The organism is Chimaeribacter coloradensis, assembly GCF_002858715.1.
In the GTDB taxonomy this organism is placed as follows: Bacteria; Pseudomonadota; Gammaproteobacteria; order Enterobacterales; family Enterobacteriaceae; genus Chimaeribacter; species Chimaeribacter coloradensis.
This window is the reverse complement of record NZ_PJZH01000022.1, coordinates 1-56140: the sequence shown is the minus strand read 5'-3', so window position 1 is coordinate 56140 and position 56140 is coordinate 1. Positions and strand designations below refer to the sequence as shown.

51 protein-coding genes and 1 tRNA gene are annotated in these 56140 nt (G+C 60.5%); 26 read left to right on the top strand and 26 right to left on the bottom strand.

All coding sequences use genetic code 11. The annotated features are described in order from the left end of the window. Positions 1-313: 313 nt before the first annotated feature. The 8 genes from CYR32_RS16655 to CYR32_RS16620 form a co-directional block, all read right to left on the bottom strand. Positions 314-1012 carry a phosphatase PAP2 family protein gene (locus CYR32_RS16655; protein ID WP_101826284.1) on the bottom strand — a complete coding sequence of 233 codons (699 nt, stop codon included), beginning with the start codon at positions 1010-1012 and terminating at the stop codon, positions 314-316. Positions 1013-1073: 61 nt separating this feature from the next. Then, positions 1074-2057 carry a CobW family GTP-binding protein gene (locus CYR32_RS16650; protein ID WP_101826271.1) on the bottom strand — a complete coding sequence of 328 codons (984 nt, stop codon included), beginning with the start codon at positions 2055-2057 and terminating at the stop codon, positions 1074-1076. 284 nt (positions 2058-2341) lie between these two features. Then, positions 2342-3586 (bottom strand): biotin carboxylase, encoded by a 1245-nt coding sequence (locus CYR32_RS16645; protein ID WP_101826270.1) that lies wholly within the window; start codon positions 3584-3586, stop codon positions 2342-2344. Continuing rightward, on the bottom strand, positions 3583-4746 hold the full coding sequence (locus tag CYR32_RS16640) for an ATP-grasp domain-containing protein (protein WP_101826269.1): 1164 nt from the start codon (positions 4744-4746) through the stop codon (positions 3583-3585). Before CYR32_RS16640 ends, CYR32_RS16645 begins: the two co-directional genes overlap by 4 nt. Further along, entirely contained in the window at positions 4743-5948 is a 1206-nt protein-coding gene (locus CYR32_RS16635) for an ATP-grasp domain-containing protein (protein WP_241523842.1), read from the bottom strand. Before CYR32_RS16635 ends, CYR32_RS16640 begins: the two co-directional genes overlap by 4 nt. Before the next feature lie 70 nt (positions 5949-6018). Beyond that, positions 6019-6753 (bottom strand): iron-containing redox enzyme family protein, encoded by a 735-nt coding sequence (locus CYR32_RS16630; protein WP_101826267.1) that lies wholly within the window; start codon positions 6751-6753, stop codon positions 6019-6021. Positions 6754-6757: 4 nt separating this feature from the next. Further along, positions 6758-7036 (bottom strand): 2Fe-2S iron-sulfur cluster-binding protein, encoded by a 279-nt coding sequence (locus CYR32_RS16625; protein WP_101826266.1) that lies wholly within the window; start codon positions 7034-7036, stop codon positions 6758-6760. Next, complete coding sequence (locus CYR32_RS16620) at positions 7008-8057, bottom strand: hypothetical protein (RefSeq protein ID WP_241523841.1); 1050 nt, start codon at positions 8055-8057, stop codon at positions 7008-7010. Before CYR32_RS16620 ends, CYR32_RS16625 begins: the two co-directional genes overlap by 29 nt. Positions 8058-8265: 208 nt before the next feature. Between CYR32_RS16620 and CYR32_RS16615 the strand changes: the two genes are divergently transcribed. Further along, positions 8266-9669: an aminotransferase-like domain-containing protein gene (locus CYR32_RS16615; RefSeq protein WP_241523840.1), complete on the top strand. Its 1404-nt coding sequence runs from the start codon at positions 8266-8268 to the stop codon at positions 9667-9669. Positions 9670-9698: 29 nt separating this feature from the next. Here the strand turns inward: CYR32_RS16615 and CYR32_RS16610 are convergent, their stop codons facing one another. Next, entirely contained in the window at positions 9699-11171 is a 1473-nt protein-coding gene (locus tag CYR32_RS16610; RefSeq protein WP_101826265.1) for a mannitol dehydrogenase family protein, read from the bottom strand. Between the two features lie 372 nt (positions 11172-11543). On the opposite strand from CYR32_RS16610, the gene uxuA reads away from it, so the two are divergent. Continuing rightward, positions 11544-12740, top strand: a complete 1197-nt coding sequence (gene uxuA / locus CYR32_RS16605; RefSeq protein WP_101826264.1) for a mannonate dehydratase — start codon at positions 11544-11546, stop codon at positions 12738-12740. 67 nt (positions 12741-12807) lie between these two features. Here the strand turns inward: uxuA and yeiP are convergent, their stop codons facing one another. Continuing rightward, positions 12808-13383: an elongation factor P-like protein YeiP gene (gene yeiP, locus CYR32_RS16600; protein WP_101826263.1), complete on the bottom strand. Its 576-nt coding sequence runs from the start codon at positions 13381-13383 to the stop codon at positions 12808-12810. A gap of 127 nt (positions 13384-13510) precedes the next feature. After that, positions 13511-14746: a tryptophan permease gene (gene mtr, locus CYR32_RS16595; protein ID WP_101826262.1), complete on the bottom strand. Its 1236-nt coding sequence runs from the start codon at positions 14744-14746 to the stop codon at positions 13511-13513. A 265-nt stretch (positions 14747-15011) separates the two neighbouring features. On the opposite strand from mtr, the gene CYR32_RS16590 reads away from it, so the two are divergent. Next, entirely contained in the window at positions 15012-15266 is a 255-nt protein-coding gene (locus CYR32_RS16590) for a YkgJ family cysteine cluster protein (RefSeq protein ID WP_101826281.1), read from the top strand. A gap of 2 nt (positions 15267-15268) precedes the next feature. Here CYR32_RS16590 and CYR32_RS16585 read toward each other — a convergent pair whose 3' ends face one another. After that, complete coding sequence (locus CYR32_RS16585) at positions 15269-16522, bottom strand: sugar efflux transporter (RefSeq protein WP_101826261.1); 1254 nt, start codon at positions 16520-16522, stop codon at positions 15269-15271. Positions 16523-16698: 176 nt separating this feature from the next. After that, positions 16699-17124 carry a nucleotide triphosphate diphosphatase NUDT15 gene (locus CYR32_RS16580; RefSeq protein WP_101826260.1) on the bottom strand — a complete coding sequence of 142 codons (426 nt, stop codon included), beginning with the start codon at positions 17122-17124 and terminating at the stop codon, positions 16699-16701. Between the two features lie 247 nt (positions 17125-17371). Here CYR32_RS16580 and fruB point away from each other — a divergent pair, with 247 nt between their 5' ends. Genes fruB through fruA form a run of 3 tightly spaced genes read left to right on the top strand, consistent with a single transcriptional unit; the run spans position 17372 to position 21173 of the window. After that, positions 17372-18502: a fused PTS fructose transporter subunit IIA/HPr protein gene (fruB, locus tag CYR32_RS16575; RefSeq protein ID WP_101826259.1), complete on the top strand. Its 1131-nt coding sequence runs from the start codon at positions 17372-17374 to the stop codon at positions 18500-18502. After that, the gene (gene fruK / locus CYR32_RS16570) at positions 18499-19437 is read left to right on the top strand and encodes a 1-phosphofructokinase (RefSeq protein WP_101826258.1); all 939 of its coding nucleotides are present in this window, start codon (positions 18499-18501) and stop codon (positions 19435-19437) included. Before fruB ends, fruK begins: the two co-directional genes overlap by 4 nt. A gap of 14 nt (positions 19438-19451) precedes the next feature. Continuing rightward, positions 19452-21173, top strand: a complete 1722-nt coding sequence (fruA, locus tag CYR32_RS16565; protein WP_101826257.1) for a PTS fructose transporter subunit IIBC — start codon at positions 19452-19454, stop codon at positions 21171-21173. Between the two features lie 66 nt (positions 21174-21239). On the opposite strand, the gene nfo is transcribed toward fruA, so the two are convergent. Together nfo and CYR32_RS16555 are read right to left on the bottom strand one after the other, a co-directional pair. Beyond that, positions 21240-22103, bottom strand: a complete 864-nt coding sequence (gene nfo, locus CYR32_RS16560; protein WP_101826256.1) for a deoxyribonuclease IV — start codon at positions 22101-22103, stop codon at positions 21240-21242. A gap of 79 nt (positions 22104-22182) precedes the next feature. Next, entirely contained in the window at positions 22183-23250 is a 1068-nt protein-coding gene (locus CYR32_RS16555) for a YeiH family protein (RefSeq protein ID WP_101826280.1), read from the bottom strand. 312 nt (positions 23251-23562) lie between these two features. Between CYR32_RS16555 and yieE the strand changes: the two genes are divergently transcribed. From yieE to CYR32_RS16530, 4 genes are all read left to right on the top strand, one after another. Then, on the top strand, positions 23563-24450 hold the full coding sequence (gene yieE, locus CYR32_RS16550) for a DNA-binding transcriptional regulator YeiE (protein ID WP_101826255.1): 888 nt from the start codon (positions 23563-23565) through the stop codon (positions 24448-24450). A gap of 187 nt (positions 24451-24637) precedes the next feature. Then, complete coding sequence (locus CYR32_RS16545) at positions 24638-26110, top strand: amino acid permease (protein WP_101826254.1); 1473 nt, start codon at positions 24638-24640, stop codon at positions 26108-26110. Between the two features lie 304 nt (positions 26111-26414). After that, the gene (locus CYR32_RS16535) at positions 26415-27497 is read left to right on the top strand and encodes a FecCD family ABC transporter permease (RefSeq protein WP_101826252.1); all 1083 of its coding nucleotides are present in this window, start codon (positions 26415-26417) and stop codon (positions 27495-27497) included. Next, positions 27494-28285, top strand: a complete 792-nt coding sequence (locus CYR32_RS16530; RefSeq protein ID WP_101826251.1) for an ABC transporter ATP-binding protein — start codon at positions 27494-27496, stop codon at positions 28283-28285. Before CYR32_RS16535 ends, CYR32_RS16530 begins: the two co-directional genes overlap by 4 nt. A gap of 51 nt (positions 28286-28336) precedes the next feature. Here the strand turns inward: CYR32_RS16530 and CYR32_RS16525 are convergent, their stop codons facing one another. The 3 genes from CYR32_RS16525 to puuD all read right to left on the bottom strand — a co-directional run bounded on the left by CYR32_RS16525 (position 28337) and on the right by puuD (position 31097). Next, positions 28337-29614 (bottom strand): NAD(P)/FAD-dependent oxidoreductase, encoded by a 1278-nt coding sequence (locus tag CYR32_RS16525; RefSeq protein ID WP_101826250.1) that lies wholly within the window; start codon positions 29612-29614, stop codon positions 28337-28339. Between the two features lie 146 nt (positions 29615-29760). Further along, positions 29761-30318: an HTH-type transcriptional regulator PuuR gene (puuR, locus tag CYR32_RS16520; RefSeq protein ID WP_101826249.1), complete on the bottom strand. Its 558-nt coding sequence runs from the start codon at positions 30316-30318 to the stop codon at positions 29761-29763. Next, a complete protein-coding gene (gene puuD, locus CYR32_RS16515; RefSeq protein ID WP_101826248.1) occupies positions 30315-31097 on the bottom strand; it encodes a gamma-glutamyl-gamma-aminobutyrate hydrolase in 783 nt (260 codons plus the stop codon). The genes puuR and puuD overlap by 4 nt, the downstream gene beginning before the upstream one ends. 283 nt (positions 31098-31380) lie before the next feature. On the opposite strand from puuD, the gene CYR32_RS16510 reads away from it, so the two are divergent. Together CYR32_RS16510 and CYR32_RS16505 are read left to right on the top strand one after the other, a co-directional pair. Then, positions 31381-32799, top strand: a complete 1419-nt coding sequence (locus tag CYR32_RS16510) for a glutamine synthetase family protein (protein ID WP_101826247.1) — start codon at positions 31381-31383, stop codon at positions 32797-32799. A gap of 521 nt (positions 32800-33320) precedes the next feature. Next, positions 33321-34691 carry an APC family permease gene (locus tag CYR32_RS16505; protein ID WP_420912848.1) on the top strand — a complete coding sequence of 457 codons (1371 nt, stop codon included), beginning with the start codon at positions 33321-33323 and terminating at the stop codon, positions 34689-34691. A gap of 168 nt (positions 34692-34859) precedes the next feature. Here CYR32_RS16505 and sbcB read toward each other — a convergent pair whose 3' ends face one another. After that, positions 34860-36290, bottom strand: coding sequence for an exodeoxyribonuclease I (sbcB, locus tag CYR32_RS16500; protein WP_101826245.1), 1431 nt, complete (start codon positions 36288-36290; stop codon positions 34860-34862). Between the two features lie 212 nt (positions 36291-36502). Here sbcB and CYR32_RS16495 point away from each other — a divergent pair, with 212 nt between their 5' ends. Together CYR32_RS16495 and CYR32_RS16490 are read left to right on the top strand one after the other, a co-directional pair. Further along, complete coding sequence (locus tag CYR32_RS16495; protein ID WP_101826244.1) at positions 36503-37582, top strand: mechanosensitive ion channel family protein; 1080 nt, start codon at positions 36503-36505, stop codon at positions 37580-37582. Between the two features lie 38 nt (positions 37583-37620). After that, the gene (locus tag CYR32_RS16490) at positions 37621-37887 is read left to right on the top strand and encodes a hypothetical protein (RefSeq protein WP_101826243.1); all 267 of its coding nucleotides are present in this window, start codon (positions 37621-37623) and stop codon (positions 37885-37887) included. A 49-nt stretch (positions 37888-37936) separates the two neighbouring features. Here CYR32_RS16490 and CYR32_RS21475 read toward each other — a convergent pair whose 3' ends face one another. From CYR32_RS21475 to CYR32_RS16480, 3 genes are all read right to left on the bottom strand, one after another. Further along, positions 37937-39217 carry a glucosyl transferase gene (locus tag CYR32_RS21475; protein WP_146000715.1) on the bottom strand — a complete coding sequence of 427 codons (1281 nt, stop codon included), beginning with the start codon at positions 39215-39217 and terminating at the stop codon, positions 37937-37939. Positions 39218-39291: 74 nt separating this feature from the next. Continuing rightward, positions 39292-40218 (bottom strand): glycosyltransferase family 2 protein, encoded by a 927-nt coding sequence (locus CYR32_RS16485; protein WP_101826242.1) that lies wholly within the window; start codon positions 40216-40218, stop codon positions 39292-39294. Beyond that, positions 40215-40583: a GtrA family protein gene (locus CYR32_RS16480; RefSeq protein WP_101826241.1), complete on the bottom strand. Its 369-nt coding sequence runs from the start codon at positions 40581-40583 to the stop codon at positions 40215-40217. The genes CYR32_RS16485 and CYR32_RS16480 overlap by 4 nt, the downstream gene beginning before the upstream one ends. A gap of 178 nt (positions 40584-40761) precedes the next feature. Between CYR32_RS16480 and CYR32_RS16475 the strand changes: the two genes are divergently transcribed. From CYR32_RS16475 to CYR32_RS16440, 8 genes are all read left to right on the top strand, one after another. Next, entirely contained in the window at positions 40762-41820 is a 1059-nt protein-coding gene (locus tag CYR32_RS16475) for an FUSC family protein (protein WP_101826279.1), read from the top strand. A gap of 142 nt (positions 41821-41962) precedes the next feature. Continuing rightward, entirely contained in the window at positions 41963-42295 is a 333-nt protein-coding gene (gene tmaR, locus CYR32_RS16470) for a PTS system regulator TmaR (protein WP_101815101.1), read from the top strand. Positions 42296-42498: 203 nt separating this feature from the next. Then, complete coding sequence (locus tag CYR32_RS16465) at positions 42499-43515, top strand: alpha/beta fold hydrolase (RefSeq protein WP_101826240.1); 1017 nt, start codon at positions 42499-42501, stop codon at positions 43513-43515. A 77-nt stretch (positions 43516-43592) separates the two neighbouring features. Beyond that, positions 43593-44699 (top strand): bifunctional DNA-binding transcriptional regulator/O6-methylguanine-DNA methyltransferase Ada, encoded by a 1107-nt coding sequence (gene ada / locus CYR32_RS16460; protein ID WP_101826239.1) that lies wholly within the window; start codon positions 43593-43595, stop codon positions 44697-44699. After that, a complete protein-coding gene (gene alkB, locus CYR32_RS16455) occupies positions 44683-45330 on the top strand; it encodes a DNA oxidative demethylase AlkB (RefSeq protein WP_206602463.1) in 648 nt (215 codons plus the stop codon). The genes ada and alkB overlap by 17 nt, the downstream gene beginning before the upstream one ends. A gap of 62 nt (positions 45331-45392) precedes the next feature. After that, positions 45393-45854 carry a GNAT family N-acetyltransferase gene (locus CYR32_RS16450; RefSeq protein WP_101826237.1) on the top strand — a complete coding sequence of 154 codons (462 nt, stop codon included), beginning with the start codon at positions 45393-45395 and terminating at the stop codon, positions 45852-45854. A gap of 449 nt (positions 45855-46303) precedes the next feature. After that, positions 46304-46885, top strand: a complete 582-nt coding sequence (locus CYR32_RS16445; protein WP_241523843.1) for a carbonic anhydrase — start codon at positions 46304-46306, stop codon at positions 46883-46885. Next, entirely contained in the window at positions 46878-48368 is a 1491-nt protein-coding gene (locus CYR32_RS16440; RefSeq protein ID WP_101826235.1) for a SulP family inorganic anion transporter, read from the top strand. The genes CYR32_RS16445 and CYR32_RS16440 overlap by 8 nt, the downstream gene beginning before the upstream one ends. Before the next feature lie 51 nt (positions 48369-48419). Here CYR32_RS16440 and CYR32_RS16435 read toward each other — a convergent pair whose 3' ends face one another. Both CYR32_RS16435 and CYR32_RS16430 read right to left on the bottom strand, forming a co-directional pair. Beyond that, the gene (locus tag CYR32_RS16435) at positions 48420-49895 is read right to left on the bottom strand and encodes a hypothetical protein (protein WP_146000714.1); all 1476 of its coding nucleotides are present in this window, start codon (positions 49893-49895) and stop codon (positions 48420-48422) included. Continuing rightward, positions 49856-50215, bottom strand: coding sequence for a tlde1 domain-containing protein (locus tag CYR32_RS16430; protein ID WP_101826233.1), 360 nt, complete (start codon positions 50213-50215; stop codon positions 49856-49858). The genes CYR32_RS16435 and CYR32_RS16430 overlap by 40 nt, the downstream gene beginning before the upstream one ends. Positions 50216-50696: 481 nt before the next feature. On the opposite strand from CYR32_RS16430, the gene CYR32_RS16425 reads away from it, so the two are divergent. From CYR32_RS16425 to CYR32_RS16415, 3 genes are all read left to right on the top strand, one after another. Then, positions 50697-52268: an MFS transporter gene (locus CYR32_RS16425; RefSeq protein WP_101826278.1), complete on the top strand. Its 1572-nt coding sequence runs from the start codon at positions 50697-50699 to the stop codon at positions 52266-52268. Positions 52269-52368: 100 nt separating this feature from the next. Further along, the gene (gene kduD, locus CYR32_RS16420; protein ID WP_101826277.1) at positions 52369-53160 is read left to right on the top strand and encodes a 2-dehydro-3-deoxy-D-gluconate 5-dehydrogenase KduD; all 792 of its coding nucleotides are present in this window, start codon (positions 52369-52371) and stop codon (positions 53158-53160) included. A 78-nt stretch (positions 53161-53238) separates the two neighbouring features. Continuing rightward, positions 53239-53883 (top strand): RpiB/LacA/LacB family sugar-phosphate isomerase, encoded by a 645-nt coding sequence (locus CYR32_RS16415; protein WP_101826232.1) that lies wholly within the window; start codon positions 53239-53241, stop codon positions 53881-53883. Positions 53884-53942: 59 nt separating this feature from the next. On the opposite strand, the gene CYR32_RS16410 is transcribed toward CYR32_RS16415, so the two are convergent. Beyond that, a complete protein-coding gene (locus CYR32_RS16410; RefSeq protein ID WP_101826231.1) occupies positions 53943-55214 on the bottom strand; it encodes a zinc-dependent alcohol dehydrogenase in 1272 nt (423 codons plus the stop codon). Positions 55215-55588: 374 nt separating this feature from the next. Between CYR32_RS16410 and CYR32_RS16405 the strand changes: the two genes are divergently transcribed. Continuing rightward, a complete protein-coding gene (locus CYR32_RS16405) occupies positions 55589-55849 on the top strand; it encodes a hypothetical protein (protein ID WP_241523839.1) in 261 nt (86 codons plus the stop codon). Positions 55850-56031: 182 nt separating this feature from the next. On the opposite strand, the gene CYR32_RS16400 is transcribed toward CYR32_RS16405, so the two are convergent. Continuing rightward, positions 56032-56107: transfer RNA gene (locus tag CYR32_RS16400), tRNA-Asn, on the bottom strand. Positions 56108-56140 lie beyond the last annotated feature (33 nt).

Sequence of the window (56140 nt, the reverse complement as noted above, 5' to 3'; positions counted from 1 at the left end):
GGAAATTTCAGGTGAAAAAACAGAATAACCTCATAAGCGAATCCGAGATTACCGTAACCCCCTACGGATTGCGAGTGCTTTTAAAGTATTTCCGATAAGAATTTATGATGTAACGTCATGGAAGCAATCAATTAAAATCACCTGTTTTATTTTTAATCACCTTTTGTCAGAAACCGGGGCCTAATCCTTTTTTCTGTCATTTTATTGTCAGGTTATGTCGGTGTGAAACGGCACAACAATAAAAATGGGGGCCACCAGGGCCCCCGCATGTATAACCTTTTATTCTGAACCCGCCCCGCGGTGCTGGCCGCGGCTATTTCCTTTTTTGCGGCAGCCGTTGGTTAAGCCAGCTGATGAAATGGTCACAGGCCGGGGTCAGCAGCCACCAGCTTAGCCCCACCAGCACCACGGAAAGTGACCCAACAGCAATGTCACTGAACCAGTGCGCGCCAATCATCATGCGCGGCAGGGAGAAGATCACCACAATCGCCAGCGCCAGCGCAAACGCGGTTTTCGTGAAATAGCGCCCCATAAAGCAGGCAAAAATAATCAGCATCATGCCGTGGTCGCCGGGGAAACTGTCGCGGGAGGCATCTTTGGTCGGGATGCCGGTCAGCTCACTGACGCGGTTAACGTGCGGGAAATAGAGCGACGGGCTGACATGGCTGACCGGCAGCAGGTGGCCGAGCTGGTTCAGCACCACGGCGGTCAGCAGCATCACCACGCCGGTGACCAGCAAACGGCGGCGGCCGTCTGCGCCCTGTTTCCGGTAGAAGCTGAAGTAGAGCAGCCCCATCGCCAGCAGGGAGCAGCCGTCGAACAAACGGTTATTGGTCACCGCCACCCCTTTCAGGAAGGCCGGGCTGGTAGCCAGAAGCTGGTTAAAGTAAAAGAAGATCGACGAATCGACCGAAAACCAAAACCCATGTTGCGCAGGCAGGTAATAAGAGAGAAATAACACCACGCCCAGCACATTCAGCAACAAAATAGCCGGTAAATTTTTACGCCACATAGCAGTGATGACCTGTTTGTCGACCTGATGTAAAAAGGAATAGAACAATTTGGCCGATACGTTAAGCGTTACCGTCTAAACGGATCTTCAACAATGCGCGTTGAAGGGCGTTCCAGTCCGTTTCACCCGGGTTTATTACCTCAATCCGGCTGTCAGCCGGGGCCACCTGCTGGGTCTCGATCTGCAAATCCTGCCCCTGGCGGTTAATGCGCAGCGTCCCTTCGGCGATGCGCAGCACCCCTTTAACGCGCTCCACCGGGGCCAGCCGCACCCATTCCAGCAGTGGAATGGTATCAAACACTGTCTCGTCATCGAAAATCCAGCCGCAGCTGCTGTAGCCCTGGCCCTGGTTCAGGGCGCGCCGCCAGCGCTGGTTGCCCGGCAGGCTTAAGGCGGCCAACCCACGCGGGGCAGCGGCCGCAGCATGGTGGTGCGCGCCGTCCGGCAGGTCGCGCTGGTTTTCGCGCGGGCGCAGCAGCCATTCCAGCGGCAGCGCCCCCTGCTGCACCGCCACCACCGGCCGCCCGTCTGCGGCTCCGGCCGCCCAGTCGGTGAGCCGCTGCCGGTCTTCAGGCTGGTAGGTATCCTGTTTATTGGCGACGATCACATCGGCGGCGGCCAGCTGGTCACGGAAATTCTCATTCTCCGTGTAGCGCGGTTCCGCCAGCTGGCGCGCATCCAGCAGGCAGAGCGTGGCCTGCACGGTCAGCCACGCCTCGTAGGTCTCGGAGGTCAGCAGGGAGAGGATCTGCTTCGGGTGCCCCAGCCCGGTCGGCTCGATCAGCAGCCGGTCAGGCTTCTGCTTGAGCAGCATATTCAGGCCGATCTGCATCGGCAGCCCGTTCACGCAGCACATGCAGCCGCCGGGGATCTCTTTCAGCACCGCGCCCTGGTCAGCCAACAGCGCGCCGTCAATCCCAATCTCGCCAAACTCATTGACCAGAATGGCCCAGTTCTCATGCGCAGGTTTCTGGCTCAACAAATGGCGCAGGGTGGTGGTTTTCCCGCTGCCCAGAAAACCGGTAATCACATTGACGCAGGTCATAACGCCTCCTTTGGCGGGTGGCCGGCCTGTGGCGGGAGAGGCCGTACGCGAAACGGCAGCGTAACCCAGGGGCCACAAGGCTCCCACAGACGCTTACCATTGGGGTTAATATTTTAAAAACTGTTTAACAATTAAGGAAAAATCGCCGGTTTCCTGACGTTAGTTTCTCTTCTTTGCTGAAATTTTTAAACATAAATTTAGACGGGAAACCGGAGCGTGGGCAGGGGCAGGCGGGGGCAGCGGGGAAAAGGCAACCCGGCGGGTGCCGGGTTGCCGGTCAGGCATCAGTCAATCCCCACCGCGGCTTCAATGGCGTCTGCCAGCGCATCCAGCCCGTGCGCCAACAGGGCATAGTCCGGGTGGCTCAGCATGATAAAGCCGATAAAATCGGCGTTGCATTGAAGGGTGTCACTCAGCGTGTCGCCCGGTGCCACGGAAAAGTGCGCATGATGCAGGGAGAGGCCCTGCTCACCGGCCAGTGCATGCACGTCCGGCAGGTGGGTGAGCTGCCCGGCGCGCCGGGCGCGCAGCATACGGATGCCGGAAAACGCCCGCTGCTTCAGCGGTGCCGGGTCGGCCTTGCCCTCCGTCGCCCAGCGCAGCCAGAGCAGCCAGGGGTTAAAATCCTCATAGCTGAGCCGCGCCAGATCCCAGATGTGCATCCCGGCCGGGCGCATATTGGTTTCCACGGCGGCGGTTTCCCCCGGCAACAGAAAAATTTCATTGTGCCAGGCCCCATTTTCCACCGATACCAGGTGACGCATATGATCGCCGGCGGCCTGAAGCATCGCCTGGTCAGCTGCAGGGAGAGAGGCCGGCACAATTTGCTGATACTCCGCGCGGTAAGCCCCGTCGGTGGTCCGTTTTTCCGTGATCCACTGCCTGCCGGCGACGTAGTCCCAGCTGAACTCTGACGCCCCCTCAATCAGGGATTCCACAATGATCCCCCCGGCATGGTAAGGCGACAGCTCAGCCCAGACGGCAGCGCACTCGTCACGATGGGTGATGACGCGGCACCCCCGGCTGTTACCCTCCTGGGCGGGCTTGATAAAGGCTTTGCCGCCGAGCCGGTCAACCTCCTGCACCAGCGATCCGGCATCATTGACCCGCAGGCTGCTGACCACCCGGTAACCGGCAGGGTGTGACGCGGCGCGGCTGTCCAGCATGCGGAAGATGCGTTTATCCAGCCCGGCCAGCGCCTGATGCACCGTGGCCCCCGGCAGGTTGAAACAGGTCGCTAATCTGGCCCCCATCGGTACGCCGCGATCGGAAAAAGGCAGGATGCCGATCGGGGACAGCCCCGCCTGCGCCAGCCGTTGCAGAATGGTGGACAACCCCGCCTGGCCCTCCGGCGGATGGAAAGAGACTTCAATCACCTCATCGGCCATCTGTTCATCGCCGGGGTTTTTCCTCTCTGTCACCAGCACGACACGGGCATCAAAATGTTTGATCGCCTCAAGGCGGATCTTCTCAACATCATAAATTCTGACATTGTTATAACCGGTCACGATAAAGCAGGGTGTTGTCATTTTATTTCCACCAGGTTGCACTCGTTGAAAATAGCGTCGATCACCCGCGGAAGATCGTGCTGTTCGCCCATGACCACGCCGCTCAGGGGAGAGTATTCGGCGGAGTAGGAGAGCGGGCCTTTGGTTCTCACCGTCTGGTGGTGCTGATAATGCAGCAGGTAACCGGCCCACTTTTCTGCGGAGAAAGGCACATGACCCCCGGCATCAAGATGGTGCGCCGGGTAGACGAACCAGCCATAAAACAGCGGGTTGATCGCCTCCACCGTGGCCGGCGGGGTGCCGAAAATCTGGTAGCGCAGGTCGGCATGGTAGAGGTTCAGCCCGGTGCGCAGATGGAAGGTTTCCGCCACGCCCGCGCCCCCGACGCGCGCTGCCGTCTCGAGGAACCAGAACCGGCCGCGGGCGTCGCGTATCGCCTCAAAATGAAAACTGCCGTCGCGGTAACCCAGGGCGGCCAGCGTCCGGGTGACCAGCGCCCGGTGTTCAGGTTCCGTGGGGGTCTGCACCGAGCCCAGTGGCGAGCCGCCCGAAAAGCGCAGGCAGTCACGCAGGTAGTAACTGCTGACAAACGCGATCGGGTTCCCTTTGGCGAGCCAGCCGTCGAAGTGGTAGACGGTGCCGTCGATAAAGGTCTCCACCATCATTTTTTCGGTGTCATCCAGTTGCAGGATCGCCTCGCGGATGGCGGCATCGTCGCCGGTGATAATGCCGTTGCTGGAGGCCTCTTCACGCGGTTTAAGCAGGAATTTTCCCGGCTGGGGCGGCAGCTGCAAAAACGCCAGCGGATGCCAGAATGCCGGTTGCCGGATGCCTCGTTGTTTGCAGCGGTAACGCATCACCCACTTGTTACGCAGGGGCAGGATGTGGCCGGGGGTATCGCCGGGGATCGCGAAATGGTCACGCAACCTGGCGGCCCCCATCAAATCATACTCTGACCGGGCAATCAGCCGGTCTGCGCCGGCCAGGTGCTGTGTATGGTGTTCAATCAAAAAGGCGGCGTCAAAATGCGGCTGACCGAGCACCACCACGGTCGCCCCGGCAGGCAGCGGGGCCTGGGGGGCAGAGAGGCAGAAATAGATCACCTCATGCGCATGGTGGTCAAGAATCTGGTCGTAGCGCATCTTCTCAAACGGAATACGGTGCAGGATGACAATCTTCATGCCAGATACTCCGTGGTGATATAGCCCTGGGTGCGGCTGAAGAATGCCGGCTGGTCAGCCGGTGGCATGTCTGTGATGTCCCACAAGGCCATGCCCAGGAAAATTTCCCGCTCTACCTGCGGCAGTGTGTCATGGGGCTTAAACAACAGGGTATCTTTCACCGCCGCCGGCCCTGTGGGGGTGCGCTCAAGGCGGGATAAGGTCTTGCCCGGCCGGCCGAAAAAGACGCGGAAAAAGGTGCTGCGCTGCGCAGGGCTTTTCTCCGCCAGCGGCGCGCCGGTGATCAGCGCCAGCCAGCGTTGCAGCAGGCAGACCCCGCTGTGAAGGCGGGTGCTCTCCACAATGTACGCCCCGCCGATGCGGGGGTTGATTTCGATCACTTCCCAGTGATCCTGCGCATCACATTTCAGTTCCACATGGTAAACGCCGGTCTCCACGCCCAGGGTTGCCATCACCTGTTCCAGCAGCCGGGTACCGGCGGCCAGTTGCACGGTGGAGAGGGCGCGGGGCGGGCAGACGCAGGCCCCCTCCAGCACGGAGAACGCGGCCTGGCTGACCTCCAGCTTTTCATGCACCGCCAGCACCTCCAGCCGCCCCTGATGGAGGCTGACCTCAAAGCTGCATTCGGTGCCGCTAATCAACCCTTCAATGATGAAATCATTGTCGGGCGGGAAGACCCCGGCATACTGTTTATCGCTTGCCGCGTGCTGCCGGAGCGGCGCGAGTTGCGCGTAAGAGGTTAATTGCGAGGCGGGGAAGGTGCCCATGGACGCCAGCCCGATCCGCGGTTTGATAAAGTACTTTTCCGGCTCGGTGATGCTCTGGTAAATATCCTCATCCAGTACCTGCGCTGACACGCGCGACAGGCCGGCCCGGCAGAGCCGGTTGCGCATGGCGAGTTTGTCACGCAGCAGGGCCACCGTCTCCTCACGGATATCCTGTGCACCAAACCGTTGGTTGGCATAGGCCATCAGCCCGCGATAGCCGTCCCAGACGCTGATGCAGCCGATAAACTCATGGGTCTGCGCGGTGTCAGCCACCACCGCATCAATATCCTGCTGGGTTAAATGCAGCCCCTTCGTGATTTTTATATCCTCCGGGTCGGCATGCCAGGCAGGGGCCGCCAACCGGGCAGAGGCGGAGGAGAGAATAAAATAACCATAACCACCCTGCATCAGGCGATGTTTAAGGGGGTCAACCATGGAAAGCAGCTGATGGGATAAAATAAGAATCGCCTTTTTCACCTTTATTTCTCCTCCTGGTCTTTCCGGGTCAGGCTGTCAGGGTGTTCTGGTGTAATTCAACAAAAAACATTTTCAGCAATTCCTGAATTTCAGAGAAATAACGCTTCACGTCCGCAATATCCTGATCGTTGTCAATCAGCTTGCTCAGAATATCCCACATATCCTGGGTGTGGTCCTCAACCAGATCGGTATTCAGGTGGGCCGCCTGGCCGATGATTTTGTCATCACCCAGGGAACGTGACAGGGCTTTAATCTGTTTTGGCGTAATTTTCTGTGTGGTGTATTCCACCAGGTAGCTATAACAGACGACCCCCAGCGGCTTTTCATGTTCCGCCACGTAATAGAGGAAGCCGGTTAATAAGCGGGTATAAAAACTCGGCTCGGTGGCGTAAATCGTCTCTTTGGTGATCCCCAGGCTTTCGGCATCCTGCATAAACAGCGTGTCGTGCAGTATCTCTTCATCCTGATAGGCGGCATAGAGCTGCGCCGCTTCGGCGTTGAACCGGGAGATCTTATGCAGGGCGTTGCATTGCGCGCTGCGCATCAGGCGGATGCGCCAGCAGTGCTCAATCAGCGTCTGCTGATAATAGGCTTGGTTAATCTCGCTGCCTTCCAGGTGCCGGGCTGACGGCACCGTATTATTCCACTCAATAATTTTGGTATCGAGGAAATCATCCAGCTCGCGTTTCACTGCCTGGCTGCGGTCACGATCCAGGAAAGGTGCAGTACGAATAATTGAGGTGTCTTTAATACGGTTGCTCATTATATTACTCCATATAGTTTTCTAATAATGTCACATCGCCGGTGATCAGGCATTGGCATGCCAGCCGGATGGACGGGTCTTCAATATTAAGGGCTTTGAATAATCTTTTTTCTTTAGGGGTTTGGCGAGTGATATTCTCCGTGCCGGAAATAATTTTCACCCGGCATATTCCGCAATTCCCGGTTTTACACCCAAACTTCATATTTTCACGGCACTCTGTCAGCGGAATAACATCCCGGAACAGGTATTCGGTATTACTTTTCATAAAGGTTATTGAGGGCATTAAAACGTTCCTTATGGCGGCGTTGATAAAGCCACAGCCAGCTAAACAGGGCAAAAATCGCAATAACCGAGAGGATCTCAGCGTTGTAGGGCGCAGGCAGATAACGCATCACCCATACCGTTAACCCGGCACCGGCACTGACGGAGACCTCTTTAATCAGCAAGGCGTTATCCCGGGCGGCGCAGTAATCGAGGTAACTCAGCCCGCATTCGGCGATGGAGAGCAGCGTCAGCCACAGCAGTGCGCCCGCAAAGGTATGCACCTGAAACAGGCCGGGCATCGCCAGCAGCACCAGCCCGGCAAGGATGATCAGCAGCGAGACCCACAACGCCCGGTTGCCGCTGCGCGCGATCAGTTTCATGATCGGCAGCTGTAACAGGGCCACCACCGCGCTGTTCAGGATAATCATCCCGCCGTACCAGGCGGGCAGCGTGCTGTGATGGGCCAGGATCGCCTGCGGCAGGATGGAAAACACGGCGAACAACTTGATCCCGTTCATCAGCCCGGCCAGCACCCACAGGCCGTTCTTGCCCTGCGGCACCGCCAGGGCGGTGGCCGGGGCCAGCGCCGGTGACGGGGTAAAACGCCAGGCCGCGGGCAGGCAGAGCAGCAGGAACAGGCCCATCAGCAGGTAGAAAGGCAGCGGCTGCCAATGGGGGTAGAGCAGCACCACCCCGGCACAGAGGCTGCCGACATTCAGCATAATCTTGTTATTGGCGGCCCCGGCCGGGGTGGCGGCAGCCTCTTTCTTGACGATGTAGCCCAGCACGGCAACGCCATAGCCAAACAGCAGAACCGCCACCGCCTGGAGGCCCGGCCCGGCCGGTACGGCCAGCAGGATAATGCCGGCCAGGGCGGCGAACAGGGTGACACGCAGCGCAAACGGGCCGAACAGCAGCAGCGTCAGGGGAGTCAGGATCAGCAGCAGCCGGTAGCCTGTTGCCAGGACAATGTTGTTGGTGGCATCCAGCCAGACGTTGGCCTGCCCAAGCAGGGCAAACAGCACAATGGCCGACAACATCCGTAACAGTAAGCTGGAAGAGAGGCCTGGAAAGCCGCGGCGCGGTCTGCTGAAATAAGATAAAATTTCACCTAAAAGTTTCACGAATCAATGCCCTGGCTGAGGTCTGGAGCGGTAACATAAGGCATGATGGTGGAAAACGGCAGGTAAGGCGTGGTGATTTCCCGCCCGGCCTGGCTGGTGAAAACACCGGTACAGTAGCATCAGGATGAAAAAGAAAACTATGCTGAGCTTAATGCGTTTTCAGCTGGTTGACGGCGTCCCCAAGGTCAACCAGTTAGTCGACTTTATTGCCCGGACGGTGGAAGAGGGCAGGCTGGAGCCGGGCAGCCGGCTGCCCTCACTGCGTGAGTTTTGTGAACAGCTGTCGGTGAGCAAGTACACGGTGGTGGATGCGCTGGAGCGCCTGCGCGCGCGCGGCCTGGTGACCTCTGCCCCGGGGCGCGGCTACTTTATCAGCCGTGACAGCCTGCCGGGCGGCCCGGTTGCCCCGGCCATCCCCGCCACGGCGGATCTGCATACCCGGTTAAAGCGGGCGTTCGCCACCAACAGCACCTTGCTGCGGCCGGGCTGCGGCTTCTTCCCGGAAGCGTGGCTCGACACCGGGCTGTTCCGCAAGGCGCTGCGCCACACGCTGCGCACCCCGCGCCTGCGTTTTATGGAGTATGGGCACCCGCTGGGTTACCTGCCGCTGCGCCAGACCTTACAGCTGAAGCTGGCGGAGGCGGGGTTGCGGGTCCCGGCGGATAACATCACCCTGACCGGCAGCACCATGAACGCCATCGATCTGCTGTTGCGGGTGCAGTTGTCACCGGGGGATACCGTCCTGCTCGACGATCTCTGCTACTTTAATTTCACCGCCAACCTGCGCCAGCACCGCGCCAATGTGGTTTTTGTGCCGCGCGGCCACCAGGGGGTGACCCCGGCCGCCCTGGAAGCGCTGCTCATCGCCCACCGTCCCCGGGTCTTTATCACCTCGGGGCTGATGCATAACCCCACCGGCCACAGCTACTCGCTGGATGAGATGGTCGCGCTGATCACGCTGCTCAGCCGCTATGGCTGCCACCTGATTGAAGATGACCTCTACCACGACCTGATGGAGAACCCGCCGCCGCCGATGGCCGCGCTGGCCGGGCTGGCGAATGCCAGCTACATCTCCGGTTTCTCCAAGTTGCTGAGCGCCAATATGCGGGTGGGCTATATCGCCGCCAACCCGGCGCTGACGCAGGCCATCACCCAGCTGAAATCCCTGACCGGCAGCGTGACCTGTGAATTTACCGAACAGGCGCTCTGCCAGTTCTTCCGGGACGGCAGCTACTACCGCCACCAGCGGCGGCTGGTCAGCCGGCTGGCTGAGTCCTCTGCGCGGGTCGGCGGCTGGTTGCAGGCGGCGGGGTGCCGCTTTCCGGTGCGTTATACCGGGGGGCTGTTTTTATGGGCGGAATTGCCTGCGCACTGTGATGCCGAGGCGTTGGCAGAGCGGGCACTCACGGAAGGGATTGCACTGGCCCCGGGGACGCTGTTCGGCGGCGGGCGGCAGACGATGCGGTTTAACATCGCGCACAGTGACGATCAGCGGGTCAGCGAACGGGTATCGGCGCTGCTGGGATAACGGCCCGGCGGGTGCCGGGCCGCAGGGGATCAGCGGTTAACCCACTGTTGCACGGTGGCACGCGCACCGACGTCGCGCAGGCTCAGCCAGGCGCGGGTCACGGCCGAGACAAACGCCTGCTGCTGCGGCAGGTCTTCACCGAAGATCGCTTTCAGCCCCAGCAGCGCGGTGACGCGCCCCTCATCCTCCGGCGACGCCGCCACCGTCTGTTGCAGGATCGCCACCATCGGGTCTTTTACCTCAATCGGCTGGCCGGCGTCGTCGGTGCCGCTGACGTAGCGCATCCAGCCCGCGACGCCCAGCGCCAGCAAAGAAAAATCACTGCCGTTGGCCAGGTGCCAGCGCACCGAGTCCAGCATCCGCTGCGGCAGTTTCTGGCTGCCGTCCATCGCGATCTGCCAGGTGCGGTGCTTCAGCGCCGGGTTGCCGTAGCGGGCAATCAGCTGGTCGGCGTAGCCCGGCAGGTCAGTGTCGCGCACCCTCAGGGTCGGGGCCTGTTCATCCAGCATCAGACGGTGGGCGGCGGTGCGGTAGGCCGGGTCTTCCATGCACTCATTGATGTGCTGGTAACCGGCCAGGTAGCCGAGGTAAGCCAGGAACGAGTGGCTGCCGTTCAGCATCCGCAGTTTCATCTGCTCAAACGGCAGCACGTCTTCTACCAGTTGCGCCCCGGCGCGCTCCCAGGCCGGGCGGCCGGCGACGAAATTATCCTCAATCACCCACTGGAGGAACGGCTCACAGGCGATGGCGCAGGCATCCTGCACGCCGCCCAGCGCGTCGGCGATCTCCCCCAGCGTCTCCGGCGTGGCCGCCGGGACGATGCGGTCCACCATGGTGCTCGGGAAGCTGACATGCTCCGCGATCCAGTGCGCCAGCGCCGGGTCGCGCGCCTGCGCCAGCCCGATCAGGGAGTTTTTCACCACGTGGCCGTTGTCCGGGATGTTGTCACAGGAGAGCACGGTGAACGGCGGCAGGTTGCGCGCATGGCGCAGGCGCAGCGCCTCCACCAGAATCGCCGGGACGGAGGTCGGCGCGGTGGGGTTAGCGAGGTCATCAACAATCGCCGGGTGGCTGAGGTCGAGTTTGCCGCTGCCCGGCTCGATGCAGTACCCCTTCTCAGTGATGGTGAGCGTGACGATCGCCACCTGCGGCTCCGCCAGCTTTTCCAGCACCGCCGGGACGCCCTCAATCTTGCCGTGCACCGACTCATGCACCGCACCGATCACGATGGCCTGATTGCCGTCCGCCCCTTTCTCCAGCACCGTATAAAGATGATCCTGCTCACGCAGCCGGCGCATCATATCCGCCCCGCCGTGCAGGCTGATTTCACACAGCCCCCAGTCGCCGCCTTCCTGGTTCAGCAGCCGGTCAGTGACCAGCGCCTGGTGCGCCCGGTGAAACGCGCCGAAACCGATATGCACAATACGGCTCTGCAACCGGCGGCGATCGTAGGCCGGTTGCTGGACGCGTTCCGGAAGAGAGGCGGTGGCAATAGTTTTCATGCATGCTCCTGACAGAGAATTCCGGCCGCGGCCGGGAAGGCGGACAGGCTGCCGGAGGGGCCGGCAACCGGGAAAAAGTGGTCAGACCAATTTTAGCAGGCGGGCTGGCCCCGGCAACGCGCTGTGCCGCCGGGCAACCCTGGCCTCCCGGCAGTCTACTGCCGCAGCGGGTAAATTCAAACCAGCCTGAGGCAGATTAACTGAGATTCGTGAGGTGCATCAACCCATTGCCTTATCGCTTTTGACAGCGTCTGCGGCATGTGTATGGTAGTAAGGTAAGTGATAACTTAGCGATCTGGTATGACAGCTTTGTGTTAACGGCTCCCTCCTGCACAGCGCTGCCCGCTGCCCTCTTAACCAAAAGGATAAAGCATGGAACAAACATGGCGTTGGTACGGGCCGGCCGATCCGGTCTCACTGGACGATCTGCGTCAGGCCGGGGCGACGGGGGTGGTCACCGCGCTGCACCATATCGCCAACGGTGAAGTCTGGCCGGTAGAGGAGATCCGGGCGCGTCAGGCGATCATTGAGGCGAAGGGGCTGGTGTGGTCGGTGGTGGAGAGCATCCCGGTGCATGAGGAGATCAAAACCCGCAGCGGCGATGTAGAGCGCCATATCGCCAATTACCAGCAGTCACTGCGCAACCTGGCGGCCTGCGGCATCCGCACCGTCTGTTATAACTTCATGCCGGTGCTGGACTGGACGCGTACCGATCTCGCCTTTGAACTGCCAACCGGGGCCAAAGCGCTGCGTTTTGACCAGGACGCCTTCGCCGCCTTTGAATTGCACATCCTGAAGCGGCCGGGGGCGGAGCAGGATTATGACGCAGAGGCGCGCGCCCGGGCCGACGCCTATTTCCAGAGCATGAGCGAGGCGGATGTGGCGCAGCTCACGGCAAATATCATCGCCGGTCTGCCGGGGGCGGAAGAGGGCTATACGCTGGATCAGTTCCGCGCCCGGCTGGCGACCTATGAAGGCATCGACAAGGCCGCGCTGCGGGAAAACATGGCGGCCTTTTTGCGCGCCATCGTGCCGGTGGCGGAGGAGGCCGGCATTAATCTGGCGGTGCACCCGGACGATCCGCCGCGCCCGATCCTCGGCCTGCCGCGCATCATCTCCACGCAGGAGGATATGCAGTGGCTGAAAGAGGCGGTGGACAGCCCGAACAACGGCTTTACCTTCTGCACCGGCTCCTATGGCGTGCGTGCGGACAACGATCTGGTCAGCATGATCGACACCTACGCTGACCGCATCCACTTTATCCACCTGCGTGCCACCTGCCGCGAGGCGAACCCGGAGTCGTTTCACGAGGGCGAGCACCTGCACGGTGACGTCGATATGGTGGCGGTGATCCAGGCGTTGCTGCGGGAAGAGCAGCGCCGCCACCGCGCTGGGAAGCCCTCCGCGATCCCGATGCGCCCCGACCACGGGCACCAGATGCTGGATGACCTGCACAAAAAAACCAACCCCGGCTACTCGGCAATCGGGCGGCTGAAAGGGCTGGCGGAATTGCGCGGGGTTGAGCTGGCGCTGAAGTGCACCCAGTTTACCGACCTGCCGCGGCGCTGAGGCAGTGGTGACAGGCAGGCTGCGGCCATAAAAAAAGGCGCTCATTGAGCGCCTTTTTCGTGCGGGCTTATTTGTCCGCGCGGCCCATATAGCGGCGTTCCGCGATATGAATGGTGATCTTCTCACCATTGCTGAGGTATTCCGGTACGGCGATCACCAGGCCGGTGGTCATGGTGGCCGGTTTGTTGCGCGCGCTGGCTGACGCCCCTTTGATGCCCGGTGCCGTCTCCACAATCTCCAGATCCACCGTCTGCGGCAGCTCCAGCGCCAGGATCTGGCCGTCCAGCGTCAGCACCTGCATCCCCGGCATCCCGCCTTCCGGGATGAACAGCAGCTCATCTTCAATCTGCTCTTTCTTGAAGATGTACGGGGTGTAGTCCTCATCATCCATGAAGACGTACTCGTCGCCGTCCACGTAGGAGAAATTCACGCTGCGGCGCGTCAGGGTCACGGTGTCGAGGATGTCGTCGCCTTTGAAGCGCTCTTCCACCTTCAGGCCGGTACGCACATCGGAGAAGCGCATTTTGTACAGGGTGCTGGCGCCACGGGCGCTGGGGCTTTGCACATCAATGTCTTTCACCAGCAGCAGTTTGCCGTTGTAGTTGATTACAAAGCCGCGTTTGATTTCGTTCGCTCTTGCCATAAAAAGTGACCTGTCTGGGAGGATTATCAAGAAGTGGCGACAAGGTACCCGCGCCGTGCGCTTCAGGCAAGCGGGCGGCGCAAAAAGAGTGAGGCGGTACGCGTCAACCCCCCGTACCGCCTGCCTGTCAGCGGTAAACCGGCAGCAGATCGGCCAGGGACAACAGGTGCGCTGCGGCGTTGATCACGCCAAATGCCAGCACAAACCCCAGTACCGCCGGGCCGCCCGGCACGCGGAACCCGCCGCGGTGGCGGCGGCGGCTGGCGCGCGCCAAGAGCGCAGGCACAATCACCGCCCAGACCGTGGCCGCCAGCCCGGCGAAGCCGATGGCGTAGAGGAAGCCGTCCGGGAACAGCAGCGCGGCCAGCGCCGGCGGCGCAAAGGTCAGCAGCGCGCTGCGGGCGCGGCCGCCGCGATCATTGCTGAGGCGGAACACATCGGCCAGGTAGTCAAACAGCCCCAGTGCCACCCCGAGGAAGGAGCTGGCCAGCGCCATGTAGGAGAAGGCGTTCAGCAGGGTAGTCATCAGCGGGCTGGCGCTGACGCTGCCCATCTGCTTGAGCAAACTGCCGATGTTGCCGCCCTCGGCGATCACCGTGCGGAAGGCGTCACGGCTGATATTGCCCTGAATCACATACTGCCACAGCAGGTAAATCGCCAGCGCAATCAGCGTGCCGCCCACCAGGCTGCGCACCACCGGTTTCGGCTGGTGGTGGTAGTAGGTCACCAGCCCCGGCACATTGCCGTGGTAACCAAACGACGCCAGCAGGTAGGGCAGGGCCGCCAGCGCATAGGGCGCGTAGTCACTGCCCGGCTGGGCGCTGTTGAACAGCAGCGCCGGCTGCACCTGGGTAAACAGGTTACCGATGGAGAGGGCAAAGCTTATCACCATCCCGCCGATCAATACCGTGCTCAGGCGATCCACCGCCCGCGTTGAGAGCCAGACCACCAGCGCGACCGCCAGCGCAAACAGCAGCCCGGCGCTCTTCTGCCCCAGCGCGCCACCCAGCGTATGGGCGATAATCGACCCCCCGGCGGAGATATAGGCGTAGTTGAGGATGTAGAGCACAAACGCGATCGACAGGCCGTTAATCAGGCTCCAGCGCCGCCCCAGCAGGTCACGCACCATGGTGTGGAAGCTCGCCCCGGCCGGGTAGTTCAGCGCCACTTCCAGGATCAGCAGACCAGAGAGCAGCATGCAGAGCCAGGTATAGGCCAGCAGCAGCACCGAGCCACTGAACCAGACGCCGGAGGTCACCACCGGAATAGAAAACATCCCGGCCCCTACGGCGGTACCGGCAATGATCATCGCGCCGCCAAAGGCAGACGGGCGGGTGGCGGGCAGGGCAAACTCAGACGACATAACAACTCCGGCAGTGATTCTTTGTACTAGCGCAATAGTACAAGGGCGGCGAAAAGAAGTAAACCGGGGTTTATGCCGGGGCAGGGCGCAGAAGTGGAAGGTTATCCTGACAGGGGGTCAAACCGGGTGATATTTCGCCAGGTCTGGCGTGGGCAGCACCGGGGGGCGCGGTAAGGCCATACCGCAGTCCGGGCAAAACAGCACTGGAGAAGGCGCGCGCAGCCTGTTATTGTCGCGCCTCGTGACCTTGCCCTGTGAGATGATGATGGAATGCCGTACCGATTGCGGGGCCTGCTGTATCGCACCCTCGATTTCTTCCCCGATCCCGGGAATGCCTGACGGCAAACCGGCCAACACCCGCTGTGTGCAGCTTGATGAGCAGATGCGCTGCCGTTTGTTCCACTCCCCGCTGCGGCCTAAAGTGTGCGGCGGGCTGCAACCCAGCCGCGACATGTGCCACAGCCACCGGGACGACGCGCTGATCTTCCTCGCGCGGCTGGAAGCGGCCACCGCGCCCTGAGCTTACGGCAGCGGCAAACCGCCGTTGTCCGCCTTATCCAGTGGTTGCAGCTCCGCCAGCGGGGCGTCCGCCGCAGGCCGCACATCGCGGATGCGCCAGACGCAATACACCGCGCCAATCACCATCGCCACCGCGCTGTAGAACACCGCATGGTAACTCCACATCTCGGCCACCACACCGGCGCACGACCCGGCAATAATCCAGCCGACGCGCGTGGAGTTGGTAAACAACGTGGTGGCTGCCCCCGCCTGTTTCGGCATCAGATCCTGGAAATAGAGCATCCCGATCCCGGCCAGAATGCCGATAAACACCGCGTTCAGCAGTTGCAGGGCCAACAGCGCCACCGTGCCGGTGGTAAACAGCAGGCAGAGGTAGAACAGCACCCCGGCCGCTGCCGCAATGCGCATCAAAAAGCGCTTGCCGAAGCGCCGGGCGTAATAGCCCGCCACCAGCATGATCGGGATCTCAAGCCCGGCTGCCGTGCCCATCATCACCCCGACCAGCTTCTCCGGAAGCGCCAGCTCATGCACCATATAAAGCGGCATAGTAATCAGGTACATGCCGTTGGCCGTCCACATCAGGGTGCAGGCGGCAAACAGCAGCAGCGTATCGCGGCGGTTGCGCTGCGGGGCCTGGAGCGTGTCGGTGGTTTTCAGTTCCGCTTTCGGCATTGACGGCAGGAAGGTGCGCACCAGCAGCCCGCACAGCACAAAGGCCAGCCCCGCCGCCATATACATAAAGGTAAAGCCGAAGCCGAGCGCCAGCGCGAAGGCCAGCGGCGGGCCGACCACCCACGCCAGTGACACCTGCGCCCGCAGGATCGAGGTAAACATCACCGCCTCGCGCCCGGTCTTCTCCGAGTGCTCCCGTGCCAGGGCAAACATCTGCGGGTTGGCGGTAGAGCCGAAACTCGACAGCAGTACACCAACGAACAGCAAAATCAGGTAGTTGCGGTTATAGGCGAACAGCACACAGGCCAGTGCGCCGAGCAGGCAGCAGACAAAAATCAGGTTGCGGCGGTCGCCGCGTTTGTCAGAGCGGCCGGCCAGCATCTGGCTCACCAGAATACCGATCACCGCGCTGCCGGTGTAAAATAGCCCGACCATAAATGGCCGCGCCTGCACCTCTGTGGAAAGAAACAGGCTGAGGGTCGGGGTTTGCAGCGCCCCGGCGATGCCGGTCAAAAACGCCACGAGCAAAAAGGCCGCAGGCGTGAAATCGGGCAGGCGGCGGGCAGTAGCTATGGGAGCAGACATAAATATTCGCAACAAAACAGGAAGAGAGGACGCGGCGCATATTACGCCCGTTTAAAAAAAACAAAAAGACGTTTCAGTTGCTGAAAAGGTAAACAGATTTTTCTCTGACGCCGCGGCAAGATGAAAGCGGATTCTGCGCCCGGCCCATGTACTGCGGCGGCCGGGCACTGCCGGGTTTACCCCTGCGGCGGCAAACAGAACTGCCCGCTCTGCCACAGCGTAATCGCAGTGCGGCTCGCCTCAAAGTGCGGCTGCGGCAGGGCGTCCGGCTTGCACCAGCGCCACTCGGCACACTTCTCCGGCTCCCTGCGTTCCGCCTCGCCGCCCGGGTGGGCCGCCAGCAAACAGACTGACACCGTATGTTTGCCCTCCTGTTGCCAGGTCTCCAGGTTATTGCTGAGGCCGATCACCTGTGGCGCGGCCAGCTGCAGCCCGGTCTCCTCCGCCACTTCGCGGATCGCTGCCTGCTCAAAACTTTCCCCCGGCTCCATGTGGCCGCCGGGGATCGACCAGTAGGGCGCATGGCTGCCGCTGCGCTTCCCAAACAGCACCTCACCCGAGGCGTTAACAATAATGACCCCTACACCCATCACTACCGGCATTGTTCCTCCTGTCAGCTATTTTCAGCAAAATGGCCTTGCACCCTGTATATGCTTCAGCCGCTATCAGCAAAATGTGCGTGAAGTCAAAAAACTGTGACAACAACCACAAGAAAACTTGCATAAAAGTCAGCCCGGTCAGAGACTCATTGAAACGTTTCAGCGTCGGCCAGCTTCTCTGCTGTTTCACCGGCGCCGCCTTTTTCTCATGAGAGCTGAAACGATTCAATTTCAGCAAGCGAGGAGAATTATGTTCCAGTTGTCACAGCAAGACATCCACCTCGGTGCCGCCGCCGCCACCAAGCAGGAGGCCATCCAGCAGGTGGCAGCCGCCCTGACTGCGGCCGGCAATGTCGGTGCCGGTTATGTGGACGGCATGCTGCAGCGCGAGTTGCAGACCTCCACCTACCTCGGCAACGGCATTGCCATTCCCCATGGTACCACTGACACGCGCGATCTGGTGCTCAAGACCGGCGTGCAGGTGTTCCAGTTCCCGCAGGGCATCGCCTGGGGCGACGGCCAGACCGCCTATGTGGTGATCGGCATCGCCGCCCGTTCTGACGAGCACCTGGCGCTGCTGCGCCAGCTGACGCATGTGCTGTCTGATGACAGCGTCGCCGCGGAAATGGCGAAAACGGATTCCAAAGAGACCCTGCGCGCGCTGCTGATGGGCGAAAAACAGTCCGCAGAGCTGCTGTTTGACACCTCGCTGATGGCGCTGGATGTGGCCGCTGACAACCTGATCACGCTCCAGGCGCTGAATGCCGGCCGCCTGCAGCAGGCGGGCGCGGTGGACAGCCGCTTCGTCAGCGATGCCGTCAGCCGCGCACCGCTGAGCCTCGGCCAGGGCATCTGGCTGGCAGACAGCCTTGAGGGCAACCTGCGCAGCGCCGTGGCGGTCAGCCGCCCGGCCAGCGCCTTTGAGCAGGATGGCGAGAAAGTCGCCCTGCTGGTGACCGCCGCCGTGGCCGATGAACAGCCGCTGGCGGTGCTGAACTACCTCAGCGACCTGCTGCTGGCGGAAAAAGCTGAACGCCTGCTGAAGGCGGACGCCCCGACGCTGCTGGCGCTGCTGACCAGCGTGGTGCCGGAAGAGAGCCAGGTGCTGAGCGCCGAATATGTGGTGCGCAACGAGCACGGCCTGCACGCCCGCCCGGGCACCATGCTGGTCAACACCATCAAACAGTTCACCAGTGACATCACCGTGACCAACCTCGACGGCAGCGGGAAACCGGCCAACGGCCGCAGCCTGATGAAAGTGGTGGCGCTGGGCGTGAAAAAAGGGCACCGCCTGCGCTTCACCGCCAGCGGGGAGGACGCCGAACAGGCGCTGCAAGCCATCGGCACCGCGATTGCCGAAGGGCTGGGGGAGGGCGTATGAGCCGCAGAGTCGCCACCATTACGTTAAACCCGGCCTACGATCTGGTCGGCTTCTGCCCGGAGATTGAGCGCGGCGAAGTCAACCTGGTGCAGACCACCGGGCTGCACGCCGCCGGGAAAGGCATTAACGTCGCCAAAGTGCTGAAAGATCTGGGCATTGACGTCACCGTCGGCGGTTTCCTGGGCAAAGAGAACCAGGACGGTTTCCAGCAGCTGTTCAGCGAGCTGGGCATCGCCAACCGTTTCCAGGTGGTCAATGGCCGCACCCGCATCAACGTCAAGCTCACGGAAAACGGCGGGGAGGTCACTGACCTGAACTTCTCCGGCTTTAACGTCACCCCGCAGGACTGGGAACGCTTCGTCACCGACTCCCTGAGCTGGCTCGGCCAGTTCGACATGGTGGCGGTGAGCGGCAGCCTGCCGGCGGGCGTCGACCCGGACGCCTTTACCGACTGGATGACCCGCCTGCGCAGCCAGTGCCCGTGCATCATTTTCGACAGCAGCCGTGAGGCGCTGGTGGCCGGGCTGAAAGCCTCGCCGTGGCTGGTGAAACCCAACCGCCGCGAGCTGGAGATCTGGGCCGGTAAAAAACTGCCGACGCTGGAGGCGGTGGTGGAAGCCGCCCACGGCCTGCGCGATCAGGGCATCGCCCATGTGGTGATCTCCCTGGGCGAAGAGGGCGCGCTGTGGGTCAACGCCTCCGGTGCCTGGCTGGCCCGCCCGCCCGCCTGTGAGGTAGTCAGCACCGTGGGTGCCGGTGACTCGATGGTCGGCGGCCTGATCTACGGCCTGCTGATGCGCGAATCCAGCGAACATACTCTGCGCCTCGCGACAGCGGTGGCCGCCCTGGCGGTAAGCCAGAGCAACGTCGGCGTCACCGATCGCACCCAACTGGCGGCGATGATGGCCCGAGTTGATTTGAAACCTTTTAATTAACAGCAGGAGGCACAATGAAAACGCTGCTGATGACCGACCCGTCGCTGGGAGTGGCACGAGGCTATCTGGCGAAACGTATGCTGGCTGCCGCGGCCCAAAAGGCCGGGGTGACGCTCACTGATAACGTCGCCGAGGCGGAACTGGTGGCCGTGGCCGGTGAACAGGCCCCGGCTGACGCCGCCCTGACCGGCAAAAAACTCTTTGTGGGCGCGCTGCAGCAGGCCGTCCGCGAGCCGCAGGCTTTCCTGCAACGCGCCCGGCAGGAGGCCACCGCTTACCAGGCCCCGCAACCTGCCGCGACGGTGACCAACGCGCCAACTGCGGCCGCGGCAACCGGCCCGAAACGCATTGTGGCGGTGACTGCCTGCCCGACCGGCGTGGCGCACACCTTTATGGCCGCCGAAGCGATTGAGGCAGAAGCCAAAAAACGCGGCTGGTGGGTGAAAGTGGAAACCCGCGGCTCCGTGGGTGCCGGTAACCCGATCACCCCGGAAGAGGTGGCGCAGGCCGATCTGGTGGTGGTGGCGGCAGACATTGAAGTGGATCTGGAGAAGTTTGCCGGTAAGCCGATGTACCGCACCTCAACCGGCCTGGCGCTGAAAAAAACCAAGCAGGAGCTGGACAAAGCCGTGGCGGAAGCAGAGGTCTACCAACCGGCCAAAGCGGGCGCGACAACGGCGAAAAGCAGCAAAAAACAGGAAGGCGGCAGCGGGCCGTACCGTCACCTGCTGACCGGCGTCTCCTACATGCTGCCGATGGTGGTGGCGGGTGGCCTGTGTATCGCGCTCTCCTTTATCTTCGGCATCAAAGCGTTTGAGGAAAAAGGCACGCTGGCCGCGGCACTGATGCAGATCGGCGGCGGCTCCGCCTTCGCCCTGATGGTGCCGGTGCTGGCGGGCTATATCGCCTTCTCCATCGCTGACCGTCCCGGCCTGACGCCGGGCCTGATCGGCGGCATGCTGGCCGTGAGCACCGGGGCCGGGTTTATCGGCGGCATCATTGCCGGTTTCCTCGCCGGGTATGTGGCGCGTGCCATCAGCGGCAACCTGCGTCTGCCGTCCAGTATGGAGGCGCTGAAGCCGATCCTGATTATCCCGCTGGTGGCGAGCCTGATCACCGGTCTGGTGATGATCTACATCGTCGGCACGCCGGTGGCAGGCATCATGAAATGGCTGACCGACTGGCTGCAATCGCTGGGGACCGCCAACGCGGTGCTGCTGGGCGCGATCCTGGGGGCGATGATGTGTACCGACATGGGCGGCCCGGTGAACAAAGCGGCCTACGCCTTCGGCGTGGCGCTGCTCAGCTCCTCCGTGTATGCGCCGATGGCGGCCATCATGGCGGCCGGGATGGTCCCGCCGCTGGCGATGGGCGTGGCGACCCTGCTGGCGCGCCGCAAGTTTGCGCAGAGCGAGCAGGAAGGCGGCAAAGCGGCGCTGGTGCTGGGGCTGTGCTTTATCTCTGAAGGGGCAATTCCGTTTGCCGCCCGTGACCCGATGCGCGTGCTGCCGTGCTGCATCGTCGGCGGCGCGCTGACCGGTGCGCTCTCCATGGCCTTCGGGGCCAAGCTGATGGCACCGCACGGCGGGCTGTTCGTGCTGCTGATCCCAGGTGCCATCCAGCCGGTGCTGCTCTACCTGGTGGCGATCATTGCCGGTACGGCGCTGGCGGGCATCTCTTATGCCATCGTGAAACGCAGCGATGCAGAAGAAGCGGAGAAAATCGAGGCGCAGTAAGGCCCGGTTCCCGACCAGAAAAAAGGCGCTCAGTGAGCGCCTTTTTTTATGCTTTTTATCAGGGTATTACGCCACCGGGCTGTCAACGTCGCGCTGTTGCGACTTCAGCCAGGCGATCTCTTCCGCCCAGATGCTGCTGTCGATGGTCTCGAGGATCAGCGGCATGTTATCGAACCGCGGGTCGTCCATGATGTAGCTGAACGGCGTGTGGCCGATGTTGCCCATGCCCAGGCTGTGGTGGCGGTCAACCCGGCTGGCAAAGGCGCTTTTGGCGTCGTTCAGGTGCATGCCGCGCAGGTACTCAAACCCGACGATCCGGTCAAACTCGGCAAAAGTGCGGTCGCACTCCTCGCGGGTGCGCAGGTCATACCCGGCGGCGAAGGCGTGGCAGGTATCGATGCAGACGCCGACGCGGCTTTTGTCTTCCACGCCGTCGATGATCGCTGCCAGGTGCTCAAAGCGGAAGCCGAGGTTGCTGCCCTGACCGGCGGTGTTCTCAATCACTGCGGTGACGCCGGTGGTCTGGTCCAGGGCGATATTCACCGACTCGGCGATCCGCGCCAGGCAGGCGTCCTCGTCGATCTGCTTTAAATGGCTGCCGGGGTGGAAATTCAGCAGCGTCAGCCCCAGCTGCTCACAGCGGCGCAGCTCGTCGATAAAGGCCATGCGGGATTTCTCCAGCGGCTCCGCGTCCGGGTGGCCGAGGTTAATCAAAAAGCTGTCATGCGGCAGAATCTGTTGGCTGCTGTAGCCGTAACGCGCACAGTCGAGCCGGAATTTATCAATCGCCGCGCTGCTGAGCGGGGCGGCACGCCACTGGCGCTGGTTTTTGGTGAACAGGGCGAAGGCGGTGGCACCCAGGGCGTGGGCGCGCTCCGGCGTCTGGTCAACCCCGCCCGACGCGCTGACGTGGGCTCCGACAAATTTCATCTCTTTCTCCTTTGGTTCTGCCTGTCAGCGCACAGTGTAATGGTTTTGTTACCACAAACGCAGTGTTTGATCGCGCCCGTTACCCCAGCAGCGCGTTGACCAGCAGGTTAATCCCCGCGCCCCCGGCCATCAGCCAGAGGAACAGCAGCCCCCCCAGCAGCAGCGGGCGCACCCCGGCCTGCTTCAGGGCGCTGAAGCGGGTGGTCAGGCCCAGCGCGGCCATCGCCATCGCCAGCAGCAGGTTATCCAGTGCCAGCAGCGCCTGCACCGCGTGCGGCGGCAGCAGGTGCAGGGAGTTCACCATCGTCGCGCCGATAAACGCCAGCGCGAACCACGGCACGGTGACCGGCACCCGCGCGCCGCCCGCTACCGGGGCCTGCCGCGCCAGCCAGCCCGAGAGCAGCAGCAGGAACGGGGCCAGCATCATGACCCGCATCATCTTGGCGATCACCGCGGCATTCTCCGCCTCCGGCCCAATGGCGTGCCCGACTGCCACTACCTGCGCCACCTCATGCACCGTGGAGCCGGTATAGATGCCGAAGGCCTGCGCGCTGACCGGCACGCCCTGCGCCTGTAGCCAGTGGCAGAGCCACGGGTAAACAAAAATCGCCAGCGTGCCGTAGAGCACCACCGTCGCCACGGCAATCGCTGACTTACCGGCATCGGCGCGGGTCACCGGGCCGGTGGCCATCACCGCCGCCGCGCCGCAGATGCTGCTGCCTGCGCCAATCAGCCAGGTGGTGTCGCGATCGAGCTTAAATACCCGGCGGCCGAGCCAGCAGGCCAATAAAAAAGTTGAGCTGAGTGTCAAAAAATCGATAAGCCAGCCAGTGGTTCCCACTGACGCGACCTGCTGGAACGTGAGGCGAAAGCCATACAGGATGATGCCGAGCCGCAGCAGCCGCTGTTTGGCGAATGTCACGCCGGGCGCGGCGGCAGCTTCCAGCCGCGGGTAGAAGGTGTTGCCTGCCACGATCCCGGCCAGAATCGCCAGTGTCAGCGCGCCCAGCCCCAGCGCGGCGACGCCGCTTATCTCACTGAGTTGCAGCGCCAGCCAGGTCAGCAGGCCGGTCAGCAGCAGCCCCGGCAGCAGGGCGGCAAGGCGCACGCCGGGGCGGGGGGTAGTCAATAAAGAGAGCGTATTCATCAGCATGTCTCCAGGTGTGGACATGCAGCTTACGGCGCAGGAGCTTAAAAGAGAAATTGATTATATCGTTATAACCAACCGTAAAAAGTGGTATAAACATTAGCACAACGAATCAGTAATCCGGCAGACGCCCGCGGTGTGCCGCGGCTGCCTCACGAAATGCGGCAAACGTGATACCCTTAATTGTGAGGCACTTGTGCTGCGCACTGCCCTGACGCCGCGCTCCGGTACGGGAAACCCGCTTCCGGTCACCGGCTCCGGCACCGTTTCCGGCCTGCCTCCGGCAACCGGCACCCACACACAGAGATCGCTATGCATATCACACTCCGACAACTTGAAGTCTTTGCTGAAGTGCTGAAGAGCGGTTCGACCACCCAGGCCTCGGTGGTGCTCTCCCTGTCACAATCGGCCGTCAGCGCCGCGCTGGCCGATCTGGAGAACCAGCTCGGCGTGCAGCTGTTTGACCGGGTCGGCAAACGGCTGGTGATCAACGAGCACGGGCGGCTGCTCTACCCGCGGGCGCTGGCGCTGCTGGAGCAGGCCGGGGAGATTGAGCGGCTGTTCAACCATGACAACGGCTCCCTGCGCATCGCGGCCAGCAGCACCATCGGCAACTATATGCTGCCGGGGATGATTGCCGAGTACCGCGCGGACTACCCCAACACGCCGCTGGAGCTGAATGTCGGCAACAGCCAGGATGTGATCACCGCCGTGGCTGAATTCCGCGTGGATCTCGGGTTGATTGAGGGGCCGTGCCATATGCCGGAGCTGATCACCCAGCCGTGGTTGCAGGATGAGCTGGTGGTGTTTGCCGCGCCGCAGCGGGTCAAAGCCGGGGAGCCGCTGGCCGAACGGCCGGTGACGCCGGAGATCCTGGCGGAGGCACCGTGGATTTTGCGCGAGCGCGGCTCCGGCACCCGCGAGGTGCTGGACCACCTGTTGCTGGCGCGGCTGCCGGCGTTCAACCTGGTGATGGAGCTGGGCAATTCCGAGGCGATCAAGCACGCGGTGCGGCACAACATCGGCATCAGCTGTTTGTCGCGCCGGGTGGTGGCGGAGCAGCTCACCGCCGGGACGCTGGCGGAGATCCCGCTGCCGGGCGAGCCGCTGATGCGCACCTTGTACCTGATTCACCACCGGCAAAAACATATCTCCAGCGCCCTCCAGCGCTTCCTCGATTACTGCAAACTCCGCCAGTAGCGGCGCTAATCTGCTGTTTTTATCAGCGATCTGGTCGGCCTTGCAGCAGCGGTTACCGGGCTGTTACTTATAATCCGCGGCCGATCATGAAGCTCTCTTATAACCGCCCGATCCTGCTATACCTTAGGGGCGGGTTTGTTACAATCCGCCCTCGAATTTCCCCGGGACGAACGAAAATAGGGTAAAAATGGCGGAACAACATACTAATAATTCGCAGCCGCAACCGGCCCTGCGCCGGGAGCTTAAAGCGCGGCATCTGACGATGATCGCGATTGGTGGGTCGATCGGGACCGGGCTGTTTGTGGCCTCCGGCGCCACCGTCTCTCAGGCCGGGCCGGGGGGCGCGCTGCTCTCCTACGCGCTGATTGGCCTGATGGTCTACTTCCTGATGACCAGCCTCGGTGAGCTGGCGGCCTTTATGCCGGTCTCCGGCTCCTTCGCCACTTACGGTGCCAAATATGTGGAAGAGGGCTTCGGCTTCGCGCTGGGCTGGAACTACTGGTACAACTGGGCAGTCACCATCGCCGTGGAGCTGGTGGCCTCGCAGCTGCTGATGGCCTACTGGTTCCCCGATGTGCCGGGCTGGATCTGGAGCGCCCTGTTCCTGGGCCTGATGTTCCTGCTGAACTGGATCTCGGTGAAAGGCTTTGGTGAGGCGGAATACTGGTTCTCCCTGATCAAAGTGGTCACGGTGATCATCTTCATTATTATCGGCGTACTGATGATTGTCGGCATCATGAAGGGCGGCGAACACGCGGGCTGGCAGAACTGGACTATCGGCGACGCGCCGTTTGCCGGGGGCTTCTCGGCGATGATCGGCGTGGCGATGATTGCGGGCTTCTCCTTCCAGGGCACTGAGCTTATCGGCATCGCGGCCGGTGAGTCTGAAAACCCGGCGAAAAATATCCCGCGTGCGGTGCGTCAGGTCTTCTGGCGGATCATGCTGTTCTACATCTTCGCGATCCTGATCATCAGCCTGATTATCCCCTATACCGACCCGAGCCTGCTGCGCAACGATGTCACGGACGTCAGCGTCAGCCCGTTCACCCTGGTGTTCAAAAATGCCGGGCTGCTCTCGGCGGCGGCGGTGATGAACGCCGTAATCCTGACGGCGGTGCTCTCGGCGGGTAACTCCGGCATGTACGCCTCCACCCGGATGCTGTTCACGCTGGCGTCAGAAGGGCGTGCGCCGCGCATCTTCGCCCGCCTCTCCAAAGGCGGTGTGCCGCGCAACGCGCTCTACGCCACCACGGTGGTGGCCGCGCTCTGCTTCCTGACCTCGATGTTCGGTAACCAGACCGTCTACCTCTGGCTGCTGAACACCTCAGGCATGACCGGCTTTATCGCCTGGCTCGGCATCGCCATCAGCCACTACCGCTTCCGCCGTGGCTATGTGAAACAGGGGCTGCCGCTCTCTGCGCTGCCGTACCGCTCCGGTTTCTTCCCGCTGGGGCCGATGTTCGCCTTTGCCCTCTGCCTGGTGATCACCCTGGGGCAGAACTACCAGGCGTTCCTGGAAGACCAGATTGACTGGACGTCGGTGGCGGCCACGTACATCGGCATCCCGCTGTTCCTGCTGATCTGGTTCGGCTATAAGCTGACCAAAGGCACGAAAGTGGTGAAATACCACGAGATGGAATTTCCTGAACACAAAGAGTAAGCCGGAATACAAAAAGTAATCCGGGATGCTGTAAGAAAAGGCGGGTCTGATGACCCGCCTTTTTTATGGGCGCGATCCTGTGGCGGAGAACGCCGCCCAGGAAGTGCTGCCGAAACAGCCTGTTACCTTTCTGAAAACCCTGTTGCGCCTATTAATGATATTGATAAGAGTTCTCGTTTGCTTTATGGTTGGCTCCGCGCCGGCCTGCCCGGGGCAGAGGCATACGCACCCTTTTTTTGATGTTCCCGCCCGGCTTGTTTACAGCAGGGCGGGGCAGAGCAGGTTCCACAACAGGTAACACACGATGAGCATTACCACCGAACCGTCACGCCTCGCGGACGCTACGCCGCCGCCCGGCGTGATGGGGCACTACCGGCGCATTGTCCGGCACCGTTTGTTGATCATGGCCGTGCTGGTGGTGGCCATTTTTGGCTCACTGGTACTGGATTTCACCCTCGGCCCGGCCGGGCTGTCACTGCCGACCCTCTGGCACACCCTGCTGTCACCGGACACGGCGGACGCCGGCACGCGGGTGATCGTCTGGGACATCCGGCTGCCCTACGCCCTGATGGCGGTGGTGGTGGGGCTGGCGCTGGGCCTGGCAGGCTCAGAGATGCAGACCATCCTCAATAACCCGCTGGCCAGCCCCTTTACCCTGGGGGTGTCGTCGGCGGCGGCCTTTGGCGCGGCGCTGGCGATTGTGCTCGGCATCGGTTTACCCGGCATTCCGGCGCAGTGGTTTATCTCCGCCAACGCCTTTGTCTTCGCGCTGCTGGCGGCCCTGATGCTGGACGGCGTCACGCGCTGGACGCGGGTCGCCACGTCCGGCGTGGTGCTGTTCGGCATCGCGCTGGTGTTCACCTTTAATGCGCTGGTGTCGATGATGCAGTTCATCGCCACCGAAGACACGTTACAGGGGCTGGTGTTCTGGACCATGGGCAGCCTGGCGCGCGCCAGCTGGACCAAGCTCGGTATCCTGCTGGCGGTGGTGGCGCTGCTGCTGCCGCTGTCGATGATGAGCGCCTGGAAACTCACGGCGCTGCGCCTGGGCGAAGACCGCGCAGTGAGCTTCGGCATCGACGTGCGCCGCCTGCGGCTGGCGACGCTGCTGCGCATCAGCATCCTGTCGGCGCTGGCGGTGGCCTTCGTCGGGCCGATCGGCTTTATCGGGCTGGTGGCCCCGCACATTGCGCGGCTGATGTTCGGCGAGGATCACCGCTTCTACCTGCCGGCCAGTGCGCTGATTGGCGCGCTGGTGCTGTCGATGGCCTCCGTCGCCTCGAAGAACCTGATCCCCGGCGTGATTATTCCGGTCGGCATCGTCACCTCGCTGGTGGGCGTGCCGTTCTTCCTCAGCATTATTTTACGCCACCGGGGGAACGTATGACCGCAGGGCTGGAGATTCAGGCTTTCAACGCCGGTTACCCGAAGCGCCCGGTAATCCGTGACCTTAACGTGCCGCACCTGCCGCGCGGCAAGATTACCTTGCTGCTGGGGCCAAACGGCAGCGGCAAATCCACGCTGCTGCGCTCGCTGGCGGGGCTGAACCCGGCGCAGGGCGCGCTGCGGCTGGACGGGCAGGATCTGATGCAGATGCCGTTTGCCCGGCGGGCGGAGCAGGTGGTCTACCTGCCGCAGTCGCTGCCGGCCGGGGTCCACCTGCATGTGCTGGAGTCGATTATCGTGGCGCAACGCGCCTCGGGCGGGCGGGGGCAGACCTCCACCAGCGAACGCGAGGTGATGGCGCTGCTGGAGCAGCTCGGCATCGCCCATCTGGCGCTCAGCTACCTCGACCAGCTCTCCGGCGGCCAGAAGCAGCTGGTGGGGCTGGCGCAATCGCTGATCCGCCGTCCCTCCCTGCTGTTGCTGGATGAGCCGCTCAGCGCGCTCGACCTCAACTACCAGTTCCATGTGATGGATCTGGTGCGGCGCGAGACCCAGCGGCGCAACATGGTGACGGTGGTGGTGGTGCATGACATCAACATCGCGCTGCGCCACGGCGACCACGTGCTGATGCTGCAAAACGGCAACCTGATCGCCGACGGCGCACCGGACGCAGTGATCACCCCGGCGAGCCTGGCGACCGTGTACGGGGTGCGCGGGCGCATCGAACGCTGCTCCCAGGGCACGCCGCAGGTGATGATCGACGGGCTGGTGACGCAGCCGACGCTGTAAACCCGCAGCATGTGATATCGCCTTCTGCGGCCGGGGCCCCGCCCCGGCACCCTAACCCAGCCGGTCGCGCAGTGCGTAGTAAACCGCGCCGATGGCGGTGAACGGCACCTGCAGGCTGCGGCCGCCGAAGAACGGCATGTGCGGCAGGTTGGCGAAGGCGTCGAACCGCTCCGCGTCGCCGCGCATCACTTCAGAGATCAGTTTGCCCGCCAGGTGGGTGAGGGTGACGCCGTGGCCGCTGTCGCCCTGCATATAGTAGACGTTGTTCTCCAGGCGGCCGAATTGCGGCATCCGCGACAGCGTCAGCAGGAAGTTGCCGCTCCAGCGGTAGTCAATCTTCACCCCTTTCAGCTGCGGGAAGGTTTTGTGCAGCTTCGGCAGGATCAGCGGGTCGATCTCTGCTGGGTCACGCGCGCCGTAGATCACGCCGCCGCCAAACAGCAGCCGTCGATCCGGCGTCAGGCGGAAATAGTCCAGCAGGTAGTTGCAGTCTTCCACGCAGTAGTTGTTCGGCAGCAGCGACCGGGCCACGGTTTCCGGCAGCGGTGCGGTCGCCACAATCTGCGAGCCGCACGGCATACTGAGCCGGGAGAGGCGCGGCTCCAGCCGGTCGCCCAGGTAGGCGTTGCCCGCCATGATCACAAACCGCGCCCGCACTTCGCCCTGGGCGGTGTGCACCCGCGCCGGGGTGCCGTAGTCAATATGGGTCACGGCAGAGTGTTCGTAGATGCGCCCACCGTGGCGGCGGATCGCCTCCGCCTCCCCAAGGGCCAGGTTGAGCGGGTGAAGGTGGCCGCCGCGCGGGTCGAGCATACCGCCGACGTAGCGCCGCGTGCCGATTTCATGCCGGATGCCGCTCTCATCCAGCATGATCAGACTGTGATGCCCATATTTCTCCCACAGCGCTTTCTGCTGATGGAGGTGGGCAAGCTGCTTATAGTTGAGGGCGGCGAAGATGCCGCCGGGGCGATAATCGCAGTCGATGGCGTATTGATCGATGCGCTGGCGGATGATGTCCGCCCCTTCAAAGATCATGCTGCCCAATATCCGGGCAGTCTCCGGCCCATAACGGGCCTCGATCACGTCCACATCGCGGCTGAATGAGTTCACCACCTGGCCGCCGTTGCGCCCGGTGGCTCCCCAGCCCACGCGCACCGCTTCCAGCAGCACCACATCGTAACCCGCTTCCGTCAGGTAGAGCGCGGAGGAGAGGCCGGTAAAGCCGCCGCCCACCACGCAGACATCGCACTCCACGCTGCCCGCCAGCTGCGGCCAGGGTTCGTGCGCGTTGGCCGTTGCCGCATAGTAACTGGTAATATGCTCGGTCATATCCTTCTCCTTATACAGGCCCGGTGTGCATACTGCCCACAGGGGAACGCGGCGACCTCAGGCCGGGGTTCCCACACTGCGGGGGTTAACACCGTAGATGGCAAGGAAATAAAGCAATTACTGTGCCACTGCCTGCGGAGAGACCGCTAAAACGTCGTCGGGGTGTGGGCGCTGATGATGCGGCACACCCGCGCCGACAGGTTACTGAAGCTGTGCGCCATGCCGGTATTGATGGTGTAGCTCTGCCCGGCGCGCAGCGGGAACTGTTGGCCGTTTACCGTTAACACAATTTCCCCCTCCAGCAGGGTGCCGACCTCTTCACCCTGGTGGCGGATCTTCTCGCCGGTGCTGCTGCCCGGCTCGTAGGTCTCCAGCAGCATCGCCAGTGCACGCATCGGGTTGCCGTTGTGCACCAGTTTCATGGAGACGCCCTGGCTGCCGATCTCAATCAGGCTCTCCGGCTCAATCACCACCTGTGGGGCGGTCAGACGCTCCTCATCGGTAAAGAACTCCGCCATCGACAACCCATACACCGTCAGCAGCTTTTGCAGCGTGCTGATGGCCGGGCTGACCTTATCCTGCTCAATGGTGCTGATGGCGCTGTGGGTCAGGCCGGCCAGTTCGGCCGCCCGGCGCTGTGACAACCCCAGTTGCTGGCGCAGCTGTGACAGCCGCCGCCCGGGTGCCGAGCTGACTTCACTCATAGGATGGTTTCCTGCACGGCGCGCTCTTCGACCATGGCGTCGCGGCACGCGCAAATAAAGGCCTCAAACAATTGGCGCGATACCGGGTTCTCCTCGATGCGCCATTCCGGATGCCACTGCACCCCCAGGGCGAACGGGTGGTCACGTACACTGACCGCCTCCACCAGGCCGTCCGGCGCGCTGGCTTCCACGCGCAGTGACGGGCTGAGCCGCCGTGTGCCCTGGCCGTGCAGCGAATTCACCTCAAACAGCGGGGTGCCCGGCAACAGTGATTCCAGCAGGCCGCCCGGCTCAACGATCACCGGGTGCGCCGGGCCGTACTGAATATCCGGGGACTGCGACAGATCTTCCCGGTGGTCCATAAAGCCCGGCTCATTGTGCACCTGCCGGTGCAGCGCGCCGCCGGTGGCCACCACCAGCTCCTGCATCCCGCGGCAGGCAGCGAACAGCGGCAGGCGCTGGTCGAGCATGCTGCGGATCAGGGTCAGGGCCAGCTTGTCGCGCCCCGGGTCGTTCCACTCTTCAATGCCCTCTTCGCCATAGTGGTGCGGCTCGATATTACTCGGGCTGCCGGTCAGAAAGACGCCATCCAGCCGGGCCACCACGCTGTCAAGCGCATAGGGCTGCGTCGCCAGCACCTGCGGCAGCGCCACCGGCAGGCCGCCCGCGGCAAACACGGCATCAAGGTATTTCTCTTCAACGGTTTGTGTGTAATGCCCCTCTATACATTCCCGGCACATAACCACGCCAACAACTGGTCTGTTAAATATATTGCCCATTACTCGACCTCGCAGACTGGACTAAATTTCTGCCAAAAAACGCTGCTTTTTTGACATCCTGGTCATTATTTTATCAATTTAGCAGCCGCTTGGTTAATATTCAAACCATCCTATAACATTTGCAAAACAAAGATGATGGGGCTATGTTTCTAACAGACGGTGTAAATTTTGAGCATGTGAACCCGCTCACCCAGACAGGATCCCGGTTTTGAAAACAATCAGTTAAAGGCGCGGGTGGCCCTTTCTTTGGGCGGCGCCGGAATCTCACAACGGCAGGTGATTTATGCAAACCAATCTGGTAGAAGTTGAAAAGTTCGCTCAGCACAGCGAAGAGAGACGAAGTAGCGCGTTCCAACGTGAAGTCGAACAATACTTGGAACGCCACCCCTTAACTCAGCACGTCGACATCCTCCTCACCGATCTCAATGGTAGTTTCCGCGGTAAACGAATCCCTGTCTCTGCGTTGAAAAGGCTTGAAAAAGGCTGCTATTTCCCCTCATCCGTATTCGCAATGGACATCCTCGGCAATGTGGTCGAAGAGGCCGGGCTGGGCCAGGCACTCGGCGAGCCGGACAACGTCTGTATGCCGATCCCGGGCACGCTGGTGCCGTCTGCCGCGGACCCGGAGCACATCGGCCAGCTGCTGCTGACCATGCTGGACGAAGAGGGCACTCCCTTTGACGTTGAACCCCGGAATGTCCTGAATAATGTCTGGCAGGCATTGCGCCGCCGCGGGCTTTTCCCGGTAGTAGCGGTAGAGCTGGAGTTCTATCTGATTGACCGCCAGCGCGACAGCGAAGGCTACCTGCAACCGCCGTGCGCCCCCGGCACCCAGGAGCGTAACATCCAGACCCAGGTCTACTCCGTCGACAACCTGAACCACTTCGCCAACGTTCTGAGCGACATCGACGCCCTGGCGCAGATGCAGCACCTGCCGGCGGACGGCGCGGTGGCGGAGTCGTCGCCCGGCCAGTTTGAGATTAACCTGCAACACACTGACAACGTCCTGCGCGCCTGTGATGATGCGCTGGCGCTGAAACGCCTGGTGCGCCAGGTGGCGGAAAACCATCACCTGCACGCCACCTTTATGGCGAAACCCTATGAAGAGTATGCCGGCAGCGGGATGCACATCCATGTCAGCATGGTGGACGGGCAGGGCAAAAACCTGTTTGCCGACGCAGACGGCGAAGACTCCGCCCTGCTGAAACGCGCGCTGGCCGGGATGATTGACCTGATGCCCGCCTCGATGGCGCTGCTGGCACCGAACGTCAACGCCTACCGCCGTTTCCAGCCGGGTAAGTATGTGGCGCACCAGGCCTCCTGGGGCCACAATAACCGTACTGTGGCGCTGCGCATCCCCTGCGGTGACCCGGCCAGCCACCGTGTGGAATACCGCATCGCGGGCGCGGATGCCAACCCCTATCTGGTCGTCGCGACGGTGCTGGCCGGGATGCTGCACGGGCTGGACAACGACCTGCCGCTGCCGGAGCCGGTCACCGGGAACGGGCTGGAGCAGGAGGGCGTGCCGTTGCCGATCCGCCAGAGTGACGCCCTGTATGAGTTCGAGGCGCAGACGCCGCTGAAACGCTATCTCGGCGAACGCTTCTGCCACGTCTACCACACCTGTAAATCGGACGAGCTGCTGCAATTTGAGCGGCTGGTCACGGAAACTGAGATCGACTGGATGCTGAAAAACGCCTGACGGGCTGAACACAGACGAAAAGAGAAAAAAGCACCCGCTGGCTGTTTTTTACACGAATTGAAAGAATGTGTGTCAGAAGGTCTCCGGATCTTGAGATCTCTGCCCCCCTCGGGCAGAATACGCCGCTTGCAAATAACCGACGCTTCAGGCGTCGGTTATTTTTTTGCATTCAATGCCGTACAAACCATTTGTGCAACATGTGCGTCCTGATGTTCAGGGCGTTTTTACATATCAAGAGGCCGGGCTTCGATCCGGATAGATAATCAAACCAGTCCGTGTGCGACCCCAAACTCTACCGGTCGCCACTATGAGGAAATGAAAGATGGGGCAAAGTGTAATGTTCGTGCCGGTGCCCGCCGGCGTCTGCTGTGGTCATAGCCAGGAAAATCGCGCCAGGTTGTGCCGGACCCGCCATGCGGCGTCACCCCAGTTTCCTCTGTATGAATACCCCAGGCCGGTAATGCCGGGCGCTGTACACGCTTCTCTCGTTCAGGGAGGGCTGCGCCATGTCTGCTGATGTAATGGCAGCCGCACCGGCGGCCGCGCAGCGCGTGAAGCTGCACAAAACCCTGACCTTGGTTCAGGTGGTGATGATGGGCCTTGCCTATCTGCAGCCGATGACCATTTTTGATACCTTCGGCATCGTGACCGGCCTGACCGACGGCCATGTCGCGACCGCCTACGCCTTTGCGCTGATTGCCGTGCTGTTTACCGCCGTCAGCTACGGCAAACTGGTGCAGCGCTTCTCCTCGGCCGGTTCCGCCTACACCTACGCCCAGAAAGCCATCAGCCCGCACGTCGGCTTTATGGTGGGCTGGTCATCGCTGCTGGACTACCTGTTCATGCCGATGATCAACATCCTGCTGGCGAAAATCTACCTGGAAGCGATCTTCCCGGGCGTGCCGTCCTGGATCTTCGTGGTGGCGCTGGTAGGGCTGATGACCTTCTTCAACCTGCGCGGCATCAAGCTGGTGGCCAACCTCAACAGCTTTATCGTGGTGGTGCAGGTGGCGATCATGGTGGTGTTCCTGGGCCTGCTGATCCACGGCGTGTACCAGGGTGAGGGCACCGGCCAGCTGGTGAGCACCAAGCCGTTCTGGTCTGAGAATGCGCACGTGGTGCCGATGATCACCGGGGCGACCATCCTCTGCTTCTCTTTCCTGGGCTTTGACGGCATCAGCTCGCTCTCTGAAGAGACGCCGAACGCGGCGAAAGTGATCCCGCGCGCGATTTTCCTGACTGCGCTGATTGGCGGCATCATCTTTATCGTGGTCTCTTACTTCCTGCAGCTCTACTTCCCGGACATCTCGCGCTTCAAGGACCCGGACGCGTCGCAGCCGGAGATCATGCTGTATGTGGCCGGTAAGTTCTTCCAGTCTGTGATCCTCTGCTTCTCCTGCGTCACGGTGCTGGCGTCCGGCATGGCCGCACACGCCGGGGTATCCCGCCTGCTGTACGTGATGGGCCGTGACGGTGTCTTCTCGCAGAAGATCTTCGGTTACGTCCACCCGAAATGGCGCACCCCGACCTTTAACGTGGTGCTGGTGGGGGCGGTGGCGCTCTCTGCCGTCTGGTTCGATCTGGTAACCGCCACCGCGCTGATTAACTTTGGTGCGCTGGTCGCCTTTACCTTTGTGAACCTGTCGGTGATCTCGCAGTTCTTCATCCGCGAGCAGCGCAACAAAACCGCGAAGGATGTGCTGCACTACCTGGTGCTGCCGGTGATCGGCGCGCTGACGGTGGGCGCACTGTGGCTGAACCTGGAAGCGAGCTCCATGTATCTGGGGCTGGCATGGGGCGCGGTGGGTCTGGCCTACCTGGCGTACATCACCCGCTTCTTCAGAAAATCCCCGCCGCAGATGGAAGAGGATGCCGCCGACGAGATGGCGTAACCCTCCTTCAGGCAATAAAAAAGCCAGACTCCGGTCTGGCTTTTTTGTTTCTGTGACCGGGCGCGGCGGCCTCAGCCCGCCGGTTCACGGCCCCTCTGGCGGCGTCAGCCCGCCGGTTCACGGCCCCTGGCGGCGTCAGCCCGCCAGTTCACGACCCCTCTGGCGGCGTCAGCCCGCCAGTTCACGACCATAGTCGTACAGCGCTTTCAGCAGCGCCAGCTTCTCCTTGTCCCCTTCGTGCAGGTTATACAGCTCCTCCAGCTCCTGGAGGTAGCGCTGCACCCGCTCAGGGCTGAGGGCGTCGCGGCGGTGCTGCAACCAGCGCTGCTGCTCGGCGTCATCCAGGGTCGCCGGGTAGTTGCGGGCGCGGAAGCGGAACAGCAGCGCCTCCATGCGCGGGTCCTGGAAGGTCAGGTCCAGCGCCGGCAGGTTTTGTGGGTCAGTCTGGCGGATGATGGTCATGGTGGTGCGGTCGGCGTCGCTGAAGAAGCCGTCATAGAGTTTGCCGTCCACGTCATCACTGCCGTTGAACGGCTCCGCCTCGGCATACAGTGCCACCACTTTCTCCCGCACCTGCGGGTTATCCCGCAGCAGTTGCAGGTTGGCGAGGCAGCGCTCACGGTCGATGCCCAGCCGCCCGGCAGTTTCCGGCAGCAGGGTTTTGGCCGGGGCCAGCACCGGGCACTTGTTGATGTGCACCAGCTTCAGCGGCACCGGGGCCTGGCCGCCGGACAGGTTATCGCGGCGGGTATAGAGCCGCTCACGCAGCGCGTCGGCGTCCAGCTCCAGCAGCGGTGACATGTCCCCGGCCAGATCGCAGACAATCAGCGCGTTTTTGTTCTCCGGGTGCCACGCCAGCGGTGCGATCCAGCTGGTGTTGCCGCGCGCTGCGCCGAACATGCCGGAGACGTGCACCAGCGGCGCCATCTGCGGGATGTCAATCAGCGTCATCAGCTTGTTTTTGCTGCGGTGGGTCAGCAGGAAGTTGAACAGCCGCGGCTGCGCCTCTTTCACCTTTTTCGCCATCGCGATGGTGGCGTACACGTCAGACATCGCATCGTGCGCGTGGGTATGCTCCACGCCGTTGGCTTTGGTCAGGTGCTCCAGTTTAAAGCTGGGGAAGCCCTCCTCATTCTCCGGCCACTCGATGCCCCCGGGGCGCAGGGCGTAGCAGGCGCGCATCACGTCGAGCAGGTCCCAGCGGGAGTTGCCGTTCTGCCAGCTGTAGGCGTACGGATCATAGAAGTTGCGGTAGAGCAGGTTGCGCGTCACCTCATCATCAAAGCGGATGTTGTTGTACCCCATGATGCAGGTCTCCGGCACGCTGAAAGCCTCATGGATGCGGCGGATAAATTCCGCCTCCGGCAGCCCCTGCGCCCGCGCGTGTTGCGGGGTGATGCCGGTGATCATCACCGCTTCCGGCTCAGGCAGGTAGTCATCGGCCGGGCGGCAGTAGATCACCAGCGGCTCTTCGATGATGTTGAAGTCCATGTCGGTGCGCACCCCGGCGAACTGCGCGGCGCGGTCACGCCACGGGCTTTTGCCGAAGGTTTCATAATCGTGGATGTAGAAGGTGGGCTGCTGGGGTTCTTTTTTCACTGAGACTCTCTGTTTAAGGCGTGAAGGCGTCTCCCTCTATGGTAAACCATAATCGGGCCTGCCTGAAGGCGAAGCGCCACTCCCCGCCGGCCGGGCGGTCATCTTTCTGTCATCCGGGGCGCTTTTAATGGGGCGGAGGCGGCCGGGCAGGCAGCCGGTTACTGGACTATACTGGATGGCTGCTGTGTTTTTTTGATAAAACCGAGGGAATAATGGAAGCGATTCAGGATATTAACTACGTCAGGCTATTTATGTCGTTACCATTCTGGACGGATGTCGCCATTGTCGTGGGCGTCACGCTGGTGACCTACCTGGTCATCACCAAGGCCATCGGCTTTCTGCATAAAAGAATGCTGGCCTGGGCAAATGAAAAACAGAACAACGCCAACCTCATTATTTCGGAAGTGATCGGCAAGACCAAACGGATCTTGATCCTGTTTGCCGCCTTCCTGTTCAGCCTGCGGTTTGTGGGGCTGTCAGACCGGTTATACAGCACTCTTTCTCACGCCTGGTTCCTGGTGCTGGCAGTGCAGATCGCCATCTGGATAGATCAGGGGGTGCAGTCATGGCTGAAAAAACTGCTCTATACGCCGGGGTCACGGCGCAACCCGGTGACGCTGGTGATTGTGGGAGTAATTTTACGGGTGGTGATCTGGTCCGTGATGCTGCTGTCGATTCTGGCGAATGCGGGCGTGGACATCACCGCCTTTATGGCCAGCCTGGGGGTAGGGGGGATTGCCATCGCGCTGGCGGTACAGACCGTGTTGAGTGACATGTTCGCCTCGCTCTCTATCGGCATTGATAAACCCTTTGAGATCGGGGATTTCGTGGTCTTCAACAACGTCTCCGGCACCATTGAGCATATTGGCCTGAAAACCACCCGCATCCGCAGCCTGAGCGGCGAACAGATCGTCTGCGCCAACACCATTCTGCTTCAGCAGACCATCCACAACTACAAGCGGATGCAGACGCGTCGGATTGTCTTTACCTTCGGCCTTTCCAACGACACCCCGCCGGGCAAACTGCGCAAGATTGGCGGCATCGTGAAAAATATTGTGAACGAAGTGGGGAATACCCGTTTCGACCGCGCCCACTTCTCCGCGTTCGGCCAGGACCGCCTGCTCTTTGAGGTCGTCCATATCGTGAATTCGGCGGACTATAATAAATACATGGACATTCAGCAGGAGATTAATATCCGCATCATGGAAGAGCTGGAAAAAATCAACGTCATGCTGGCGCTGCCCAGCCAGATCATTTATCCGCAGGATCTGGAGGCTGAAAGAGCGGCATAATCAGCCCCCGCCCTGTGAAACGCAACAGGGGGAAGAGAATGGATGAAGAACTGTTTGAACGCGCGCTGACGCCGCTGACCCCGGCACCGCAAAGCGGTGACCGGGTATTGCTGGTCACCGTGCCCACCGGCACCCCGCCGGAGAGCCATCAGCTGGTGGTGCGCATCACCGGCCTGAACGCCGGCCACTACGTGGGGGTGGTCGCCGACACCGACGTCATCGAACCCGCCGCCCAGCCCGGCAAATACCGCCCGGGCGAAGAAGTGATCTTCCTGCGCGAACATGTGCAGGGGCGGGTAGGGTAAAGGAGAAAAGAAAGGCATGTTTTAAAACATGCCTTTCTTTTTATATATGCTATTCTTTTTTTGTTATCTTAATGGCCCAGCCAGGCGGAGTAATAGGCATAATTACAACGTCTCCAGGCGATGCAATATTAAATCGTCGTGCACTCTCTTTCCAATGCTGGTCAGTTAATGGAGTGATGGTGAAAAATTTAATAATTAAGAAAACTATAGTAATTGAAAAGATAAATATATAAGCGGTTTTTGCGTAAATGCTTTTGCAGGCTTTAAAGCTTAATAAAGCAATCAGTGTGAATATAGTAATGTGCGGTAAAACAAAATAACGCTGATCTGCTAGGTAAGAGCGAAGAATAGGCCACTGTGGTTCAGTAAGGCTAATCATCGGCTTGGCTAAGCTAAAACCTACAATAAGCGTTGATAATAGTAAGAGTGATATTGGGCGCCAATCTCTAGTTTTTATCACCAGAATCACCCCTGATAAAAAAACAAAAGAAGTTAAAACAGAGAGTAAAGGAGTATCCCAAAAAAATAGGCTTATGTTCTCTGTAGCTAAAGTTGAGACTACTACTCGTGAGGAAATTATATTTGAAAGCACTAATAAATCAGCGCCTAAAGGGGCAGATGAACGAGAGGATTCAGATGATGTCAGAATAGCAATTATCTGAATAATTGCGCCTATAAGAATAATAGTGTGATGCGAGGATTTAAAAAATTTAATTATTTTATTTATATTAAGTATATTGCTTAATCCTTCTATTGAAAGGTATTTTAGTGCCAGACATGGTAATAAGAAAACTGAAAATGGGCCGCTTACAGAAGAGATGAATAAGATTATTACATCATGAGAACGCCAAAGTATACTCTCACTCTTATTAGCCATTAAGATCATTAAGGAGTATAAAGCTAAAAACCAATGGACATTAGTTATGTTCGCATGAACTTCATCAGTATAAGGCATTAGAACAAAGTAGAGCGCTACGAAAACTCGTGGTATCAGAGAAAGGAAGTCGAACCTTTTACTTAAAAAGAACCATACCACGGCAGCACGGATTAGAATTCCCAGTGCATTGGTAAGAAGCGGGGCGTAAGCAATTGGGGTAAAGATAGAAAGACCACCAACTATTTTTGAGATAGTTTGGTAGTATCCGTTCTGTGGGTAAAAAATTGATTTCAACACGCCACTCTCATACGCATTTTTATACCAGATAACACCATCCTCTGCCCAAAACTGAGCATTTGTTAAAATATCTGGCCTGCGAAGGAAAAGGAGAAAATAAGTTAGAGAGAGTATAAATAACCCTAATATCCAGTTTCTTTCTTTTTTTTGATACATAAGATGCTCTCAGTTAGCTTTTGGTCTTCAAATGGTAAAAATTTTAAGGATTACATATAGCGGAATGAATAAGGCTACTTTTTATTAGCCCCATTACGTTTAATATACCGCGGTCTGCCCTTGGTTTCGATATAGATGCGGCCGATGTATTCCCCCAGCACGCCGATACCGATCAGCTGGACACCGCCGAGGAACAGGATGGCTGTCATCAGGGAGGGGTAGCCGGGCACCGGGTTGCCCCAGATCAGCTTGTCGATCACCATCCACAAGGCATAGATAAAGGCCAGCGCTGCCACACCCAGCCCAAGATAAGTCCAGACCCGCAGCGGGAAAGTGGAGAAACTGGTGATGCCCTCCACCGCCAGGTTCCACAGCTTCCAGCCGTTGAATTTGGTGGTGCCGGCCACCCGCTCGGCGCGGGCATACTCCACCACTGACACCTTGCCGCCGACAAACGACAGCACGCCCTTCATAAACAGGTTGCGCTCCGGCAGCCGCAGGATGTTATCGACCACTTCCCGTGACATCAGCCGGAAGTCGCCGACGTTCTCTTCAATCTTCGGGTTGCTGATTTTGTTATGCAGCGTATAGAACCATTCGGCGGTTTTGCGCTTGAGCCGCCCATCGGTGGAGCGGTCAACCCGTTTTGCCAGCACCACGTCCGCCCCGGCCTGCCAGGCAGACACCAGCCGCGGCACCACCTCAATCGGGTCTTGCAGGTCGACATCCATCGGGATCACCGCCTCGCCGGTGGCATGCTCCAGCCCGGCAAACAGCGCCGGCTCCTTGCCGAAGTTGCGGGTAAAATCAACTAGCGTGACCAGTGGGTCGGCCTGTGCCAGCGCAGCGGCGATCTCCGGCGTCCGGTCTTTGCTGCCGTCATTGATAAACACAATTTCAACCTGCCAGGCCTGCAACGGCGCGTAATCACGCACGGCCTGGTAGAACAGGGGAAGCGCCGCTTCCTCATTAAATACCGGTACCACCAACGAGATCTTCACTGCGCATCCTTAGCCTTGAAGACAAAAAAGCGGGAGTAGAAAAAGCCGACAACCAGGCTCACGGCAGAGAAGGTCACCAGCGTAAACAGCGCCGGCAGGTGGCTGGCCTCAGCGATCCAGCCCACACTTACCGACAGCGCGCCCATAAACAGCACATAGAACATGTAGCGGATGGTGGTCGCGTCGCTTTTGAAAGTGACCCTGGCATTCATAAAGAAGGAGAAGGTCACCGCCACACAGAAGGCACCAAAGTTAGAGAGCGCCTGATCGGCCCCGGCCAGGTAGTAGAGCAGGGCGAAGGTCACCCAGTGGATCAGCGTATTGATCACCCCCACCAGGGCGTATTTGGTAAACAGTTTGATCATCGTAAAACACCGATTGAAAAAGTGCCGGAAGTGTACCATCCCACACGAAAATGATCAGCCATCGTAAAGGGTTGTAACGGGTTGTCTGTAAAAAGGTAAACCGGATCACAGTCCGGGTACGCAGGGGCCGCCAACTCCGCTACACTGTGCTGATTTGCTGCCGACCGATTGCCTGACGATGCGCCTGGATAAAAAAATCTCCCCGTTTGAACTGCTGATTTACCGCCACTACCGGGTCATGCACGGCCTGCGTATCGCGCTGGCCTTTGTGCTGACCTTTTTAATTGTGCGCCTGCTGGCGATCCCGGAAGGCACCTGGCCGCTGATCACCCTGGTGGTGGTGATGGGGCCGATCTCTTTCTGGGGAAATGTGCAGCCGCGTGCGCTGCAGCGCATCGCCGGCACGGTGGTGGGGGCAATCTCCGGGCTGATTGCGCTCTGGCTGGAGCTCTACTCCCTGCCGCTGATGCTGATCTGGTGCCTGCTGGTGATGTTCGTGTGCGGCTACCTGACCCTGGGCAAGCGCCCCTATATGGCGCTGCTGATCGGCATCACGCTCGGGGTGGTGTGCGGCAGCGCCACCGGCGATATGAAAACCGCGCTGTGGCGCAGCGGTGACGTGATTTTCGGCTCGGTGCTGGCGCTGCTGTTTACCAGCATCTACCCGCAGCGCGCCTTCATCCACTGGCGGTTGCAGATGGCAGAGAGCCTGACCACGCTGCACCACCTCTACAGCGCCTACCAGTCGCCGAATATCGTCGAGCGGCCGCAGCTTGAAAGCCGGCTCAAAGGCGTGCTGTCGCAGGTGGTGAAGATCCGGGCGCTGATCGCGCCTGCCGCCAAAGAGAGCGGCATCCAGAAAGAGGTGTTTGACGCCATCCAGACCCTGACCCGCAACCTGGTCTGCACGCTGGAACTGCAGGTGGATGCCTACTGGTCATCACGCGAAAGCCATTTCATTATGCTGAACGCGCGCACCCTGCGCAGCGCCCAGCTGCTGACGCTGCACGCCATGGAGACCCTGGCGGACATCCTGCGCAACGGCTCGCCGGAGCGCGAGCGCGATCTCCCGCGGGAAGTGGAGGAGATTGCCGGTGAGCTGAAAGCGCTGCTGCATGAGATGAGCGCCGGCAAAAACCTGGAGGCACCGGTCTACGGCTACCTCTGGCTGAGCCTGGAGATGACCCAGCAGCTGAAAGAGCTGGGCGATCTGGTCACCATGGCGATGCGCAAATAGGCGAACAGGGCGCGGTGTTGTTCATGCGCCAAAGCAGGTAAGATAGAGAAATCAGGGCTATCTCTGACCACGGCGACAAGGTATGGTTGTCCACAACGCGTCAGTGAATGAATTTGTGTAAAACTTAAGCAAAGGTGTAAAAATGGATAATGCAAACAAGCAAAGTTTCCAGGATGTGCTGGAGTTCGTTCGTCTGTTCCGTCGTAAGAACAAGCTCCAGCGCGAGATTGTCGACAACGAGAAGAAAATCCGCGACAACCAGAAACGTGTTTTGCTGCTGGACAACCTGAGTGACTACATCAAACCGGGCATGAGCATCGAAGAGATCCAGGCGATTATCGCCAACATGCGCGGTGACTATGAAGACCGCGTGGATGATTACATCATCAAAAATGCTGACCTCTCCAAAGAGCGCCGCGAGATCTCTAAAAAACTGAAAGCGATGGGCGAAGTCAAAGCGCTGGCGGTGAAATAACCTCGTCTTTCCCAAGAGACCTCAAGAGACCGGGCCGCGCGCCCGGTTTTTTTATGCCTCTCCTCCCGCCCCGGCACCGGGGCCGCCCGATCCGGAAACCTCCTAATTTTCGCCTGCCCGGCACGGAACAATTCCTCAGCGTGATAAATTGTTCAGGCAACATACAACAATAAAAACGCAGAAAAAGAACATCGAGGATTGCCATGGGAAACGATTTTCATCACGTCTTGCTGGGTGATCTGCCCCTGCAACAGGGAGGCGTGCTGGCACAGGCCTCGCTGGCGTACCAGACGTTCGGCGAGCTGAACGCCGCCGGTGATAACGCCATCCTGCTGCTCAGCGTCTATTCAAACGGCCACCTCTCTTTCCTGCCGCTGATCGGGGAAGAGCGCGTACTCGACCCAAACCGCTATTTTATTGTGCTGGTCAATATGTTCGGCAACGGCCTCTCCACCTCCCCCAGCAACAGCCTCAGCCAGCCGGGGCGGCGCTTTCCGCGCGTCTCGGTGGCGGACAACGTCCACGCGCAGTTTCTGCTGCTGCGCGAGCATCTCGGCGTGCAGCAGCTGGCGCTGGTGGGCGGCTGGGCGCTGGGCGCGATGCAGGCGTGGCACTGGGCGGCCGCCTACCCGGACTATGTGAAGCGGCTGATGGTGATCTGCGGCACCGCGCGCTGCAGCCCGCTCTGCCGGGTATTCCTCAATAACATGCGCAGCGCGCTGCTGAGCGACAGCGCCTTTGCCAACGGCGACTACCTGATCCCGCCGCTGCGGGGGCTGGCAGCCTTTGGCCGCACCTACGCCGGCTGGGCCTATTCCGCCGCTTTTTTCCGCGATGAGCTGTTCCGCCGCATGGGCCACCCCAGCCTGGAGGCGCTGCTCTCCGCCTGGGAGCGCCATTTCCAGCAGCACGACGCCAACGATTTGCTGACGCTGCTGGAGACCTGGCACCATGCCGATCTGAGCCTCGACCCACGGCTGAACGGGGAATTTTCAGATAGTCTGATGAAGATCACCGCAGAGGCCATCATTATGCCCTGTGATACGGATAACTACTTTACCGTGGCGGAAGCGCGCATTGAGTGCGATCTGCTGCCGCACGGTGAGTGGCGGCCGCTGATCTCCCCGTATGGGCACTGTGCCGGGCTGCCGGGGCGGTTTGAGGCGGAGAGTGAGTTCGTGGAACGGGCGATGAAAGATCTGCTGCAACGCAAAATTTGACCGCAAGGGGCAGGGTGCCGCGGCGGCTTGCGGCGGGTAGTCTGGATCGGGTAACGTCACCTGAGCAGGAGATCCCTATGACCCTCATTGATGCCATAACAGACGATCCGCGCTGGCAGCAACTCGCCGCGCGGGATAAACAGGCCGATGGCCGCTTCGTGTACGCGGTGCGCACCACCGGCATCTACTGCCGCCCCTCCTGCCCGTCGCGCCGGGCGAAACCGGAAAATGTGCTGTTTTTTGCCACCGCGGCGGAGGCGGCGGCAGCCGGTTACCGCGCCTGCCAACGCTGCCGCCCGGACGGGGCGTCAGATCAGCAGCAGTGGGCCGCGCGCATCACCGCCGCCTGCCGCCTGCTGGAGAGTGCAGAAACCGAACCCAGCCTGCATGAACTGGCGGCGCAGGCCGGGGTCAGCGCATACCATTTCCATCGCCGCTTCCGCGCCCTGACCGGCCTCACCCCCCGCGCGTACGCCGCCGCCCGGCGCGGCCAGCGGCTGCGCGAACAGTTGCCGCAGGCCGCCAGCGTGACCGAGGCGCTGTATGGGGCGGGGTACGGCTCCAGCGGCTGCTTTTATGCGGCGTCCGGGGCGCAGCTCGGCATGACGCCGGGGCAGGCGCGCCGGGGGGCGCCGGGCGAGCGGCTCTGGTTCGCGGTGGGCGAATGCAGCCTCGGGCCGGTGCTGGTGGCCCAGAGTGCGCGCGGCGTCTGCGCCATTCTGCTGGGCGCGGAGCCGCAGGCGCTGGTGCAGGAGATGCAGGCCCGTTTCCCGCGGGCGGAATTCTGTGGCGCAGTACCGGGCTTTGAGCAGACGGTGGCGCAGGTGATTGGATTGATCGACCACCCGCAGGCCGGGCTGGATCTGCCGCTGGACATCCGCGGCACCCTGTTCCAGCAGCGCGTCTGGCAGGCGCTGTGCGCCATTCCCCCCGGCCAGACCCTGAGCTACCGGGAGGTAGCAGCCCGCATCGGCGCGCCTTCGGCGGTGCGGGCGGTGGCCGGGGCCTGCGCCGCCAACCTGCTGGCGGTGGCGATCCCCTGCCACCGGGTGGTGCGGCAGGACGGCACGCTCTCCGGCTACCGCTGGGGCGTGGAACGCAAACAGGCGCTGCTGCAAAAAGAGCGCGCCGCTGACGACGAGGAGATCGCGATCGATGCAGACGATCATACCGGATCTGTTTGATCCGCCGGCCATTCCCTGGAATGAGCCGATAGGCGACGCCTCCCTGCTGTTGCACGGCTTTGTACTGGCACAGGAGGAGGCGCTGCTGGCGGCGCTGCGCGGCGTGATTGCCGAAGCGCCGTTCCGCAAGATGCAGACCCCCGGCGGCCGCCCGATGTCAGTGGCCACCACCAGCTGCGGCCGCCTGGGCTGGATGACCGACCGGCGGGGCTACCGCTACGTCACGGGTGACCCCCTGCGCGGGCAGGCGCCGTGGCCGGTGATGCCGCCGCTGCTGGCAGATCTTGCCGGGCAGGCGGCGGCACTGGCCGGTTTCCCGGCGTTCTGCCCCGACTCCTGCCTGATTAACCGTTACGTGCCCGGCGCGAAAATGTCCCTGCATCAGGATAAAGATGAAGCGGACTTCAGCCAGCCTATCGTCTCGGTGTCGCTGGGGCTGCCGGCAGTGTTCCAGTTTGGCGGGCTGGCACGCAGTGACACACCGCAGCGCTACCTGCTGACCCACGGCGATGTGGTGGTCTGGGGTGGGCCTGACCGGCTGCGTTTCCACGGTGTGCTGCCGGTCAGGCCGGGCGAGCACCCGCGCATGGGCGCGCAGCGCATCAACCTGACCTTCCGGGTCGCGGGCTGACGCCCCGGCCGTGATGCAGTATGCTTAATAATCATCCCGTAGGCGCTATCAAAGGGGGCATGATGAGCACCACTGACCCGGCACCAACCCTTGTCGTCCGTCCGCTGACCGGCAGCGATTACCCCGGCTGGTTACCGCTGTGGGACGGCTACCTGCATTTCTGCCAACACCCGCTGAGTGAGCATGTCACCCAGCTCACCTTTGAGCGCCTGTGCATCGGCGAACGGCTGGCCGGGCTGGTAGCGGAAGCGCCGGACGGCACGCTGCTCGGCCTGGCGCATCTGGTTTTCCATCCCTCGACCTGGAGCGACCACGGCTATTGCTATCTGGAAGATCTCTACGTCAGCGAGGCCGCGCGCGAACAGGGCATCGCCCACCGGCTGTTTGAGGCCGCCTGCCGGCTGGCGGATGAAAAACAGTGTGACCGCGTCTACTGGACCACGCACGAGACCAACACCCGCGCCCGCGCGCTTTACGACCAGCTCGGCGAGCGCACCGCCTTACTCACCTACCGCCGCTGGTAAGCCTCTTTCCGCCACATCCTCCGCCGCCTCCTGGCGGCTTTTTTGTCTCTCTTTTCCCTGGAAACTATAAGCTTCTCTTATTTAATTGCCGGCTAACTAAAGCAATTGATCTGCATAAGGAAAAATGTGAAGTGTGACGGTATGTATCGAAAAGTATGCTTTTGTAAATAAAAAAGCATAGTTGTTACTTGCAGATTACTCTTATCCAGTACCTTTCACTGGGATGTTAGTAAATATCTCCGTTATCGCCGCGCGGTAACGGCGGATCGGGTGGCCGCGCCTGCCCCAGCATCCGCACACAAGGACAGTGTACACCTCCAGAATGGTTGAGATTTCTGATGAGTCTTTCCCAGGTTAACGGGCGAACCGATCACGACCTGCCCCCCAACAGAGAGATACAAGCCGTGACGATACTGACACCCCTATTGGCCAAAAACCGCAGCTGGGCCATGAAGCAGCAGCAAAGCGATCCTGACTATTTTATCCAGACGGCGCGCCCGCAGCAGCCGCACTCCCTGTGGATCGGCTGTTCGGACAGCCGCGTCCCGGCCGAGGTGTTGACCGGTTCCCACCCCGGTGAGCTGTTCGTCCACCGTAACATTGCCAATATGGTGATGGAGGAGGATGACAACCTGATGAGTGTGCTGCAATACGCGCTGGAGTACCTGAAAGTCTCGGGCATTGTGTTGTGCGGCCACTACGGCTGCGGCGGGGTGCAGGCCGCCAGTATGTTGCCTGAGATGCCGCTGGCACAGGAGGAGAGTGCGCTGGCACGGCGGATGCGTACGCTGCGGCGGTCGCTGGGCGAGGCGCTGGCGGAACAGGGCCACGCCGATGAGGGGGCGCGGCAGAATGCGCTGGTGGACGCACACGTGCGCCGTCAGTTCGTCCACCTGACCGAGTGCTGGCCGGTGCGGCTCGCCTGGCAGCAGCAGAAACCGCTGGAGGTGTATGGCTGTGTGTATGACCTGCACAGCGGCCACCTGAAAAAACTGGTCGAACAGCGCAGTATGGAGGCCCACCATGAGTGACTCAACCCTGAGCCAGGCCCCGGCCTCAGCCTCTACCCTGCGCCATGACATCCCGGCCGGGCTGGTGGTGTTTCTGGTGGCGCTGCCGCTCTGCCTCGGCATCGCCCAGGCCAGCGGCCTGCCGCCGTTTGTCGGCTTACTGACCGGCGTGATCGGCGGGCTGGTGGTGACGGTGTTCAGCCCCTCCCGCTTTGCCGTGAGCGGCCCGGCGGCCGGGCTGGTGACCATTGTCACCGCCGCGATGGAGACGCTGGGCAGTTTCCCGGCGCTGCTGTTTGCGCTGATTTTGGCCGGGATGCTGCAGATTATGCTCGGCATCGCCCGCGCCGGGCGCTTTATCACGCTGATCCCCGGGACGGTGATCCAGGGAATGCTGGTGGCGATCGGGCTGTTGCTGATTGTGCAGCAGATCCCGGTAGCGATGGGGCTGCCGGAGGGGCAGGGGCTGTTCGCGCTGCTCAGTGGCGTCGGCGAAGTTTCCGCCCCGGCGGCGATCGTGGCGCTGGTGGCGCTGCTGATCATGTGGCTGTGGACCACCGCGCCGTTCCGGCGCATCCCGCTGTTGACCTACATCCCCGGCCCGCTGGTGGCGGTGTTGTGGGGCAGCCTGGCGGTGGTGTTCGGCGAACGGCTGATGCCGGACGGGGCGATGCCGCGCATCTCGCTGCCGGCGTTCAGCAGCCTGAGCGAGCTGACCGCCCAGCTGGAGCGGCCGGACTGGCAGGCGTGGCGCAACCCGGCGGTTTATATGGTGGCGGTCACCCTGGCGCTCGTCGCCAGCCTGGAGACGCTGCTGAGCCAGGAAGCGCTGAAGAAGCTGAAAGAGCAGGTGCCTGCGCCGTCGCCGGACAAAGAGATGCGCGCGCAGGGGATCGGGAATGCTGTGAGCGGTTTTCTCGGTGGCCTGCCGATCACCGCGGTGATCGTCCGCAGTTCGGTGAACGTCAACACCGGCGCGCGCAGCAAAGCCTCGATCCTGCTGCACGGCGTGTTGCTGCTGCTGTGCGGGCTGTTCTTCAGCGACATGCTGAACACCATTCCGCTGGCGGCCCTGGCGGCGGTACTGCTCTACACCGGCTATAAGCTGGCGTCACCGGCGCTGTGGCTGATGCAGTGGAAGCAGGGCTGGCCGCAGTTTCTCCCGTTCGTCACCACCGTGGCCGGGATTATGCTGTTCGGGATGCTGGCCGGGATTGGGCTGGGGCTGCTGGCACAGCTGCTGTGCAGCACCTATAAAAGCCACGTCAACGCGCTGCAGCTCTCCAGCTATGACGATCACTACGTGGTGCGCATCCACCAGAACCTTACTTTCCTGCACAACCCGCGGCTGCACCGCATTCTGGCGGAGATCCCGGACAACAGCGTGGTGATGGTGGACAGTGAAAACGCCGACTACATCGACCCTGACGTCAAAGCACTGCTCAGCGAGTTCCGTGAGAAAGCACCGACCCGCGGCATCAGGCTCGACCGCTGGCCGGCGTAACCTGACTGCGTAGTATGATGCCGTTTCCTTACCGGGAAGCGGCATCACTTTTTAAGGCGCGGGATAGGTGAGGGTGCCCCATTTGCTGTTGCTGCGCGCCGCGTCAGCCATGATTTCCTCCATAGACGCATTCAGCATCCACAGGCATTGTTGGGTGTTTTGGCGGGATGTTTTCTCCAGCGCCTGCCGGGTGTGCCGGTAATAACGGATAACCGAGGCTTTGGTGTGATCCATGGCAGCCGGTATCCCGCAGATGGTATCCGTATCAAAGTGCTGGATAATCCGCGGATCGTCGCCGCTGTAGGCATCGATGATTGTTAATGCATCCAGCGTCTGGGCCGGGGCTTTCATTAAGGCCATACTGGCAGCGATGTGAAATTCCACTAATTGCTCATAACTCAATACCGGCCCTGTGATAAACACCGCCTCAGGCAGCGCCTTTATCGCCTCGGGGTCAGCCCGCGTTAATTGCGTGATATAGGTTGGCCAGCTATCAGGGACAGCTGTACCGGGTTCCGGGTAGAAACGGGTGCCCCATTTCATCGTCCCGCGCTGCGCCTCATAGTCAAACTCTTCCATCGTTTCACGCATTAACCATAAACAGTGTTGACTGTTTTTGTGTTTGCTGTTTTTTAGTGCCTGTGATACTTGCTGGTAATAACGCAAGACTGAAGGCTTATCATAAAGAAATCCAAGGGAGGGTGAGCATACACTTTCAGTATTGAAGCGTTGAATAAGAGAGGTATTTTCTCCGATATCGTGGTTATCAATCATGCTTAATACGTCGAGTGTTTGTGAGGTCGCCTTAAGTAAAGAGAATCTTAAAGCATTATTCAGTTGTGAAGTATGGCCACCATCCAGCGTTAATCCAAAGGAGAACACCTTTTCCGGCAGCGTTTTTAACGTCTCCGGGTTGCTGCGGGTTACCTGTTCAATCAGTGTCGGCCAGTTATCCGGCACCTGGGTACCGGGTGCTGTCACGTAATATTCTTCGGTTCCCCATGCGATCCCGCTGTGCGTGTCATCCACGTTAAGGTCGTTCATCGCTTTCTCCATAATATGCAAACAGCGTTGGCTGTTTTTATGGGAACTGGCGCTTACTACCTGCGTTGCCTGCTGGTAATAACGGGTAATTGATGCCTTATCGTAATAGCGCACCTGCGGCAAACGGCATACCGCGTGGGTCGTAAAGGAACGCATAAACGCATTGTCTTCACTGATGCTATAAAGGTCTATCTCACTCAGGGCATCAAGCGTAGTGGCAGGCGACTTCACTAAGGCCAGTGTCAGCGCACGGTTAAGTTCATTTTTATGCTCCTCATCCAGTGTTGATCTTAATGGAAACAATTTATCCAGCAAGGTTTGTAAGGTGCCGGGGCTGGCATAGGTCACGCGGTCAATCAATACCGGCCAGTTTACCGGCGGCGGATAATCGGGTTCAGCGAAACTCAGGGTCGGCAAAAGCAGGAACGTGAGTAACCCATATTTCATCGTACCACCTCCAACATATAGTCTTTTGATTTCCATATTTTTTCCCTTATTGGGTACTCTAAAATAATACATCCCTCTGATGCCCAGCCCACGGGTGGACGTCTGCGTTCACCGTGAATACGGAATGCAGAACGTCCAAAAGTTGCTCCTTCTATTTGTTCCAGCACCAGGGTATAAGGGCCTTTAGAATGGGTATTGGCAGTAATTTTATATCGCCCCCGCGGCAGCGGCCCCAGCCCTTTTACCTGCTGGCGATCAGGGTTGTTTTTATTGGTCATACGCCCGGCATAGCCTTTACCCATATAAAGGCTGTTATGATAAATCTCGCCGCTTCTCTGATGATAAATCCATGTCATATTACGCTCCTTTAGGCTGTGTGACGCATTTTTAGCTATGCGGTTAAGGTGTTCCAGGCGCGATATTACGCCTGCGCTAAACAAAGAAAACCGGCAAATCGTGCGAAGAGAAAAAATAGGATTTTTATTATCTGGAGTGGGTTTTTTACTATTACAGATTGCCGTTACTGTTTTCCGTCACGCTATTTTTAGAAATTAAACGGTGAGAGGGTTAATAAAAGTGACCGCTTTATTGATTTCCTATAAATATTTATCACCCCCGCACCGCCAACGCTGCCCGCGCGTATAGCAGAGAATTTTCCGCGCGGGCTTTTTCGTTACCCTGATGACCATTTTATTTCCATTGATTAGCCTGCGTCACAAAACGGGTAAAAAGTAGTCGCTTGCGCGATTAACTGTGATGATTTTCACATCAATTTTGCCGCGCCATGAGTATAAAAACGCCAATTCAACAAAAACGAAACGGCGGTTCAATATGAAAATGCAAGAGGCTCAACCCGGCAGCGCAGAGCGTCCGATCTTCGTGCGGCACCTGCTGGCCTATGGGGGCGGTAACCTGCTGGGCAGCGGTGCGCTGGCGATTGCCGGGGCGTGGCTGCTCTATTTCTATACCACCTTTTGTGGCCTGACGTTGCTGGAGGCCTCGGCGATCTTCTCGGTGGCCAGCATTATTGACGCCATCAGCAACCCGCTGATGGGTTACCTCACCGACAACTTCGGCCACACCCGGCTCGGCAAACTGTTCGGCCGCCGCCGCTTCTTCCTGCTGATCGGCGCGCCGCTGATGCTGTTCTACCCGCTGCTGTGGGTCGAGGGCTTCGGCTTCTGGTATTACCTTTCCACTTATGTGATTTTCGAGCTGATCTACACCTCGGTGATGGTGCCCTACGAAACGCTGGCGACCGAGATGACCACCAACTTCGCGGTGCGCTCGAAACTCACCGGCTATAAAGCGATTTTCGGCAAAATGGCTAACTTCCTGGCGGCCTTTATCCCCGGCCAGTTCATCCTGATCTACGGCAAAGAGTCGGCGGAGCCGTTCTTCTATACCGGCCTGACCTACGGCGCGATCCTGTTTATCGCCATCGGCCTGCTCTACCTCTCCAGCTGGGAGCGGGACGTGAAAGAGCTGCGCCCGCTCGACCTGCATAAAAAGAGCCTTGGGCAGACCATGCTCTCCCTGGTGCGCGACATGATCTCCACCTTCCATCTGCGGGTGTTCCGCAAGCACCTCGGCATGTACCTGTTCGGCTTCGGCGCGGAGTGGCTGTTCGCTTCGGTGTTCACCTACTTTGTGATTTTCGTGCTGCAGTATGACCCGGCGATGGTGGCGGGGCTGAACAGCCTGAACTCCATCCTGCAACTCTTCTCCACCGCTATTTTCATTGCGCTGTGCGTGAAAAAGGGCTTCAGCAAGCCGTACATCCTGGCGCTGGGGATCGTGGTATTCGCCGTGGGCTGCTACACGCTGCTCTACTTTATGCAGCTGCCCGCCGCCTACGCGACCGCCGTGATGCTGGGGATCACCGTGGTGTTCGGCATCGGCACCGGCGGCGTCTACTACATCCCGTGGACGGTCTACACCTTCCTGGCCGATGTGGATGAGGCCTTTACCGGCCGCCGCCGCGAAGGGATCTACGCCGGGGCGATGACCTTCTCCGGCAAGCTGATGCGCTCAGTGATTGTGTTTGTGATGGGGGCCGTGCTCAGCTTCTACGGTTTCCAGTCGAAATCCCATACCCAGCCGGAGAGCGCCGTGATGGCGATTGCACTGGTGTTCTGCATCGGGGTGGTAGGGCTGGGACTGTTGGCGATGGTATTCAGCAAGCAGATGAAACTTAACCGTGAAACCCACCTGGTGGTGCTCAACGAAGTGGCGCGCATCAAGCAGGGCGGCCGCATCGCGGATGTCACCCCTGAGACGCGTGCAGTGATGGAAAACCTGATCGGTTACCGCTACGAAGAGTGCTGGGGCAACAGCGCCGTGTGCCGCAAGATGCTTACGACCTCCCCGGCAATCCAGAAAATTTCTGACGCACCTCAAAAATTATGAAACGATGTTTTATTTTAATTTGAGGCCGGTTTTTATTTGCGTTAGGATGCGAGACAACTAAGCGGCCCCGCGGGGGCAGCGGCACAAAGAGGGAATTATGATGAGTCTTGATACGTCTTCTCAGCAGAACTTTTCGCTGCAAAGCTTCTCACTGCAGAACAAGGTGGCGCTGGTCACCGGCTGTGACACCGGGCTGGGGCAGGGCATGGCGCTCGGCCTGGCGCAGGCCGGGTGTGACATCATCGGCGTGAACATCGTGGAGCCGGCAGAGACCGAGCAGCAGGTCACCGCGCTGGGCCGCCGCTTCCTCAGCCTCACCGGCGACCTGCGTGACACCAGCATCATCCCCGATCTGGTCAGCCGCGCGGTGGCGGAGTTCGGCCGCATCGATGTGCTGGTCAACAACGCCGGCATCATCCGCCGCGAAGATGCGCTCGAGTTCAGCGAAAAAGACTGGGACGACGTGATGAACATCAACATCAAAGCGGTGTTCTTTATGGCGCAGACGGTGGCGAAGCAGTTCATCGCCCAGGGGGAGGGCGGCAAAATCATCAACATCGCCTCGATGCTCTCTTTCCAGGGCGGCATCCGGGTACCGTCTTATACCGCCTCCAAAAGCGCGGTGATGGGCGTGACCCGCCTGCTGGCCAACGAGTGGGCCAAACACGGCATCAACGTCAACGCCATCGCGCCGGGCTACATGGCGACCAACAATACCCAGCAGTTACGCGCCGACGAAGCGCGTAGCCAGGAGATCCTCGGGCGCATCCCGGCCGGGCGCTGGGGCCTGCCGCAGGATTTGATGGGGCCGGTGGTTTTCCTCGCGTCCCCGGCGTCTGACTATATCAACGGCTACACTATTGCTGTCGACGGCGGGTGGCTGGCGCGTTAACCCTTCTGCGGCCGCGGCACAGGCCGGGGCCACTCAACACACCGGGCGCGGCAGTCTGTGCGCCCAGAGGAGAGAAAGATGAAAATTGCACTGATGATGGAAAACAGCCAGGCGACCAAAAACGCCGTGGTATTGAAGCAGCTCACCGAGGTGGCGAATGAGAAAGAGCACAGCGTGTTCAACGTCGGCATGAGCGACGAGCAGGACCATCACCTGACCTACATCCACCTCGGCATCATGGCGAGCCTGCTGCTGAATTCCAACGCAGTGGATTTTGTGGTCAGCGGCTGCGGCACCGGGCAGGGCGCGTTGCTCTCGCTGAACCTGCACCCGGGCGTCAGCTGCGGTTACTGCATCGACCCGGCGGACGCCTTCCTGTTCGCGCAGATCAACAACGGCAACGCGCTGGCGCTGCCGTTTGCCAAGGGCTTTGGCTGGGGCGCGGAACTGAACGTGCGCTATATCTTTGAGAAAGCCTTTACCGGTGAGCGCGGCGCGGGCTACCCGCCGGAGCGCAAAGAGCCGCAGGTGCGCAATGCGGGCATCCTGAACCAGGTGAAAACCAGCATGCTGAAAGGCGGCTGCGTGGAGACCCTGCGCGCCCTCGACCCGGAGCTGGTGAAAACCGCCGTCAGCGGCGAGCGCTTCCAGCAGTGCTTCTTTGAAAACTGCCGGGATAAAGCGATCGAAGCCTACGTGCGTGAGGTTCTGGGCCAGGCGTAACCGTCCCGGTTCCGGCAAAAAGCCCGCATCAGCGGGCTTTTTTTATGGCGCAGGAAAGATTACGGCACCAGCGGTTTCGGGGCCACCAGCGGCGGGGTGTCGACGATGGCCGGGCCATTTTCGATGGCGGCGGTGGTGGTCAGCGGTTCCGGCATCGCGACCGTCTCCGGCACCAGAATCACCTTGCGGCACTCCTCCTCTTTCTTCTCGAAAATCTCGTAGCCTTTGGCGGCATCATCCAGCGACAGCTTATGGGTGATGATCTCTTCCGGCTTCAGCAGCCCCTGCTCAATCAGCGGCAGCAGCTCCGGCAGGTAAGCCTGGACGTGGGTCTGGCCCATTTTGAAGGTCAGCCCTTTATCGAATGCATCGCCGAACAGGAAGCCGTGGATAAACCCGGCGTAGACGCCCGGCACGCTGACGATACCGCCGCGGCGCACCGCCGCGATGCACTGGCGTAACGCCTTGCCGCTGCTGCCTTCCAGCTTCAGGTTAGTCAGGATGGTTTCGGTGGTGCTGCCTTTGGCCTCAAAGCCCACGGCGTCGATCACGGCGTCCACGCCGCGGTTGCCCGGCGTCTGCTCAATGATTGCCGCGGCCGGGTCATCGATCTCGTCGAAATTCACCGGGATCACGCCATAGCGTTCCTGCGCGAAGGCCAGCCGGTAGGGGTGATGGTCGATCATGAAAATCTGCTCGGCACCCAGCATGCGCGCACAGGCGGCGCTCAGCAGCCCCACCGGCCCGGCACCGAAAATCGCCACCCGCGAGCCTTTGCCGACCTGGCCGTTTTTCACCGCCTGCCAGGCCGTCGGCAGGATGTCGGAGAGGAACAGCACTTTGTCATCGGAGAGGATATCCGGCACCTTGAACGGCCCGGTATTGGCTTTCGGCACGCGCACATATTCCGCCTGGCCGCCGGGAATGCCGCCATAAAGGTGGCTGAAGCCAAACAGCGCCGCCGGCGGCGGGATCTGCTTTTTATTGATAATGGCACCGCGGCCGGTGTTGGTGGTTTCACAGGCGGCAAACTGCTGCATGCGGCAGAAGAAGCAGTCACCGCAGGCGATCACAAACGGGATCACCACGCGGTCGCCTTTCTGCACGGCGGTGACGTCACGCCCGGCTTCCACCACTTCCCCCATAAACTCATGGCCGAAGATGTCGCCATGTTCGGTTTTTGGGATCTTGCCGCGATAGAGGTGCAGGTCGGAGCCACAGATGGCGGTGGCGGTAACGCGCAGGATAATATCATCCTGATCGACGATCCCGGGGTCGGCGACCGTATCAACACTGACCTTATAAGGGCCGTGATAAGTTAGTGCTTTCACAGTTTTATCCTTTTTATGAGGAAGACCTCCTTAACTGTAGCGGCTGTTGGCGGACTCTGCCGGGCGGGTGCCTTCACAGAGGCCAAAATCAGACAAGGTGCCGGAATGCCGCGCCACCCGCAAAACCGGGATAATTATTCGGCCTATTTATTTACAGGGCTATAATTATTGGTGCCACAAATAATACGAAACTTCTGGTCAGACTTTATTAATGATAAAAACAGATGACATGTAATGTTACGTTACTGCCCCTGTCCGTTGCCGGTAATCACCCTATTATTAACGCCGGTTTAATAAAGGAATGTGATAGGTTTCTGTGTGCCTGCCGATAAAGGCGGGTGCGTACGTTATTATTTTTATAAAAGGTGTTTATGATGAAAAATTACCGGCATTTTCTGGGTGTAATCATGGTGGGTGCGCTGGTCGCGGGCGGGCTGGCACCGGCCGCGCAGGCCACGGAGCAGGGGCGTGAGCGGCGGGAAGCGCGCGACACGCGGCAGGATGCCCGCCGGGATGCCCGGCAGGAGAAACGCGAATGCATCGTACAGGATGATAAAAGTAACCATGAATGCCGCGAAGATAAACGCGAGGCCAAACAAGAGGGCCGCCAGGAGGCGCGGGATATTAAATGGTAATTGTGCCGTATTAATTTTCCCGGTTTAACGGAACGGTAGCGGGTTATTTATTAATACGCGGAATAATATATTGGCTTTTTACCGGCCGCCACATCACGGCTGTTTCTACATAGCCGCTGCATTTTCCCGGTATTTGCCGCCATAACGAAAAAAGCCTGCTTTAAAAGCAGGCTTTTCGAATTTGGCTCCTCTGACTGGACTCGAACCAGTGACATACGGATTAACAGTCCGCCGTTCTACCGACTGAACTACAGAGGAATCGTGTGAACGGGGCGGATAATAGCGGCCTGC

What these genes read in the sequence shown, in the direction of transcription:
- CYR32_RS16655 (WP_101826284.1), bottom strand. Translation starts at nt 1,012, where the DNA reads ATGTGGCGTAAAAATTTACCGGCTATTTTGTTGCTGAATGTGCTGGGC.
- CYR32_RS16650 (WP_101826271.1), bottom strand. Translation starts at nt 2,057, where the DNA reads ATGACCTGCGTCAATGTGATTACCGGTTTTCTGGGCAGCGGGAAAACC.
- CYR32_RS16645 (WP_101826270.1), bottom strand. Translation starts at nt 3,586, where the DNA reads ATGACAACACCCTGCTTTATCGTGACCGGTTATAACAATGTCAGAATT.
- CYR32_RS16640 (WP_101826269.1), bottom strand. Translation starts at nt 4,746, where the DNA reads ATGAAGATTGTCATCCTGCACCGTATTCCGTTTGAGAAGATGCGCTAC.
- CYR32_RS16635 (WP_241523842.1), bottom strand. Translation starts at nt 5,948, where the DNA reads ATGGTTGACCCCCTTAAACATCGCCTGATGCAGGGTGGTTATGGTTAT.
- CYR32_RS16630 (WP_101826267.1), bottom strand. Translation starts at nt 6,753, where the DNA reads ATGAGCAACCGTATTAAAGACACCTCAATTATTCGTACTGCACCTTTC.
- CYR32_RS16625 (WP_101826266.1), bottom strand. Translation starts at nt 7,036, where the DNA reads ATGCCCTCAATAACCTTTATGAAAAGTAATACCGAATACCTGTTCCGG.
- CYR32_RS16620 (WP_241523841.1), bottom strand. Translation starts at nt 8,057, where the DNA reads ATGTTGTCGGCCATTGTGCTGTTTGCCCTGCTTGGGCAGGCCAACGTC.
- CYR32_RS16615 (WP_241523840.1), top strand. Translation starts at nt 8,266, where the DNA reads ATGAAAAAGAAAACTATGCTGAGCTTAATGCGTTTTCAGCTGGTTGAC.
- CYR32_RS16610 (WP_101826265.1), bottom strand. Translation starts at nt 11,171, where the DNA reads ATGAAAACTATTGCCACCGCCTCTCTTCCGGAACGCGTCCAGCAACCG.
- uxuA (WP_101826264.1), top strand. Translation starts at nt 11,544, where the DNA reads ATGGAACAAACATGGCGTTGGTACGGGCCGGCCGATCCGGTCTCACTG.
- yeiP (WP_101826263.1), bottom strand. Translation starts at nt 13,383, where the DNA reads ATGGCAAGAGCGAACGAAATCAAACGCGGCTTTGTAATCAACTACAAC.
- mtr (WP_101826262.1), bottom strand. Translation starts at nt 14,746, where the DNA reads ATGTCGTCTGAGTTTGCCCTGCCCGCCACCCGCCCGTCTGCCTTTGGC.
- CYR32_RS16590 (WP_101826281.1), top strand. Translation starts at nt 15,012, where the DNA reads ATGGAATGCCGTACCGATTGCGGGGCCTGCTGTATCGCACCCTCGATT.
- CYR32_RS16585 (WP_101826261.1), bottom strand. Translation starts at nt 16,522, where the DNA reads ATGTCTGCTCCCATAGCTACTGCCCGCCGCCTGCCCGATTTCACGCCT.
- CYR32_RS16580 (WP_101826260.1), bottom strand. Translation starts at nt 17,124, where the DNA reads ATGCCGGTAGTGATGGGTGTAGGGGTCATTATTGTTAACGCCTCGGGT.
- fruB (WP_101826259.1), top strand. Translation starts at nt 17,372, where the DNA reads ATGTTCCAGTTGTCACAGCAAGACATCCACCTCGGTGCCGCCGCCGCC.
- fruK (WP_101826258.1), top strand. Translation starts at nt 18,499, where the DNA reads ATGAGCCGCAGAGTCGCCACCATTACGTTAAACCCGGCCTACGATCTG.
- fruA (WP_101826257.1), top strand. Translation starts at nt 19,452, where the DNA reads ATGAAAACGCTGCTGATGACCGACCCGTCGCTGGGAGTGGCACGAGGC.
- nfo (WP_101826256.1), bottom strand. Translation starts at nt 22,103, where the DNA reads ATGAAATTTGTCGGAGCCCACGTCAGCGCGTCGGGCGGGGTTGACCAG.
- CYR32_RS16555 (WP_101826280.1), bottom strand. Translation starts at nt 23,250, where the DNA reads ATGAATACGCTCTCTTTATTGACTACCCCCCGCCCCGGCGTGCGCCTT.
- yieE (WP_101826255.1), top strand. Translation starts at nt 23,563, where the DNA reads ATGCATATCACACTCCGACAACTTGAAGTCTTTGCTGAAGTGCTGAAG.
- CYR32_RS16545 (WP_101826254.1), top strand. Translation starts at nt 24,638, where the DNA reads ATGGCGGAACAACATACTAATAATTCGCAGCCGCAACCGGCCCTGCGC.
- CYR32_RS16535 (WP_101826252.1), top strand. Translation starts at nt 26,415, where the DNA reads ATGAGCATTACCACCGAACCGTCACGCCTCGCGGACGCTACGCCGCCG.
- CYR32_RS16530 (WP_101826251.1), top strand. Translation starts at nt 27,494, where the DNA reads ATGACCGCAGGGCTGGAGATTCAGGCTTTCAACGCCGGTTACCCGAAG.
- CYR32_RS16525 (WP_101826250.1), bottom strand. Translation starts at nt 29,614, where the DNA reads ATGACCGAGCATATTACCAGTTACTATGCGGCAACGGCCAACGCGCAC.
- puuR (WP_101826249.1), bottom strand. Translation starts at nt 30,318, where the DNA reads ATGAGTGAAGTCAGCTCGGCACCCGGGCGGCGGCTGTCACAGCTGCGC.
- puuD (WP_101826248.1), bottom strand. Translation starts at nt 31,097, where the DNA reads ATGGGCAATATATTTAACAGACCAGTTGTTGGCGTGGTTATGTGCCGG.
- CYR32_RS16510 (WP_101826247.1), top strand. Translation starts at nt 31,381, where the DNA reads ATGCAAACCAATCTGGTAGAAGTTGAAAAGTTCGCTCAGCACAGCGAA.
- CYR32_RS16505 (WP_420912848.1), top strand. Translation starts at nt 33,321, where the DNA reads ATGGCAGCCGCACCGGCGGCCGCGCAGCGCGTGAAGCTGCACAAAACC.
- CYR32_RS16495 (WP_101826244.1), top strand. Translation starts at nt 36,503, where the DNA reads ATGGAAGCGATTCAGGATATTAACTACGTCAGGCTATTTATGTCGTTA.
- CYR32_RS16490 (WP_101826243.1), top strand. Translation starts at nt 37,621, where the DNA reads ATGGATGAAGAACTGTTTGAACGCGCGCTGACGCCGCTGACCCCGGCA.
- CYR32_RS21475 (WP_146000715.1), bottom strand. Translation starts at nt 39,217, where the DNA reads ATGTATCAAAAAAAAGAAAGAAACTGGATATTAGGGTTATTTATACTC.
- CYR32_RS16480 (WP_101826241.1), bottom strand. Translation starts at nt 40,583, where the DNA reads ATGATCAAACTGTTTACCAAATACGCCCTGGTGGGGGTGATCAATACG.
- CYR32_RS16475 (WP_101826279.1), top strand. Translation starts at nt 40,762, where the DNA reads ATGCGCCTGGATAAAAAAATCTCCCCGTTTGAACTGCTGATTTACCGC.
- tmaR (WP_101815101.1), top strand. Translation starts at nt 41,963, where the DNA reads ATGGATAATGCAAACAAGCAAAGTTTCCAGGATGTGCTGGAGTTCGTT.
- CYR32_RS16465 (WP_101826240.1), top strand. Translation starts at nt 42,499, where the DNA reads ATGGGAAACGATTTTCATCACGTCTTGCTGGGTGATCTGCCCCTGCAA.
- ada (WP_101826239.1), top strand. Translation starts at nt 43,593, where the DNA reads ATGACCCTCATTGATGCCATAACAGACGATCCGCGCTGGCAGCAACTC.
- CYR32_RS16450 (WP_101826237.1), top strand. Translation starts at nt 45,393, where the DNA reads ATGAGCACCACTGACCCGGCACCAACCCTTGTCGTCCGTCCGCTGACC.
- CYR32_RS16445 (WP_241523843.1), top strand. Translation starts at nt 46,304, where the DNA reads ATGAAGCAGCAGCAAAGCGATCCTGACTATTTTATCCAGACGGCGCGC.
- CYR32_RS16440 (WP_101826235.1), top strand. Translation starts at nt 46,878, where the DNA reads ATGAGTGACTCAACCCTGAGCCAGGCCCCGGCCTCAGCCTCTACCCTG.
- CYR32_RS16435 (WP_146000714.1), bottom strand. Translation starts at nt 49,895, where the DNA reads ATGGAAATCAAAAGACTATATGTTGGAGGTGGTACGATGAAATATGGG.
- CYR32_RS16430 (WP_101826233.1), bottom strand. Translation starts at nt 50,215, where the DNA reads ATGACATGGATTTATCATCAGAGAAGCGGCGAGATTTATCATAACAGC.
- CYR32_RS16425 (WP_101826278.1), top strand. Translation starts at nt 50,697, where the DNA reads ATGCAAGAGGCTCAACCCGGCAGCGCAGAGCGTCCGATCTTCGTGCGG.
- kduD (WP_101826277.1), top strand. Translation starts at nt 52,369, where the DNA reads ATGAGTCTTGATACGTCTTCTCAGCAGAACTTTTCGCTGCAAAGCTTC.
- CYR32_RS16415 (WP_101826232.1), top strand. Translation starts at nt 53,239, where the DNA reads ATGAAAATTGCACTGATGATGGAAAACAGCCAGGCGACCAAAAACGCC.
- CYR32_RS16405 (WP_241523839.1), top strand. Translation starts at nt 55,589, where the DNA reads ATGAAAAATTACCGGCATTTTCTGGGTGTAATCATGGTGGGTGCGCTG.